The 57,671-nt window shown below is 64.1% G+C and carries 44 protein-coding genes and 1 pseudogene (1 of these 45 only partly in view); 22 read left to right on the forward strand and 23 right to left on the reverse strand.

The features are described 5' to 3' along the window. The 11 genes from nuoJ to DMX12_RS06880 all read right to left on the reverse strand — a co-directional run. A protein-coding gene (gene nuoJ / locus DMX12_RS06825; RefSeq protein WP_009686420.1) for an NADH-quinone oxidoreductase subunit J crosses the window boundary here: on the reverse strand, positions 1–49 show its beginning. The gene continues 452 nt to the left of window position 1, outside the view; the window shows 49 of its 501 coding nt (coding positions 1–49); it begins with the start codon at positions 47–49; its stop codon lies beyond the left edge, outside the window. 10 nt (positions 50–59) lie between these two features. Then, complete coding sequence (nuoI, locus tag DMX12_RS06830) at positions 60–608, reverse strand: NADH-quinone oxidoreductase subunit NuoI (protein WP_016488223.1); 549 nt, start codon at positions 606–608, stop codon at positions 60–62. Positions 609–619: 11 nt separating this feature from the next. Then, positions 620–1,627: an NADH-quinone oxidoreductase subunit NuoH gene (nuoH, locus tag DMX12_RS06835; protein WP_029886631.1), complete on the reverse strand. Its 1,008-nt coding sequence runs from the start codon at positions 1,625–1,627 to the stop codon at positions 620–622. Beyond that, positions 1,624–4,338: an NADH-quinone oxidoreductase subunit NuoG gene (gene nuoG / locus DMX12_RS06840; RefSeq protein WP_110676797.1), complete on the reverse strand. Its 2,715-nt coding sequence runs from the start codon at positions 4,336–4,338 to the stop codon at positions 1,624–1,626. The genes nuoH and nuoG overlap by 4 nt, the downstream gene beginning before the upstream one ends. Positions 4,339–4,470: 132 nt before the next feature. Continuing rightward, positions 4,471–5,832, reverse strand: coding sequence for an NADH-quinone oxidoreductase subunit NuoF (nuoF, locus tag DMX12_RS06845; protein ID WP_009686424.1), 1,362 nt, complete (start codon positions 5,830–5,832; stop codon positions 4,471–4,473). After that, positions 5,829–6,326: an NADH-quinone oxidoreductase subunit NuoE gene (gene nuoE / locus DMX12_RS06850; protein WP_003251433.1), complete on the reverse strand. Its 498-nt coding sequence runs from the start codon at positions 6,324–6,326 to the stop codon at positions 5,829–5,831. Before nuoE ends, nuoF begins: the two co-directional genes overlap by 4 nt. Positions 6,327–6,328: 2 nt before the next feature. Next, positions 6,329–8,110 (reverse strand): NADH-quinone oxidoreductase subunit C/D, encoded by a 1,782-nt coding sequence (gene nuoC / locus DMX12_RS06855; RefSeq protein ID WP_110676799.1) that lies wholly within the window; start codon positions 8,108–8,110, stop codon positions 6,329–6,331. A gap of 79 nt (positions 8,111–8,189) precedes the next feature. Continuing rightward, complete coding sequence (locus tag DMX12_RS06860; protein ID WP_003251429.1) at positions 8,190–8,867, reverse strand: NADH-quinone oxidoreductase subunit B family protein; 678 nt, start codon at positions 8,865–8,867, stop codon at positions 8,190–8,192. 9 nt (positions 8,868–8,876) lie between these two features. Next, positions 8,877–9,290 carry an NADH-quinone oxidoreductase subunit A gene (locus tag DMX12_RS06865; RefSeq protein WP_003251427.1) on the reverse strand — a complete coding sequence of 138 codons (414 nt, stop codon included), beginning with the start codon at positions 9,288–9,290 and terminating at the stop codon, positions 8,877–8,879. A gap of 1,706 nt (positions 9,291–10,996) precedes the next feature. Next, positions 10,997–12,322, reverse strand: a complete 1,326-nt coding sequence (gene aceA, locus DMX12_RS06875) for an isocitrate lyase (RefSeq protein WP_009684219.1) — start codon at positions 12,320–12,322, stop codon at positions 10,997–10,999. Between the two features lie 490 nt (positions 12,323–12,812). Beyond that, on the reverse strand, positions 12,813–13,577 hold the full coding sequence (locus tag DMX12_RS06880; RefSeq protein WP_174824195.1) for a secretin N-terminal domain-containing protein: 765 nt from the start codon (positions 13,575–13,577) through the stop codon (positions 12,813–12,815). A 268-nt stretch (positions 13,578–13,845) separates the two neighbouring features. Between DMX12_RS06880 and DMX12_RS06885 the strand changes: the two genes are divergently transcribed. Then, positions 13,846–15,288, forward strand: coding sequence for a SulP family inorganic anion transporter (locus DMX12_RS06885; RefSeq protein WP_110676801.1), 1,443 nt, complete (start codon positions 13,846–13,848; stop codon positions 15,286–15,288). 118 nt (positions 15,289–15,406) lie between these two features. Here DMX12_RS06885 and fusA read toward each other — a convergent pair whose 3' ends face one another. Both fusA and DMX12_RS06900 read right to left on the reverse strand, forming a co-directional pair. Further along, positions 15,407–17,518 carry an elongation factor G gene (gene fusA / locus DMX12_RS06895; RefSeq protein ID WP_110676803.1) on the reverse strand — a complete coding sequence of 704 codons (2,112 nt, stop codon included), beginning with the start codon at positions 17,516–17,518 and terminating at the stop codon, positions 15,407–15,409. Between the two features lie 73 nt (positions 17,519–17,591). Then, positions 17,592–18,017: a hypothetical protein gene (locus tag DMX12_RS06900; RefSeq protein WP_110676805.1), complete on the reverse strand. Its 426-nt coding sequence runs from the start codon at positions 18,015–18,017 to the stop codon at positions 17,592–17,594. A gap of 243 nt (positions 18,018–18,260) precedes the next feature. On the opposite strand from DMX12_RS06900, the gene DMX12_RS06905 reads away from it, so the two are divergent. After that, entirely contained in the window at positions 18,261–18,563 is a 303-nt protein-coding gene (locus DMX12_RS06905; protein WP_029885291.1) for a hypothetical protein, read from the forward strand. Between the two features lie 3 nt (positions 18,564–18,566). Here DMX12_RS06905 and DMX12_RS06910 read toward each other — a convergent pair whose 3' ends face one another. After that, on the reverse strand, positions 18,567–19,817 hold the full coding sequence (locus DMX12_RS06910) for an aspartate aminotransferase family protein (protein ID WP_110676807.1): 1,251 nt from the start codon (positions 19,815–19,817) through the stop codon (positions 18,567–18,569). Between the two features lie 125 nt (positions 19,818–19,942). Further along, positions 19,943–20,839 (reverse strand): transcriptional regulator GcvA, encoded by an 897-nt coding sequence (gene gcvA, locus DMX12_RS06915; protein WP_029885289.1) that lies wholly within the window; start codon positions 20,837–20,839, stop codon positions 19,943–19,945. A 256-nt stretch (positions 20,840–21,095) separates the two neighbouring features. Here gcvA and DMX12_RS06920 point away from each other — a divergent pair, with 256 nt between their 5' ends. The 6 genes from DMX12_RS06920 (at position 21,096) to DMX12_RS06945 (ending at position 28,364) form a co-directional block, all read left to right on the forward strand. After that, the gene (locus tag DMX12_RS06920) at positions 21,096–22,478 is read left to right on the forward strand and encodes an amino acid permease (protein ID WP_110676809.1); all 1,383 of its coding nucleotides are present in this window, start codon (positions 21,096–21,098) and stop codon (positions 22,476–22,478) included. 57 nt (positions 22,479–22,535) lie between these two features. Continuing rightward, positions 22,536–23,033, forward strand: coding sequence for a PaaI family thioesterase (locus DMX12_RS06925; protein ID WP_029885287.1), 498 nt, complete (start codon positions 22,536–22,538; stop codon positions 23,031–23,033). A gap of 228 nt (positions 23,034–23,261) precedes the next feature. Next, positions 23,262–23,744, forward strand: a complete 483-nt coding sequence (locus DMX12_RS06930) for a formate dehydrogenase subunit gamma (protein WP_029885286.1) — start codon at positions 23,262–23,264, stop codon at positions 23,742–23,744. Further along, positions 23,738–25,297, forward strand: a complete 1,560-nt coding sequence (locus DMX12_RS06935; protein WP_110676810.1) for an NADH-quinone oxidoreductase subunit NuoF — start codon at positions 23,738–23,740, stop codon at positions 25,295–25,297. Before DMX12_RS06930 ends, DMX12_RS06935 begins: the two co-directional genes overlap by 7 nt. Continuing rightward, positions 25,294–28,164, forward strand: a complete 2,871-nt coding sequence (gene fdhF / locus DMX12_RS06940; protein WP_110676812.1) for a formate dehydrogenase subunit alpha — start codon at positions 25,294–25,296, stop codon at positions 28,162–28,164. The genes DMX12_RS06935 and fdhF overlap by 4 nt, the downstream gene beginning before the upstream one ends. Continuing rightward, complete coding sequence (locus tag DMX12_RS06945) at positions 28,161–28,364, forward strand: formate dehydrogenase subunit delta (RefSeq protein ID WP_110676815.1); 204 nt, start codon at positions 28,161–28,163, stop codon at positions 28,362–28,364. The genes fdhF and DMX12_RS06945 overlap by 4 nt, the downstream gene beginning before the upstream one ends. Positions 28,365–28,418: 54 nt before the next feature. Here DMX12_RS06945 and DMX12_RS06950 read toward each other — a convergent pair whose 3' ends face one another. Further along, complete coding sequence (locus DMX12_RS06950; protein WP_110676817.1) at positions 28,419–29,282, reverse strand: universal stress protein; 864 nt, start codon at positions 29,280–29,282, stop codon at positions 28,419–28,421. A gap of 154 nt (positions 29,283–29,436) precedes the next feature. On the opposite strand from DMX12_RS06950, the gene DMX12_RS06955 reads away from it, so the two are divergent. Beyond that, on the forward strand, positions 29,437–30,054 hold the full coding sequence (locus tag DMX12_RS06955) for a tRNA-(ms[2]io[6]A)-hydroxylase (protein WP_009684203.1): 618 nt from the start codon (positions 29,437–29,439) through the stop codon (positions 30,052–30,054). A 26-nt stretch (positions 30,055–30,080) separates the two neighbouring features. On the opposite strand, the gene DMX12_RS06960 is transcribed toward DMX12_RS06955, so the two are convergent. Then, the gene (locus DMX12_RS06960) at positions 30,081–30,401 is read right to left on the reverse strand and encodes a YqjD family protein (RefSeq protein ID WP_047149846.1); all 321 of its coding nucleotides are present in this window, start codon (positions 30,399–30,401) and stop codon (positions 30,081–30,083) included. A 122-nt stretch (positions 30,402–30,523) separates the two neighbouring features. On the opposite strand from DMX12_RS06960, the gene DMX12_RS06965 reads away from it, so the two are divergent. After that, a complete protein-coding gene (locus tag DMX12_RS06965) occupies positions 30,524–30,787 on the forward strand; it encodes a hypothetical protein (protein WP_009684201.1) in 264 nt (87 codons plus the stop codon). Between the two features lie 11 nt (positions 30,788–30,798). On the opposite strand, the gene DMX12_RS06970 is transcribed toward DMX12_RS06965, so the two are convergent. Continuing rightward, positions 30,799–31,281, reverse strand: a complete 483-nt coding sequence (locus tag DMX12_RS06970) for an LEA type 2 family protein (protein ID WP_009684200.1) — start codon at positions 31,279–31,281, stop codon at positions 30,799–30,801. Between the two features lie 134 nt (positions 31,282–31,415). Between DMX12_RS06970 and DMX12_RS06975 the strand changes: the two genes are divergently transcribed. Together DMX12_RS06975 and DMX12_RS06980 are read left to right on the forward strand one after the other, a co-directional pair. Next, positions 31,416–32,540: a sigma-70 family RNA polymerase sigma factor gene (locus DMX12_RS06975; RefSeq protein WP_110676819.1), complete on the forward strand. Its 1,125-nt coding sequence runs from the start codon at positions 31,416–31,418 to the stop codon at positions 32,538–32,540. Between the two features lie 124 nt (positions 32,541–32,664). Next, a complete protein-coding gene (locus DMX12_RS06980) occupies positions 32,665–35,091 on the forward strand; it encodes a TonB-dependent receptor (RefSeq protein ID WP_110676821.1) in 2,427 nt (808 codons plus the stop codon). A 121-nt stretch (positions 35,092–35,212) separates the two neighbouring features. Here the strand turns inward: DMX12_RS06980 and DMX12_RS06985 are convergent, their stop codons facing one another. Then, positions 35,213–36,103, reverse strand: coding sequence for a LysR family transcriptional regulator (locus DMX12_RS06985; RefSeq protein ID WP_110676823.1), 891 nt, complete (start codon positions 36,101–36,103; stop codon positions 35,213–35,215). Positions 36,104–36,205: 102 nt separating this feature from the next. Here DMX12_RS06985 and DMX12_RS06990 point away from each other — a divergent pair, with 102 nt between their 5' ends. From DMX12_RS06990 to zapE, 5 genes are all read left to right on the forward strand, one after another. Continuing rightward, positions 36,206–37,285, forward strand: coding sequence for an extracellular solute-binding protein (locus DMX12_RS06990; protein ID WP_110676825.1), 1,080 nt, complete (start codon positions 36,206–36,208; stop codon positions 37,283–37,285). Between the two features lie 24 nt (positions 37,286–37,309). Next, positions 37,310–38,275: an agmatinase gene (speB, locus tag DMX12_RS06995; protein WP_110676827.1), complete on the forward strand. Its 966-nt coding sequence runs from the start codon at positions 37,310–37,312 to the stop codon at positions 38,273–38,275. 143 nt (positions 38,276–38,418) lie between these two features. Then, positions 38,419–38,736: a hypothetical protein gene (locus DMX12_RS07000; RefSeq protein WP_009684192.1), complete on the forward strand. Its 318-nt coding sequence runs from the start codon at positions 38,419–38,421 to the stop codon at positions 38,734–38,736. 22 nt (positions 38,737–38,758) lie between these two features. After that, entirely contained in the window at positions 38,759–39,910 is a 1,152-nt protein-coding gene (locus DMX12_RS07005; RefSeq protein ID WP_110676829.1) for a PQQ-dependent sugar dehydrogenase, read from the forward strand. Positions 39,911–39,943: 33 nt separating this feature from the next. Next, complete coding sequence (gene zapE / locus DMX12_RS07010; protein ID WP_110676832.1) at positions 39,944–41,056, forward strand: cell division protein ZapE; 1,113 nt, start codon at positions 39,944–39,946, stop codon at positions 41,054–41,056. 13 nt (positions 41,057–41,069) lie between these two features. Here zapE and DMX12_RS07015 read toward each other — a convergent pair whose 3' ends face one another. From DMX12_RS07015 to yegQ, 4 genes are all read right to left on the reverse strand, one after another. Then, on the reverse strand, positions 41,070–42,068 hold the full coding sequence (locus DMX12_RS07015) for an alpha/beta fold hydrolase (protein ID WP_110676833.1): 999 nt from the start codon (positions 42,066–42,068) through the stop codon (positions 41,070–41,072). 75 nt (positions 42,069–42,143) lie between these two features. Beyond that, the gene (locus DMX12_RS07020; protein ID WP_009684188.1) at positions 42,144–42,581 is read right to left on the reverse strand and encodes a YqaA family protein; all 438 of its coding nucleotides are present in this window, start codon (positions 42,579–42,581) and stop codon (positions 42,144–42,146) included. Beyond that, positions 42,581–43,009 carry a DUF411 domain-containing protein gene (locus DMX12_RS07025; protein WP_110676835.1) on the reverse strand — a complete coding sequence of 143 codons (429 nt, stop codon included), beginning with the start codon at positions 43,007–43,009 and terminating at the stop codon, positions 42,581–42,583. Before DMX12_RS07025 ends, DMX12_RS07020 begins: the two co-directional genes overlap by 1 nt. 45 nt (positions 43,010–43,054) lie before the next feature. Beyond that, complete coding sequence (gene yegQ, locus DMX12_RS07030; RefSeq protein WP_110676837.1) at positions 43,055–44,389, reverse strand: tRNA 5-hydroxyuridine modification protein YegQ; 1,335 nt, start codon at positions 44,387–44,389, stop codon at positions 43,055–43,057. A gap of 135 nt (positions 44,390–44,524) precedes the next feature. Here yegQ and DMX12_RS07035 point away from each other — a divergent pair, with 135 nt between their 5' ends. The 5 genes and pseudogenes from DMX12_RS07035 (at position 44,525) to DMX12_RS07055 (ending at position 57,668) form a co-directional block, all read left to right on the forward strand. Then, positions 44,525–45,589, forward strand: coding sequence for an AI-2E family transporter (locus DMX12_RS07035; protein WP_009684185.1), 1,065 nt, complete (start codon positions 44,525–44,527; stop codon positions 45,587–45,589). 92 nt (positions 45,590–45,681) lie between these two features. Further along, positions 45,682–46,704, forward strand: coding sequence for an AraC family transcriptional regulator (locus DMX12_RS07040; RefSeq protein ID WP_054904903.1), 1,023 nt, complete (start codon positions 45,682–45,684; stop codon positions 46,702–46,704). Between the two features lie 67 nt (positions 46,705–46,771). Next, the gene (locus tag DMX12_RS07045) at positions 46,772–51,271 is read left to right on the forward strand and encodes an NEL-type E3 ubiquitin ligase domain-containing protein (RefSeq protein WP_177411247.1); all 4,500 of its coding nucleotides are present in this window, start codon (positions 46,772–46,774) and stop codon (positions 51,269–51,271) included. Positions 51,272–51,553: 282 nt separating this feature from the next. After that, positions 51,554–55,864: pseudogene (locus DMX12_RS30250) on the forward strand (NEL-type E3 ubiquitin ligase domain-containing protein). A 157-nt stretch (positions 55,865–56,021) separates the two neighbouring features. Next, positions 56,022–57,668 (forward strand): AMP-binding protein, encoded by a 1,647-nt coding sequence (locus tag DMX12_RS07055; protein WP_110676841.1) that lies wholly within the window; start codon positions 56,022–56,024, stop codon positions 57,666–57,668. Positions 57,669–57,671 lie beyond the last annotated feature (3 nt).

Raw genomic sequence — 57,671 nt, forward strand, 5'->3', positions numbered from 1 at the left:
GGGTGGACACCACGGCGATCCCGGATGCGAAGTAGAAAGCGAATTCCATCTTTCTGTCCTTATGGGAGCAAGCTCTTCACGTTGATCGGCTCGGCTTCGTTCTGTGCAGCGCCTTTCGGCTTGCCAGCGATGGCCATACCCGCAACACGGTAGAAGTTGTAGTCAGGGTTCTTGCCGGGGCCGGAGATCAGCAGATCTTCTTTCTCGTACACCAGGTCCTGACGCTTGAACTCGGCCATTTCGAAATCCGGAGTCAGCTGGATCGCGGTGGTCGGGCACGCTTCTTCACACAGGCCGCAGAAGATGCAGCGCGAGAAGTTGATGCGGAAGAACTCCGGGTACCAGCGGCCGTCCTCGGTTTCGGCTTTCTGCAGCGAGATGCAGCCGACCGGGCAGGCCACCGCGCAGAGGTTGCACGCTACGCAGCGCTCCTCGCCGTCGGGGTCGCGGGTGAGCACGATGCGGCCGCGGTAGCGCGGCGGCAGGTACACGGGCTCTTCGGGGTACTGCAGGGTGTCGCGTTTGCGAAACCCGTGGGAGAACACCATGGCCAGGCTGCGCAGCTGGGTGCCGGTGCCTTTAACGATGTCGCCGATATACTTGAACATGGGTCAAATCCTCACTGGGCCGCGACGGCTGGCGTGTTGTAGAGCACGAGCGCAGCGGTCACCAGCAAATTGATCAGGGTCAGCGGCAGGCAGAACTTCCAGCTGAAGTCCATCACCTGGTCATAGCGTGGGCGCGGGATCGAGGCGCGCAGCAGGATGAACAGCATGATGAAGAACGCGGTCTTCAATGCGAACCACAGGAACGGCAGTTGTGGCAGTATGCCGAACGGGCCGTGCCAGCCGCCGAAGAACAGGGTTACCAGCAGCGCCGAGATGAGGATGATGCCGATGTACTCACCGACGAAGAACATGCCCCACTTCATGCCGGCATACTCGATGTGGTAGCCGTCGGCCAGTTCCTGTTCCGCTTCCGGCTGGTCGAACGGGTGACGGTGAGTCACGGCCACGCCAGCGATGAAGAAGGTGCAGAAGCCGAAGAACTGTGGAATGATGAACCACAGGTTCTGCGCCTGGTACTCGACGATGTCGCGCATGTTGAACGAGCCCACCTGCACCACCACGCCCATCAGCGCCAGGCCCAGGAACACTTCGTACGACACGGTCTGTGCCGACGCCCGCAAGCTGCCCAACAGGGCGTACTTGTTGTTCGACGACCAGCCGGCAAACAGCACCGCGTAGACCGACAGGCCGGCCATGGCGAAGAAGAACAGCAGGCCGATGTTCAGGTCGGCGACGCCCCAGCCCGGGGTGATCGGGATGATCGAGAAGCCGATCAGCAGGGCGCTCATGGCCACGACTGGCGCCAGGGTGAAGATCATCTTGTCGACGAAGGGCGGGTTCCAGTCTTCCTTGAAGAACATCTTCAGCATGTCGGCTGCGATCTGGAACATGCCGAACGGGCCGACACGGTTCGGACCGTAGCGGTCCTGCCACCAGCCCAGCAAGCGGCGTTCGACGAAGCTGAGCAGGGCGCCGCAGACCACCACGGCCAACAGCACCACGATAGCCTTGACGACCTGGATGATCACATCGATCACTTCGGGGGTGAACCAGCTCATTGTGCTGCCTCCTGCAGACCTTCGACGGGTGCACCGAAGATGGCAGGCGGAATGCCGGCCAGGCCTTTCGGCAGCGCGACCAGGCCAGCGCCCAGCTCTTCATTGATACGCAGCGGCAGGCGCAGGGCCACACCGGCAACGGTCAGGCTCAGCAGCGCACCTTCGTTGACGCCCAGGCGGTCGGCCTCGGACTTGGCCAAGGCCACGTAGGCCACCGGAATACGCTGTTGCACCGGGGCGGCGCGCGAGGAACTTTCTTCGCTGCCGAACAGGTGGAAGAACGGCACCGCCGTCCAGGTGCCACGGGCCGGGTTGAAGGCGCCCGGAATGGCGCTGAACCAGTTCAGGCGGTCGCCTTGCGACTCGATCAGGCGCACGCCCGGGTCACCGGCACGCAGGTGGCCACCGACCTCGTCCTGGAACTTGTTCCAGGCTTGCGGCGAGTTCCAGCCCGGCGACCAGGCGAACGGCACCTGCTGGCGCGGTTCGGCCGAGCCCGAGTAGCCTTCCATGGAGAAGGCGAACGCGGTGTCCTTGTCTTGCGGGGTACGTGGCTCGTGCACGCTGATGTTGGCGCGCATGGCGGTACGGCCGGAGTAGCGCAGCGGCTCGCGGGCCAGCTTCATGCCCTTGATGCGGAACGCGGCGCTTGGCGCGGCATTGACGATGCCGGCCAGTTGCGGCGCGGCAGCAGCACAGGCGCTGGTGACGTGGTCCAGTTGCGTCCAGTCGACCGGCTTGTTCAGCAGGGTGGCACGCAGGGCGTGCATCCAGCGCCAGCCTTCGTGGATCTGGATGCTGCTGTCCAGGTACTGCGGGTCGAACACCTGGAAGAAGCGCTGGGCACGGCCTTCCTGGCTGACCAGGGTACCGTCGCCTTCGGCGAACGAGGCGGCCGGCAACACCAGGTGGGCGCGGTCGACCGTTGGGGTTTTCGAGTGGTCGGCGACGATCACCACTTTGGCGGCCGCCAGGGCTGCGTCGACCTTGGCAGCCGCTACGCGGGCGTACAGGTCGTTTTCCAGCACCACGATCGCATCGGCTTTGCCGCTGATGACGGCGTCCAGCGCGGCATCCACCGACTCGCCACCGAGCATGGCCAGGCCGATGCTGTTGGCCTCTGGCACCACCAGGCTCAGGGAGCCGTTTTTCTCGCGCAGCTTCAGGGCCTTGGCGATGTTGGCGGCGGCTTCGATCAGGGCCGGGTCGGCCAGCGAAGTGCCCGCTACCACCAATGGGCGCTTGGCGGCCACCAGGGTGTCGGCGATGCGCTGGGCCAGGGCTTTGGCTTCGGCGTCCAGGCCTTCGACGGCCGGGGCGCTCGGGTCGATGGCGTGGGCCACGGCGAAGCCGAGGCGGGCCAGGTCGGCGGGGGCTGCGTGCACGCACTCTTCAGCCACGTCGTCCAGCTTGGTTTGCGCCAGCGAAGCGATGAACAGCGGGTACAGCGCGTGCTGGCCGATGTTCTTCACGGCAGCGTCGAGCCAAGGCTGCACCTTCATCGCTTCGGCCATGGCCTCGGCCTTGCCCTTGGTCGCCTGGCGCACAGCCAGGGCGACGCGGGCAGCGGTCTGGGTCAGGTCTTCACCCAGCACGAACACGGCGTCGTGGTCTTCGATGTCGCGCAGGGTCGGCACCGGCAGCGGGCTGTTGTTCAGCACGTCCAGGGCCAGGCGCACCCGGGCCAGCTCGCCAGCTTCCATGCCCGAGTAGAAGTACTCGGCACCGACCAGCTCACGCAGGCCGTAGTTGCTTTCGAGGCTGGCGCGTGGCGAACCGATGCCGACGATGGTGCGGCCGCGCAGCAGGTCGGCGGCCTTGTCCAGGGCGGCGTCCAGGCCCAGCTTGGTGCCGTCGGCCAGTTGTGGCTGGCGCGGGCGGTCCGTGCGGTTGACGTAACCGTAGCCAAAGCGGCCGCGGTCGCACAGGAAGTACTGGTTCACCGAACCGTTGAAGCGGTTTTCGATACGGCGCAGCTCGCCGTAGCGCTCGCCTGGGCTGATGTTGCAGCCGCTGGAGCAGCCATGGCAGATGCTCGGGGCAAACTGCATGTCCCACTTGCGGTTGTAGCGCTCGGAGTGGGTCTTGTCGGTGAACACGCCCGTTGGGCAGACTTCGGTCAGGTTGCCGGAGAACTCGCTTTCCAGCACGCCGTCTTCGACGCGACCGAAGTACACGTTGTCGTGGGCGCCGTAGACACCCAGGTCGGTCCCGCCGGCGTAGTCCTTGTAGTAGCGCACGCAGCGGTAGCAGGCGATGCAGCGGTTCATCTCATGGGCGATGAACGGGCCGAGGTCCTGGTTCTGGTGGGTACGCTTGGTGAAACGGTAGCGGCGCTCGTTGTGGCCGGTCATTACCGTCATGTCCTGCAGGTGGCAGTGACCGCCTTCCTCGCACACCGGGCAGTCGTGCGGGTGGTTGGTCATCAGCCATTCGACGACGCTGGCGCGGAACGCCTTGGACTCTTCATCGTCGATGGAGATCCAGGTGCCGTCGGAAGCAGGGGTCATGCAGGACATGACGATACGACCACGGGTGTCGTTCTCGTCGGTGTACTGCTTCACCGCGCACTGCCGGCAGGCACCCACGCTACCAAGCGCGGGGTGCCAGCAGAAATAAGGGATGTCGAGGCCGAGTGACAGACACGCCTGTAAAAGGTTGTCAGCACCGTTGACTTCGAGCGCTTTGCCGTCTACGTGGATAGTGGCCATTGTTCAAAGTTCTTCGTTGGCCCGCGTGAGCGGGCGTGGCTAATGGAAATCGGTGAGCCTGCGGCACGCCACGAGTCATTCGGGCCTGCCGGCGGGCTGGCGGGTGGCACGGACCACCCGCGTTCTATCTTTTTATGCGCCGACCACAATCGGCTTCGCCAGGTTCGGGCGCAGGGTGCCAGCGCTTTCAGGCGCCACACCGGCCTCGAACTCCGAGCGGAAGTATTTGATGGCACTGCCCAATGGCTCGACGGCACCCGGTGCGTGAGCACAGAAGGTACGGCCTGGGCCGAGGAAGTTGACCAGCCCCAGCAGCGTCTCGATGTCTTCGGCGCGGCCCTGGCCGTTTTCCAGTGCGCGCAGCATTTTCACGCTCCACGGCAGGCCGTCACGGCAAGGGGTGCACCAGCCACACGACTCGCGGGCGAAGAACTCTTCCATGTTGCGCAGCAGCGACACCATGTTGACGCTGTCGTCGACCGCCATGGCCAGGCCCGTACCCATGCGGGTGCCGACCTTGGCGATGCCACCGGCGTACATCTGCGCATCGAGGTGCTCGGGCAGCAGGAAGCCGGTACCGGCGCCGCCTGGCTGCCAGCACTTGAGCTTGAAGCCGTCACGCATGCCACCGGCGTAGTCCTCGAACAGCTCGCGGGCGGTAACGCCGAACGGCAGCTCCCACAGGCCCGGGTTCTTGACCTTGCCGGAGAAGCCCATCAGCTTGGTGCCGTGGTCTTCGCTGCCTTCACGGGCCAGCGACTTGTACCAGTCGTTGCCGTTGGCGACGATGGCTGGCACGTTGCACAGGGTTTCGACGTTGTTCACGCAGGTCGGTTTGCCCCATACACCCACGGCAGCAGGGAAGGGCGGTTTGGAGCGCGGGTTGGCGCGGCGGCCTTCCAGCGAGTTGATCAGCGCGGTTTCTTCACCGCAGATGTAGCGCCCGGCACCGGTGTGCACGAACAGCTCGAAATCGAAACCGCTGCCCAGGATGTTCTTGCCCAAAAGGCCTGCGGCCTTGGCTTCATCAATGGCGCGGTTGAGGTTCTTCGCGGCGGTGGTGTATTCGCCGCGCAGGAAGATGTAGCCGCGGTAGGCCTTCAGGGCGCGGGCGCTGATCAGCATGCCCTCCACCAGCAGATGGGGCTGTTGCTCCATCAGCATGCGGTCCTTCCAGGTGTTGGGCTCCATTTCGTCCGCGTTGCACAGCAGGTAGCGGATGTTCATGGATTCGTCTTTGGGCATCAGGCCCCACTTCACCCCGGTGGGAAAGCCGGCGCCACCACGGCCCTTGAGGCCGGAGTCCTTGACGCTTTGCACGATATCGTCGGCGGACATGTCTGCCAGCGCCTTGCGCGCGGCGGCGTAGCCGTTCTTCGATTCATACTCGGCCAGCCATACCGGTTCGCCGTCGTCACGCAGGCGCCAGGTCAGCGGGTGGGTTTCGGCCGTGCGCGCGATGCGGTTGGCCGGGCCGAAGGAAGTAATGGTCATACGTAACCCTCCAGCAGTTTGGAAACGCCAGCCGGCTGCACGTCACCGAAGGTGTCGTCGTCGATCATCAGCGCCGGAGCTTTGTCGCAGTTGCCCAGGCAGCATACCGGCAGCAGGGTGAAGCGGCCGTCTGCGGTAGTCTGGCCAAGGCCGATGCCCAGTTCGCTCTGGATCTGGCTGACCACCGATTCGTGGCCGCCGATGTAGCAGACCATGCTGTCGCACACGCGGATGATGTGGCGGCCGACTGGCTGGCGGAAGATCTGGCTGTAGAAGGTGGCTACACCTTCGACGTCGCTGGCCGGAATGCCCAGCACTTCGCCGATGGCGTGAATGGCGCCGTCCGGCACCCAGCCGCGTTCCTTCTGAACGATCTTCAGGGCTTCGATGGACGCCGCGCGCGGGTCCTCGTAGTGATGCATTTCGTGCTCGATGGCCGAGCGCTCGGTTTCGCTCAGGGCGAAACGGTCTGTCTGGATAAGCGTGCTGTTCATGCTTAGCGGTCCACGTCAGCCATAACGAAGTCGATACTGCCCAGGTACGCAATGAGGTCGGCGACCATGCTGCCTTTGATCACCGAAGGGATCTGCTGCAGGTGCGGGTAGCTCGGGGTACGGATCCGGGTGCGGTAGCTCATGGTGCCGCCATCGCTCGTCAGGTAGTAACTGTTGATGCCTTTGGTCGCCTCGATCATCTGGAACGACTCGTTGGCCGGCATCACCGGGCCCCACGAGACTTGCAGGAAGTGCGTGATCAGGGTTTCGATGTGCTGCAGGGTGCGCTCTTTCGGCGGCGGCGTGGTCAGCGGGTGATCCGCCTTGTACGGGCCTTCCGGCATGTTGCGCAGGCACTGGTCGATGATGCGGATACTCTGGCGCATCTCCTCGACACGGACCATGCAGCGATCGTAGGCATCGCCGTTGTGGGCCAGCGGTACTTCGAACTCGAAGTTCTCGTAGCCGGAGTAAGGGCGGGCTTTGCGCAGGTCGAAGTCGCAACCGGTGGAGCGCAGCCCGGCACCGGTGGTGCCCCAGGCCAGTGCTTCCTTGGTGTTGTAGGCAGCGACGCCGATGGTGCGGCCCTTGAGGATGCTGTTCTGCAAGGCCGCCTTGGTGTACTCGTCGAGGCGCTTGGGCAGCCATTCGACGAAGTCCTTGACCAGCTTGTCCCAGCCGCGCGGCAGGTCGTGGGCGACGCCACCGATGCGGTACCAGGCCGGGTGCAGGCGGAAACCGGTGATCGCCTCGATCACGGTGTAGGCGCGCTGGCGGTCGGTGAAGGTGAAGAACACCGGGGTCATGGCACCCACGTCCTGAATATAGGTGCCCAGGAACAGCAGGTGGCTGGTGATGCGGAAGAACTCGGCGAGCATGATGCGGATCACGTCGACCTTCTGCGGCACCTGGATGCCGGCCAGCTTCTCCACCGCGAGCACGTACGGCAGGTTGTTCATCACCCCGCCGAGGTAGTCGATACGGTCGGTGTAGGGGATGAAGCTGTGCCAGGACTGGCGCTCGGCCATTTTCTCGGCGCCACGGTGGTGGTAGCCGATGTCCGGTACGCAGTCGACGATCTCTTCACCGTCCAGCTGCAGCACGATGCGGAATGCACCGTGCGCCGAAGGGTGGTTGGGGCCGAGGTTGAGGAACATGTAGTCCTCGTTGGCGCCCTGACGCTTCATGCCCCAGGCTTCAGGGTTGAAGCGCGCCGATTCCTCTTCGAGCTGCTGCTTGGCCAGGGTCAGGCTGTACGGGTCGAACTCGGTGGCACGGGCCGGGTAGTCCTTGCGCAGCGGGTGGCCTTCCCAGGTGGGGGGCATCATGATGCGGCTGAGGTGCGGGTGGCCGGCAAAGTCGATGCCGAACATGTCCCAGACTTCGCGCTCGTACCAGTTGGCGTTCGGCCAGATGTTGGTCACCGATGGCAGGTTGAGGTCGCCTTCGCTGAGCGACACCTTGATCATCACGTCGCTGTTACGCTCGACCGACAGCAGGTGGTAGAACACGCTGAAGTCGGCGGCTGGCAGGCCGCGGCGCTGGGTACGCAGGCGTTCGTCGACGCCGTGCAGGTCGTACAGCATGCTGTACGGCTTGGCCACGCCACGCAGGAAGCTCAGCACTTCCTTGAGTTGGGCGCGCTTGACCCACAGCACGGGCATGCCGGTGCGGGTTTCCTGGGCGACGAAAGCTTCGGCGCCAAAACGGTTGTGCAGTTCGACGACCACATCCTGGTCGTCAGCCTTGTAGGGCGGAATGAAAATAGCGTTGTCCGCTGTCATGGTCTCGGTCGCTTTGGGTCAACGTTAAGAATGAAGCCAGGCCGCCGGCTCCATGGGGAGCGGGCGGCAGGTCGCTGGATCAGACTTCGTCGGGGCTGCGCAGGTTGGTTACTGCAATGCGCTGCTCACGACGCAAGTCTTTCTGGGCTGGCATCTCGGCACGGTAAATACCTTGATCACCAACAACCCAGGAAAGCGGGCGTCGTTCTTGGCCGATCGACTCCTGCAGCAGCATCAAGCCTTGCAGGAAAGCCTCAGGGCGTGGCGGGCAGCCAGGCACATAGACGTCCACGGGGAGGAACTTGTCGACCCCCTGAACGACCGAGTAGATGTCGTACATGCCACCGGAGTTGGCGCACGACCCCATGGAGATCACCCACTTGGGCTCGAGCATCTGCTCGTACAGGCGCTGGATGATCGGCGCCATTTTCACGAAGCAGGTACCGGCAATGACCATGAAGTCGGCCTGACGCGGCGAGGCCCGGATGACTTCGGCACCGAAGCGGGCGATGTCGTGGGGTGCCGTGAAGGCCGTGGTCATTTCCACGTAGCAGCAGGACAGGCCGAAGTTGTACGGCCACAGTGAGTTCTTGCGACCCCAGTTGACCGCGCCACGCAGCACATCTTCGAGCTTGCCCATGAAGATGTTCTTGTGGACCTGGTCCTCCAGCAGCTGATCGGTGACGGTTTCCCGTTCACCGACCGGGTACTGCTCGTTGGGCGCATCCGGATCGATTCTGGTGAGATTGTATTGCATGCCAAAGCCTCATTGTTTCAGCTTCGCTTGCCGCTTGCGGCGACCTTCGGGAGCCCAATCAAGTGCCCCGACGCGCCATAGGTAGACAAGACCTGCCAACAGAATTGCTATGAAAACGAGTGCTTCGACGAACCCGGTCCAGCCGCTTTCGCGGACGGACACAGACCATGCAAAGAGAAAGAGGGCTTCGATATCGAAGATCACGAACAGCATCGCGACCAGATAGAATTTGGCGGACAGGCGCAGGCGGGCGCTGCCGACGGGCAGCATGCCGGATTCGAAGGGTTCGTTCTTGGCGCGGCCCCATGCCTTGCTACCGAGCAGGCTGGACAGGCCGAGCATGAAGGCGCACAGGCCGACGACACCCAGGAGGAAGATGGCAAAGCCCCAGTTGTGGGCGATGAGTCCTGCCGAATCGGACATGCTAGAAATCCTTATACAGAGACCCAGCTCTGCAGTCTGAAATAAGTGTAGAGCGGCGACCTGGTGTCGCACATGCAGTGACCAAATGTCGCAGCTGAATCAATCGCGCTGATTTTATGGGTAAACCTGGTGCAAGTAAAATTTCTGTAGCAAATTTATCCGTAGGATTTAGTGCAACAGCAGCGCGTAAATGGCTGAAAGCCTTGAAATTCGGGCATTGCGTGCGCTTTTGTTAATTATGTTTCTTGCGAGTGGTAACGAATTACAAGTTTCGTAATGATAATTAATATCATTTGGCCTGGTGCCATTTAATTGGGCTGTTCTGAGCCTTGTAAAGTTCATCTGGCGAGTCCCCCTACTTGTAAATGCGAAAGGGCCGTGTTCTAGCAGCTTTGCGCGGCGGTTGCACCGCTCTGGGTCAATACTTTAGTGGTTGGGTCATGACTGGCTGATGAAGCGGCCGGCCAGTGCTGCCCTGGGTGCGGTGCTGCCACAAGCATAGACGTGATTGTGGGGTTTGTTGGGCTGGCGTGGGTCGCGTGAGGGCCGCCATTTGTATGGCGAAAGGAATGCAGCGCCTGTGAGACCGAGCGCCGCCCGCGCGGCGCATCGCCGGCAAGCCGGCTCCCACATCTGTTTCGGGCCAATGATGCCTGTGTCATTTGCGCGCGGCCCCTTTGGCGCATGGCTCGATACCGCGCCGTATGTACTAGGCGGTCGCCTGCGCTGGTCCAGGATGGACGGGTCCGAAACAGATGTGGGAGCCGGCAAGCTGAACTGGCATGCAGCGCAGAGGCACCCCTGATAGGCACGATTCGTCTGTAGGAGCGGCCTTGTGTCGCGAAAGGGCCGCAGAGCGGCCCCGGCAATTTTGCGGTGGCGCACAGATCCCGGGGGCGCTACGCACCCCTTTCGCGACACAAGGCCGCTCGTTTGTTTCGGGCCAGTGAGGCCTGTGAGAGGCGCGCGCGACCGCCTGGTTCATACGACGCGATATTGAGGCATGCGCCAAAGGGTTCGCGCGCAAATCCCCCAGGCATAATTGGCCCGAAACAAACGGAGCGAGCGCAGCTCGCGATGCGCCGCGCGGGCGGCGCTCGATCTGCGCAACACCGCAAAAACCAATACAGGCACCTCGCCGCCCTGAGGCGGTCCTTGCTGGTCTGCTGCCTCAAGATAGACCTGATTATGGGGTTTGTTGGGGCTGCCGTTGGGTCGCGGGAGGGCTGCCATTTGTATGGCGAAAGGAATGCAGCGCCTGTGAGATCGAGCGCCGCCCGCGCGGCGCATCGCCGGCAAGCCGGCTCCCACATCTGTTTCGGGCCAATGATGCCTGTGTGATTTGCGCGCGCCCCCTTTGGCGCATGGCTCGATACCGCGCCGTATGTACTAGGCGGTCGCCTGCGCTGGCCCAGGATGGACTGGCCCGAAACAGATGTGGGAGCCGGCAAGCTGAACTGGCATGCAGCACAGAGGCACCCCTGATAGGCACGATTCGTCTGTAGGAGCGGCCTTGTGTCGCGAAAGGGCCGCAGAGCGGCCCCGGCAATTTTGCGGTGGCGCACAGATCCCGGGGGCGCTACGCACCCCCTTTCGCGACACAAGGCCACTCCTACAGGGTTCATCCGCGAAAGGGCCGGTACCGGCAAAAACAAAGGCCCGGCGCTTTTACAAGCGCCGGGCTTTCGTTCAACCGCAAGCCACTATCAGTGGAATTGCTCTTCCTCAGTCGAACCCGTCAGGGCAGTCACCGACGAAGCCCCACCCTGAATAACAGTGGTCATGTCGTCGAAGTAGCCAGTGCCCACTTCCTGCTGGTGCGCCACGAAGGTGTAGCCCTTGCTAGCGTCAGCGAATTCCTGCTCCTGCAGCTTCACATAGGCGGTCATGTCGTTGCGGGCGTAGTCGTGCGCCAGGTTGAACATGCCGTGCCACATGTTGTGGATGCCGGCCAGGGTGATGAACTGGTGTTTGTAGCCCATGGCCGACAGTTCGCGCTGGAACTTGGCGATGGTGGCGTCGTCCAGGTTCTTCTTCCAGTTGAAGGAAGGCGAGCAGTTGTACGACAGGATCTGGTCCGGGTACTCCTTCTTGATCGCCTCGGCGAAGCGGCGGGCTTCGTCCAGGTCCGGTTTGGCAGTCTCGCACCAGATCAGGTCGGCATACGGCGCGTAAGCCAGGCCGCGGGCGATAGCCTGGTCGAGGCCGGCGCGCACTTTGTAGAAGCCTTCACGGGTGCGCTCGCCAATCACGAACGGCTGGTCGTACGGGTCGCAGTCGCTGGTCAGCAAGTCGGCGGCGTTGGCGTCGGTACGGGCCAGGATAATGGTCGGTACGCCCGACACGTCAGCAGCCAGGCGCGCGGCCACCAGCTTCTGTACGGCTTCCTGGGTCGGTACCAGTACCTTGCCCCCCATGTGGCCGCATTTTTTCACCGAGGCCAGCTGGTCTTCGAAGTGCACGCCGGCGGCGCCTGCTTCGATCATGTTCTTCATCAGCTCGTAGGCGTTCAGTACGCCGCCGAAACCGGCTTCGGCGTCAGCCACGATCGGGGCGAAGTAGTCGATGTAGCCTTCGTCGCCCGGGTTCTTGCCCGCTTTCCACTGGATCTGGTCAGCGCGGCGGAACGCATTGTTGATGCGCTTGACCACGGTCGGTACCGAGTCGACCGGGTACAGCGACTGGTCCGGGTACATGGACTCGGCCGAGTTGTTGTCGGCGGCAACCTGCCAGCCGGACAGGTAGATGGCCTGGATGCCGGCTTTTACCTGCTGGACTGCCTGGCCGCCAGTCAGGGCGCCCATGCAGTTGACGAAGTCTTTCTCAGGGCGGAAGGACGGGTGGGCACCTTCGGTGACCAGCTTCCACAGTTTCTCTGCACCCTGGCGGGCAAAGGTGTGCTCGGGTTGCACGGAGCCACGCAGGCGAACGACATCAGCGGCGGTGTAGGTACGGGTCACGCCTTTCCAGCGCGGGTTCTCGGCCCAGTCTTTCTCGAGGGCTGCAATTTGCTGTTCGCGTGTCAGTGCCATGGAAATAAACCTCGTCGCATCGATCTTGAGTTAATTGTGCTGATGCTCGGAGCAGATCAGGTGCCTGGCGGCTGTCCTGTTCGCAGGTGTGCGGCGGCGAACGCGAAGGCTCGAAGGGGAAGGAGAGTGCAGGCCAGGCGAAGGGCGCCCCGGCAGGTCGGCTCGTGGATGCCTAACTGCGGTGCTACGCGATTGCCAGTACTGCGGTGATGCGCTTCCGTCCCTCGGGACAACTTCTTCGTTGCAGTCGCAATCCCGTCGAACCGCCTTGTGGGCCGTATAGACACAAGGCGCCTCCGGGGGTGGGAGGAGCGCGCCTCGAAGGCCCTTGCCAGGGCCCCTGATTAGCGGGAGCGAGGCCATCATGCCCTTGGGAAAAACACCCTGTCAAATGTTTTGTAGTGGTTTTTTGCGCTTACTACATCTTTGGTCTAATACGACTTGTCAGTCAGTTTCAAGGCCTTTGGTCGAGGCCTTGAATTGCCTGAGATCAGTCGAGAAGGTCGACTTTTACACGCAAAGTCATGTTTTCACCGCGCTGGGTGCTGTAACTGCGGCTTGACGTACTGCGGTCCGCTTGGCTCTGCTGGTTGTAGCCCGCCAGGGTGATCCACTGGCCGAGCTTGCCAGTGATGGTTGTGTCGGTACTTTGCACTTTTACTACATCTGCACGTTCCTGGCTGATGCGGTCATTATTTGTGCTTATTTGCAGACGAACCGTTTCTCCGCTCAGAGTCGGGGTGACATAGAAACCTTGGGTCACGTTGCGGTATTCGGTGTTGCTCTGGAGGCGCCCGTAGCCGTCGGTGCTGGTGCTGGTAACCGGGATGCTCTGGCCAACCTGGATGAGTGCTGGCTGGCCTTCGCTAGCCTGAACTTGCTGCATGCCACCGTCGCGGTTGCTGGTGCCGTAGCGAATGACCTGGCCGTTGCCCCGGTTGTCCTGGAAGTTGCTGTCGTTGTTGTCAACGCTGATCAGCAGGCGCTTGGGCGCGGTATCCAGCTGCTGCAGCAAGGCACGCAGGTCGTCGATGCGCTCGGGGCTGGCGTTGACGATCAGCTTGTTCTCGAAGGCGCTGACCGTGCCGTCTTTGGCGATGAATGCCTGTGCGGCAGGCAGCAGTTCGGCGCTGCTGCGGTGCTGCAGCGGCAATACCTCGGTGGCGGCCTGGGCGGTGAGGCTGGCGGCCAGCAGCAGGGCGGCGCATAGGGGGCGTAGCGGCATGTCCATGATCTCCGCAGGTGGGGTTGCCATGATGGCAAAGGCGTCCTGCCTGTGCTGGATGCACATCAAAAACTGCCTTTTACCCTGGCTTTATCCAGGAAACTATAAATTATAGTCAGCCAGATAATTGCAGATAATCGCCCTCCACAGGCCGTGCCAGGGAGCCTGAGAGCCCTTCGGCAACATTGCGCGGTGGCTGCTGTCAGACAAATTCCGTAACATCCCGCCTTCGATTTTTGCCCGCTCTAAAGGCCGTACAGGTGCCCCAGGCTGTTGTCCGGCTAATTACAGGATGCCCATGAAACACACCCGACTACGCGCCGACCTGCTCGCCGGCCTGACCACCTCGTTTGCCTTGGTGCCCGAGTGCATCGCCTTTGCCTTGGTGGCCCACCTCAACCCGCTGATGGGCCTGTACGGTGCGTTCATCATTTGCACCTTGACCGCACTGTTCGGCGGTCGGCCGGGCATGATTTCCGGGGCTGCCGGCTCGATGGCGGTGGTGATCGTGGCGCTGGTGGTGCAGCACGGCGCGCAATACCTGCTGGCAACGGTGCTGCTGGGCGGGGTGGTGATGATTCTGTTCGGCCTGCTGCGCCTGGGCAAACTCGTGCGCCTGGTGCCGTACCCGGTCATGCTGGGCTTCGTCAACGGCCTGGCCATTGTCATTGCCATGGCCCAGCTGGAGCATTTCAAAAACGGTGAGCACTGGCTCAGTGGCACGCCTTTGTACCTGATGATCGGCCTGGTGGCGCTGACCATGGCGGTGGTCTACCTGTTGCCGAAGCTCACCCGCGCCGTACCGCCGGCACTGGTGGCGATTCTTGGCGTTGGCTTGCTGGTGTACCTGCTCGGCCTGCCCACCCGCACCCTGGGTGACATGGCGCACATCGCTGGCGGCTTGCCGGGGCTGGCGCTGCCGGATGTGCCGTGGAACCTGGAAACCCTCAAGATCATCGCCCCCTACGCGGTGCTGATGGCCATGGTCGGCCTGCTGGAAACCCTACTCACGCTGAACCTGACCGACGAAATCACCGAAAGCCGCGGCTACCCGGACCGCGAGTGCGTGGCATTGGGCGCCGCGAACATGGTGTCGGGCCTCTGCGGTGGCATGGGGGGTTGCGCGATGATCGGGCAAACGGTGATCAACCTGAGCTCCAATGGCCGTGGCCGGCTGTCGGGTGTGGTGGCCGGGGTGATGATTCTGCTGTTCGTGTTGTTCCTGTCGCCTTTGATCGAGCGTATTCCCCTGGCGGCGCTGGTTGGCGTGATGTTCGTGGTGGCCCAGCAGACCTTTGCCTGGGCGTCCTTGCGGGTGTTGCACAAGGTGCCGGTCAACGATGTGCTGGCGATCATCGCGGTGACCGTGGTCACGGTGTTTACCGACCTGGCCATGGCAGTGCTGTTCGGCATCGTGATCGCGGCGCTGAACTTTGCCTGGCAGCATGCCCGGGAGTTGTACGCCGACAGCCATGAAGACGCCGATGGCAGCAAACACTATCAGGTACATGGCACGCTGTTCTTCGCCTCGACCACTTCATTTCTCGACCAGTTCGATGCCGCCAGCGACCCGGCCCAGGTCACGCTGGACTGCCAGCACCTGAGCTTTGTCGATTATTCGGCGGTTGCCGCACTGCAGACCTTGCGCGAGCGTTATGCCAAGGCGGGCAAGCACCTGCGCGTGGTGCATCTGTCGGAGCGGTGCAAGAAGCTGTTGAAGCGGGCAGGGGAGCAGCACTGAGAAAGGTTATTGTCTGTGCTGGCCTCTTCGCGGGCTCGCCCGCTCCCACAGGAATGGCGCAGGCGCTGCCCCAGTGGGAGCGGGCGTGCCCGCGAAGAGGCCGGCACAGGCAAATGAATCACTCCCCGCGGTTCTTCTTGACGATGCCATCGGCAATGCTGGCTGGGGCCTCGGCATAGCGGGTGAACTCCATCGAGAAGCTGGCCCGGCCCTGGGTCATCGAGCGCATCGAGGTGGCGTAGCCGAACATTTCGCCCAACGGCACCTCGGCGCGGATCACCTTGCCTGCCGGGGTTTCGTCGCCGTCCTGGATCATGCCCCGGCGCCGGCTCAGGTCGCCCAGGATGTCGCCCTGGTATCCCTCGGGGGTGACCACCTCCACTTTCATCACCGGCTCCAGCAGTACCGCGCCGCCTTTTTGCGACAGTTGCTTGGTGGCCATCGACGCTGCGATCTTGTAGGCCATCTCGTTGGAGTCCACATCGTGGTACGAGCCGTCATACACCGCTGCCTTCAGGTTGATCAGCGGGTAACCGGCCAGCACGCCGTTCTTCATCTGTTCTTCGATACCTTTCTGGATCGCCGGGATGTATTCGCGTGGCACCACGCCGCCGACGATCTCGTTGACGAACTCCAGGCCTTCCTTGCCTTCGTCACCGGGGGCGAAGCGGATCCAGCAATGCCCGTACTGGCCGCGGCCGCCGGACTGGCGGACGAAGCGGCCCTCGATCTCGCAGGTGTTGCGGATTTTCTCGCGGTAGGCCACCTGCGGCTTGCCGATATTGGCCTCGACGTTGAATTCACGGCGCATGCGGTCGACGATGATGTCCAGGTGCAACTCGCCCATGCCGGAGATGATGGTCTGGCCGGTTTCTTCGTCGGTGCGCACGCGGAATGAAGGGTCTTCCTGGGCCAGTTTGCCCAGGGCGATGCCCATTTTTTCCTGGTCGGCCTTGGTTTTCGGTTCCACGGCCACGGAAATCACCGGGTCGGGGAAGTCCATGCGTTCCAGGATGATTGGCTTGTCCATGTCGCACAGGGTGTCGCCGGTGGTCACGTCCTTCATGCCGATGAGGGCAGCGATGTCGCCGGCGCATACGTCCTTGATCTCCGCGCGCTGGTTGGCGTGCATCTGCACCATGCGGCCGATGCGCTCTTTCTTGCCCTTGACCGAGTTGAGCACGGCATTGCCGGAGCTGAGCACCCCGGAGTACACCCGGGCGAAGGTCAGGGTGCCGACGAACGGGTCGGTGGCGATCTTGAAGGCCAGGGCCGAGAACGGCTCCTTGTCGTCGGCATGGCGCTCCAGGTGCTTGTTTTCGTCGTCGGGGTCGGTGCCCTTGATTGCCGGGATTTCCGACGGGGCAGGCAGGTAATCGATCACCGCATCGAGCATCAGCGGCACGCCCTTGTTCTTGAACGAGGAGCCGAGGATGGTGGGTACGATTTCGTTGTTCAGGGTGCGTTTGCGCAGGCCGGCCTTGATTTCTTCGATGCTCAGCTCTTCGCCCTCGAGAAACTTCTCGGTCAGTTCGTCATCGGCCTCAGCCGCGGCCTCCACCATCTTCGCGCGCCATTCATCGGCCAGCACCTTGAGCTCGGCAGGTATCTCTTCTTCGCGATAACTGGTGCCGTTATCGGCATCGTTCCAGTAGATAGCTTTCATCTTCACCAGGTCGATCTGGCCGATGAAATGCTCTTCACTGCCAATGGCCAGCTGGATCGGCACCGGGTGGTGGCCCAGGCGCTGGTCGATCTGTTTGACCACCCGCAGGAAGTCGGCGCCCTGGCGATCCATCTTGTTGATGTAGGCCAGGCGCGGCACGTGGTACTTGTTGGCCTGGCGCCAGACCGTTTCGGACTGGGGCTCGACGCCGTCGGCGCCGCTGAAGACCACCACGGCACCATCGAGTACGCGCAGCGAGCGTTCCACTTCGATGGTGAAGTCGACGTGGCCGGGGGTGTCGATGATGTTGAACCGATACTTGTCGGCGAACTGCTTGGTCGAGCCTTGCCAGAAGGCCGTGGTCGCCGCCGAGGTGATGGTGATGCCGCGCTCTTGCTCCTGGGCCATCCAGTCCATGGTCGCGGCGCCATCGTGCACCTCGCCCATCTTGTGGTTGACCCCGGTGTAGAACAGGATCCGCTCGGTAGTCGTGGTCTTGCCGGCGTCGACGTGGGCGACGATGCCGATGTTGCGGTACAGCTCGATGGGCGTTGTGCGGGCCATGGCGGACTACCTGCGGCTGGGCGGATTCCACCACGTTAGCAGACCCGTGGAATCCTGCCGTGCCGCCGGGCTGTCAGTCGGCCTGGGCCTGCAACAGCCACTGGCCATCCACTTCGCGAGCCAGGCCACACGCCGGTAGCAGGGCCAGCAAGCGTGGGTGCAGGCCGGCTTCGGTGAAGGTCTTGAGCGTGGCCAGGTCCAGCGCGCCGATCAGGTTCAGGTCGGCCTTGGTATAGGACAGCCAGGCTTTCTTCAGCACCTGGGCCACATCGCTGCCGGCGGTGCTGGCGAAACGGCGGTGCCACGGGCGGCCGTCGAAGGTGAAGGTGTGCGCGTGGCTATAGGTGCTGGGGTCGGCACCTTCGGCGCAGCGGTGGCAGCGGCACGGGCCCTCGCCGAAAGCGTTGCGCAGGTAGCTGTTGAAGTCCACCACCGGCTTGAGGGACAGACGTTTGTCGACATCGAACAGGTCGGCGATCAGGGGTTCTTCGGCGCTCACTCGGGATCCTCGTGTGGTGTGGCGTGCATCGGCGGGCACCCTAACAGATCGGGGCGGCCAGATCACCTGTTGCAGGGCTGGCCGCTTCGCGGGTGAACCCGCTCCCACAAGGGCTGCAGCGTATTCAAGGGTTGTATGCCTGTGGGCGCTGGCTTGCCAGCGATGAGGCCAGTAGAGACAACAGGCAATGCCTGCCGTACTCTACGCGCCCATACGCCTACCCACCCATTGAGGTAACCCCGCTTGAGCACCCAGTACCCGTACATCGCCACCGTCACCATCAGCGCCGAGGACCGTGGGGGCGATACCGAGGCATCGGAAAACCCCGGTATGCGCGTTGGCCTGGAGGCGGTGACCGAAACCCTGAAAAAGGTGCATTTCGTCGGTACGCTCGCGGCGCCTGAAAAGAATGCCACGCACATTTGCGTCACCCTGGAGAACGGCCTGACCTACTACGGCCCGATCGTCAATGGCCATGCCGAACTCGAAGGCGGCTGGATCGCATTCGAGTCCGACATGCTCACCCCGGCAGAGCTGGGGCTGTAACGCTCAGTTCAACTCCGCCAGGCACTGCTCGAGGATATCCAGCCCTTCTTCGAGCACCTCGGCCTCGATGGTCAGCGGTGCCAGCAGGCGGATGATGTGCCGCGCCTTGCCGCTGGGCATCAGCAGCAGGCCTTTGGCGCGCGCCGCGTCCAGCACCATGGCCAGTTGCGCCGGGGCCGGGCTGCCGTCTGCATTGACGAATTCAATCCCGCGCATGGCGCCCACCCCGGTCAGGCGCCCGATGAACGGGTACAGGCCCGAGGCCGTCCAACGCTGGTGGCGGCTGACGATGGCCTGCTCCTGGCGCTCACCCCAGGTAGCCACGTTCTCGTCGGTCATCTGCGCCAGGCTGGCCAGTGCTGCCGCACAGGCAATGGGGTTGCCCGAGTAGGTGCCGCCAAGGCCGCCCTTGGGTAATGACCCCATCAGGTGCTTGCGCCCGACCACTGCACCCAAGGGCATGCCGCCGGCAATGCTCTTGGCCAGCAACAGCAGGTCGGGCTCGAGCCCCAGGCGCGGGAAGGCGAAGCGCTGGCCGGTGCGGCCAAAGCCTGACTGGATCTCGTCGATGATGATCAGGATGCCGTGCTGGTCGCAGAAGCGGCGCAGGGCCTGGGCGAAGGCCGGGTCGAGGGCCAGGAAACCACCTTCTCCCTGCACTGGCTCAAAAATGAACGCCGCCACGTCTTCCACGGCCAACTCGACGCTGAACAGGCGGTCCATGGCCTTGAGTGCCTGTTCGCAGGTGACCCCGGTGTCGGCGCTCGGGTAGGGCAGGTGGTAGACCGGCCCGGGCAGCTCGCCGACCCGTTGCTTGTACGGGGCGACCTTGCCGTTGAGGTTCAGGGTAGCCAGCGTGCGGCCGTGGAAGCCCCCGTCGAAGGCGATGATGGCCCGTTTACCGGTGGCGCCACGGGCCACTTTCAGGGCGTTTTCCGCGGCTTCCGCGCCGCTGTTGGTGAGCATGCCGGCCAGCGGGTAGCTGACCGGTACGAACTGGCTCAGTTGCTCCATCAGCGCCAGGTACGGGCCATGGGGGGCGGCGTTGAAGGCATAGTGAGTGAGGCGGGTGGCCTGGGCCTGGATGGCCTCGACCACGGCCGGGTTGCAGTGGCCCAGGTTGAGCACGCCGATACCGCCGACAAAGTCGATGTAACGTTTGCCGTCAGTGTCCCAGACTTCGGCATTGCGGCCATGGGAAAGTGTGATTGGGTGAACGATGGCAATCGATTGGCTGATACTTTCCTGGTTCATGGTGCACGCGGACCTTGTTCGAGTTTCTTATTATCCAAACGTGTTCGCAGGTTATTCCGCAAACGAATTATTCGATTGCGGTCATTCCATGGATTCGTGATCTGGCCGATACTTCGCCATTCAAATCAATCCCCCTCAGCTACCCGCTCCCGTATCCACTGCACAAAAGCCCTTATCTTGGGCACTTCGGCGGCATGTTCGGCATGCGCGATGAAGTGCCGGCCATTGCTCGGCACCGGGTGGTCCCAGGCCACCACCAGCTTGCCTTCGCTCAATTCCTCGGCCACCAGGTAGCGCGGGATCAGGGCGATGCCACAACCGGCGATGGCCGCGCGGATGCACAGGTAGAAGGTGTCGAAACGCGGCCCGTGGTAGCTGTTCTGGCTGTGCAAGCCCAGCCCCAGGAACCACTCATGCCAGGCTTCGGGCCGCGACACGCACTGCAACAGGCGGTGCTCGGTCAGCGCCTGGGCACTGTCGAAAGGGTGGCTGGCCACTAGCTGCGGGCTGCACACCGGCACGACCTCTTCACTGAACAATTCGATGCAGGTTGCCCCGGGCCAGGTGCCCTGGCCGAAGAAAAAGGCGATGTCGGCCTTGGCCTGGACCAGGTCGAACGGCTCCAGCTCGTTGCGTATGTCCAGGTGAATACGCGGGTAGCGGTCGCCGAAGCCCTTGAGCCTGGGCACCAGCCAGCGCGCGCCGAAGGTGGGCTGGGTAGCGATGCGCAGCACTTCGGTTTCGTCGCCATAGCTGAGGATGTAGCGGCTGGAAATATCGATCTGGGTGAGGATCTTGTTCACTTCGGTGAGGTACAGGGCGCCGGCCGGGGTCAGGTGCAGGCGCCGGCGAATACGCTGGAACAGCGAGTGCGAGAGCATGTCTTCAAGCTGCGCCACCTGCTTGCTGACGGCGCTTTGGGTCAGGTGCAGCTCTTGCGCCGCACGGGTGAAGCTGAGGTGGCGGGCGGCCGCTTCGAAACACTGAAGGGCGGTGGTCGAGGGCATCAGGCGTTTGGACATGACGGGCGAATACCGAGCAAAAAAGTAAGGAGTTCATTCCAAAACGGAATCATGTGTTTCGAAAAGGTCGTTTGTTGACCCCGGCCTATAGATTAATACTGACCTGGATCAACAATGACAACCGGTCATGTAAAGAGGAGGTCGTTAACCCGCTTTTGGTCTTTGCAAAACAACAACAACGCGCATCAGAAATTTAAAAGAATTCTGCTCCGACCTTCAGCCGCCATGCCGCGGCCGACCCATTCGAGGGTTCTTCATGGCTTCTCACGACAACAAGAAACAGCGCTCCTTGCAGCACGGCCTGACCTCGCGCCAGGTGTCCATGATTTCCATCGCCGGCATCATCGGCGCCGGCCTGTTCATCGGCTCGTCCAATGCCATTGCCACCGCCGGCCCGGCGATCCTCATCTCCTACGCCATGACCGGCCTGCTGGTGCTGCTGGTCATGCGCATGCTGGGTGAAATGGCCATCGCCAACCCCAACAGCGGCTCGTTCTCGACCTATGCCAGCGAGGCCATCGGCCCGTGGGCCGGGTTCACCATCGGCTGGCTGTACTGGTGGTTCTGGGTACTGATCATTCCGGTCGAAGCCATCGCCGGCGCCGACATCCTGCATGCCTACTTCCCGGGCGTGCCCTCGTGGCTGTTCGCCTTCCTGATCATGCTGGTGCTGTCGGGCACCAACCTGGTCAGCGTGAAGAACTTCGGTGCGTTCGAGTACTGGTTCGCCTTGGTCAAGGTGGTGGCGATCATTGCGTTCATCGTGGTCAGCGGGTTGGCCGTGTTCGGTTTCTGGCCGCTGGCCGAGGTGTCCGGGGTCAGCCGCCTGTGGGACCACGGCGGCTTCATGCCCAACGGCTTCGGCACCGTACTGGGTGGCGTGCTGATTACCATTTTCTCGTTCTTCGGTGCCGAAATCGTCACCATCGCCGCTGACGAAACCGCCAACCCGAAAGACAAGATCCGCCGTGCCACCAACCTGGTGGTCTACCGCATCGCGATCTTCTACCTGGCCTCGATCTTCCTGGTGGTGTCGCTGGTGGCCTGGAACGACCCGGCATTGAAGGCGGTCGGTTCGTTCCAGCGGGTGCTGGAAGTGCTGAACGTGCCAGGGGCCAAGCTGCTGGTCGACCTGGTGGTGCTGGTGGCAGTGACCAGTTGCATGAACTCGGGCCTGTACACAGCCTCGCGCATGCTCTATTCGCTGGGCGCGCGTGGCCAGGCGCTGAGCATGACCAAGCGAATTGCCGGCTCCGGGGTGCCGACCGTGGCCGTGCTGTTCTCCACCTTGGCAGGCTTCGCCGGTTGCCTGGTCAACTATGTCTTCCCTGGCAAGGTGTTTGGCTTCCTGTTGTCTACCACCGGTGCCATCGCGTTGCTGGTGTACCTGGTGATCGCCGTGTCGCAACTGCGCATGCGGGCCCGCGCCGAACGCGAAGGGCGCCCGCTGGAACTGAAAATGTGGCTGTTCCCTTATCTCACCTGGCTGGTGATCGGCACCATTGTCATGGTGCTGGGCTACATGCTGTTCAGCGATGCCTACCGCTATGAAACACTGATGACCGCCGGGGTGACCCTGTTCATCCTGCTGGTGTCGCTGACCCAGCGGCGTGGCCGCGTGGTTGCGCAGGCCGCCTGATGTTTCTGCTTTAATGGGGGCGTTGCGCGCCCCCTTTTTCATCAGCACAGGAAGCGTATGAACGACCAGCCCCTTTCCCTCCAGGCCATGGCGGCACCAGACGGTACCTGCTACGGCTGCGGTTGTTCCCACCCCAGCGGGTTGCACCTGCAAAGCCATTGGCATGCCGATGGTATCCACCTGGTCTGCAGGCATGCCCCGGACAGCACCTTCAGCGGTTGGCCGGGCCTGGTGTACGGCGGCCTGCTGGCGATGCTGGTGGATTGCCATTCCAACTGGACAGCCATGGCCTACCACTACCGGCACGAAGGCCGCGCGCCGGGCAGCTTGCCGCGCATCGACTGCGTGACCGGCACGCTCAACCTGACCTACCTGAAGCCCACCCCGATGGGCATCGAATTGCTGCTCAAGGCCCGGGTAGAAGGTGAAGTAGGGCGCAAGAGCCGGGTGATCTGTGAAGTCTGGGCTGGCGACGTGCTGACCGTGACGGCGGACTCGGTATTCGTCCGCGTCGATACCGAAAAACTCAAGCTCAAGGCCCACGGCCAGGGCTGACCAGCGTCGGTTTCAGGATGCGCCTGGTCGCTCGTACGCAACCCTTCGGCAGCATAAGTGCCATGCTTGCAGGATGCAGTCGGACCAGCGCACGCAGATGCGCGGCCGTCGGCGAGGAGGCCGCCGCCATCGCGCAACCGTGACGTTGCCGGCGTGCCGCAGCAGAACACGCTGGATACCTGCCATTACAACAAAACAGGCAGGGTCCGTGATGCCGAGGTCCGCTGTATGCCTGATGAATTGCTCCACCTGCCCGTTATCCAGCGCATTCTGGCGCGCGACAAAGACACCCCCGGCGCCCTGTTGCCGATGCTGCATGCTATCCAGCATGACCTGGGCTACATCCCCGATGCCGCCGTTCCCGAACTGGCCCATGCCCTCAACCTCAGCCTGGCCGAGGTGCGTGGGGTAATCAGTTTCTATCATGATTTCCGCACTGCGCCGCCGGCACGCCATACCTTGCGCCTGTGCCGCGCCGAGTCGTGCCAGAGCCGTGGCGCCGAGGCACTCGCGGCGCAGCTGCGTGAACAGCTGGCACTCGACGACCATGGCACCAGTGCCGACGGCGCCATCAGCCTGCGCCCGGTGTATTGCCTGGGCGCCTGCGCCTGCTCACCCGCGCTGGAACTCGACGGCCAGGTGCATGCACGGCTCACCCCCGAGCGCTTGCGCGCCTTGGTCAATGCCTGCCAGGAGGATGCAGCATGCTGAAGCTGTTCATCGCCTGTGATTCGGTCGCCCGCGCCGTGGGCGCCGACCAGGTCGCCGAGGCCTTCCAGCGCGAAGCCGAGCGGCGCCAGTTGCCGCTGGAGATCCAGCGCACCAGCTCGCGTGGGCTGTACTGGCTGGAGCCGCTGGTCGAGTGCGACAGTGCGCAAGGCCGCCTCGGCTTTGGCCCGGTTACCGCACAAGACGTGCCGGCGCTGCTCGATGCCCTGGCCGGTGAGCCCGCCGAGCACCCGCTGGCGCTTGGGCCGGTCGAGGCCATCCCCTACCTCAAGACCCAGCAACGGCTGCTGTTTGCCCGCGCCGGCATTACCCGCCCGTTGTCGCTGGACGACTACCGGGCGCACGGCGGTTTCGCCGGCCTTGAAGCCGCGGTAGCGCTGGACGGCGCCGAAGTGGTCGCTGCCGTGCTGGACTCCGGCTTGCGCGGCCGCGGTGGTGCGGCCTTCCCGGCGGGTATCAAGTGGCGCACCGTACGGGACGCCGGCCCAGGCCAGAAGTACGTGGTGTGCAATGCCGACGAGGGCGACTCCGGCACCTTTGCCGACCGCATGCTGATGGAGGGCGACCCGTTCCTGCTGATCGAGGGCATGATCATTGCCGGCCTCGCCGTGGGCGCCGACATGGGCTACATCTATGTGCGCTCGGAATACCCCGACGCCATCCGTGTGCTCCAGCAGGCGTTTGCCATCGCCCGTGCGGCCGGTTACCTGGGGGCCAACGTGGCTGGTAGCGGCCGGGCTTTCGAGCTGCAGGTACGGGTGGGGGCCGGCGCCTACATCTGTGGGGAAGAAACCGCACTGCTCGAATCGATCGAGGGCAAGCGCGGCATCGTCCGCGCCAAGCCGCCACTGCCCGCGCTGCAAGGCCTGTTCGGCTTGCCGACATTGGTGCACAACGTGCTCACCCTGGCCTCGGTGCCGATCATCCTGGCCAAGGGCGCGGCGTTCTACCGTGACTTCGGCATGGGCCGCTCACTGGGGACCATGCCGTTCCAGCTGGCTGGCAATGTGCGCCATGGCGGCCTGGTGGAGCGGGCTTTTGGCCTGACCCTGCGCGAGCTGGTAGAGGGCTACGGGGGCGGCACGGCCAGTGGCCGGCCGCTGAAAGCTGCGCAGGTCGGCGGCCCGCTTGGCGCCTGGGTTCCACCCAGCCACTTCGACACGCCGCTGGACTATGAAGCCTTCGCCGCCATGGGCGCGATGCTCGGCCATGGCGGTGTGGTGGTCGCCGACGACACCCTGAACATGGCCAGCATGGCGCGTTTTGCCCTGCAGTTCTGCGCCGAGGAGTCGTGCGGCAAGTGCACCCCGTGCCGCATCGGCTCGACACGGGGCATGGAGGTGGTCGACCGCTTGATCGCCAGCAGCGAAACGGGCGAGCGCCATGACCACGCCCTGTTGCTGCGCGACCTGTGCGACACCATGCAGTACGGTTCGCTGTGCGCCATGGGTGGCATGACCGCCTACCCGGTCGCCAGCGCCCTCAAGTACTTCCCCGCCGATTTCGGGCTGACCACCACGGAGGCCGCACAGTGATCAACTTCTTCGACCCGCAAACCGACCTGGGCACCCCGGCTCGCGACAGCGATGTGCAGGTCAGCCTCAGCATCGATGGCCGAGCCATCAGCGTGCCGGCCGGCACCTCGGTGATGCGCGCCGCGGCCATGCTCGGCACCAGCATCCCCAAACTATGTGCCACCGACAGCCTTGAAGCCTTTGGCTCGTGCCGCATGTGCATGGTGGAAATCGAAGGCATGCGCGGCTACCCGGCATCGTGCACCACGCCGGTCAGCGAAGGCATGGTGGTGCGCACCGAAACCCCGCGCCTGTCCGGCTTGCGCCGCAACGTGATGGAGCTGTACATCTCCGACCACCCGCTGGACTGCCTGACCTGTTCGGCCAACGGCAACTGCGAGCTGCAGACCGTGGCCGGGCAGGTTGGCCTGCGCGAGGTGCGCTATGGCTATGAAGGCGCCAACCATCTGGCTGAGAAAAAGGACGTTTCCAACCCGTATTTCGACTATGAACCGAGCAAGTGCATAGTCTGCAGCCGCTGCGTGCGCGCCTGCGAGGAGATCCAGGGCACCTTCGCCCTGACCATCACCGGGCGTGGTTTCGAGTCGCGGGTGGCGGCGGCCGGCGGGGACAATTTCCTGGCTTCGGAGTGCGTGTCGTGCGGCGCCTGTGTGCAGGCCTGCCCAACCGCGACCCTGACGGAAAAAAGCCTGGTGCAACTGGGCCAGCCCGAGCGTTCGGTGGTCACCACCTGTGCCTACTGCGGTGTGGGTTGCTCGTTCCGCGCAGAAATGAAAGGGGACCAGCTGGTGCGCATGGTCCCGGACAAGAACGGCGGCGCCAACCATGGCCACGCCTGCGTCAAAGGGCGTTTCGCCTGGGGCTACGCGACCCACCCGGACCGCATCACCAAACCGATGATCCGCAAGCGCCTGGAGGACCCGTGGCAAGAGGTCAGCTGGGACGAGGCGGTGAACTACGCCGCCAGCGAATTGCGCCGTATCCAGCTCAAGTATGGGCGTGACTCCATTGGCGGCATTACCTCCAGCCGCTGCACCAACGAAGAAGCGTACCTGGTGCAGAAGCTGGTGCGTACGGCGTTCGGCAACAACAACGTCGACACCTGTGCCCGTGTCTGCCATTCACCGACCGGTTATGGCCTGAAGCAGACCCTCGGCGAGTCGGCAGGTACGCAAAGCTTCGACTCGGTGATGCAGGCCGACGTGATACTGGTGATCGGCGCCAACCCTACCGACGCCCACCCGGTGTTCGGCTCGCAGCTAAAGCGCCGCCTGCGCCAGGGCGCGCGGCTGATCGTGATCGACCCACGGCGTATCGACCTGGTCGACGCGCCGCACGCCCGTGCAGAGCTGCACCTGCAACTGCGCCCTGGTACCAACGTGGCCATGCTCAACGCCTTGGCCCATGTGATCGTCACCGAGGGCCTGCTGGCCCAAGGCTTCATCGATGCCCGCTGCGAAACCGAAGACTTCGCCCGCTGGCGCGACTTCGTCAGCCGTGCCGAGAACGCCCCGCAAGTGCTTGGCCCGGTGTGTGGCGTAGCGCCAGAGCAGATCCGCGCCGCCGCCCGGCTGTACGCCACCGGCGGTAATGCGGCCATCTATTACGGCCTTGGGGTGACCGAGCACAGCCAGGGCAGCACCGCGGTGATGGCCATCGCCAACCTGGCCATGGCCACCGGCAACATCGGCCGAGAAGGGGTAGGGGTCAACCCACTGCGCGGCCAGAACAACGTGCAAGGTTCGTGCGACATGGGGTCGTTCCCCCATGAATTGCCCGGTTACCGGCATATCTCCAACCAGGCGGTGCGTGAAGAGTTCGAGCAGGCCTGGGGCGTGACCTTGCAGCCCGACCCGGGCCTGCGTATTCCCAACATGTTCGAGGCAGCACTGGACGGCAGCTTCAAGGCGCTGTACTGCCAGGGTGAAGACATTGCCCAAAGTGACCCCAACACCCAGCACGTTACCGCAGCCTTGCTCGCGATGGAGTGCGTGGTGGTACAGGATATCTTCCTCAACGAAACCGCCAAGTTCGCCCACGTGTTCCTGCCGGGCAGTTCGTTCCTGGAAAAAGACGGCACCTTCACCAACGCCGAGCGGCGAATTTCACGGGTGCGCAAGGTCATGGAACCGCTGGCCGGCAAGGCTGACTGGGAAGCTACCATCGCCCTGGCCGACGCCCTGGGCTACCCGATGCACTACCGCCACCCGTCCGAGATCATGGATGAAATCGCCCGCCTGACCCCGACCTTCCGCCGGGTCAGCTATGCCGAAATCGAACGCCATGGCAGCCTGCAATGGCCCTGCAACGAGGCCGCGCCGGATGGCACGCCAACCATGCACATCGATCAGTTCGTGCGGGGCAAGGGGCGCTTCATGCTCACCGGCTATGTGCCGACCGATGAAAAGGTCAACAGCCGTTACCCGTTGTTGCTGACCACCGGGCGCATCCTCAGCCAGTACAACGTCGGCGCGCAGACGCGGCGCACCGGCAACGTGGCCTGGCACGACGCCGACCGCCTGGAAATCCACCCCACCGATGCCGAAAGCCGGGGTATCCAGGACGGCGACTGGGTCGGCATTGGCAGCCGTGCCGGGCGGACGGTGCTGCGCGCCAAGGTCAGTGCGCGGGTGGCCGCGGGGGTGGTGTACACCACGTTCCACTTCCCCGAGTCGGGGGCCAACGTGATCACCACCGACAACTCCGACTGGGCTACCAACTGCCCCGAGTACAAGGTCACGGCGGTGGAGGTGGTCAAAGTGTTCCAGCCTTCGCAATGGCAGCAGCGCTATCAGGACTTCAGTGATGAACAGCGGCGCCTGCTGCAGGAGCGCCGCACAGCGGAGAAAGCCGAGGTACGCCAATGAGCAGCGCCAGCCTGGTCAAGATGGCCAACCAGATTGCCCATTACTACGACAGCGAGCCTAACCGAGCGCTGGCCGTGCAAGGGGTACGCCAGCATCTGCAAAGCTTCTGGACGCCGGCCATGCGCAGGCAGCTGCTGGAGTGGATTGCAGCCAACGACGGGGAGGGGCTGGACCCGAAGGTGCGTGAAGCATTGGGCTGACGGCTACCTGCGCCCTTGTGCAGGCGCGCCGCTGTGGCGCGCCTGCAGGGGGCGTCAACCCCGGACCCGTTCGGCCAGCTTGGTGCTGGTTTCTTCAAGCTTGAGCACCAGCACGTCGCCCTTCAGCTCATCGAGTACCACCTCTGCAGTATTGCCAATCAACGCCCCGGTAATCCCTGTGCGGCACACCGTACCGATCACGGTCACCACCGCATCCAACCGCTGCTCGGTATGGGGGATAAGCACATCTGCCGGTCCTTCAGCCACGTGCAGGCGGTCCTCGCTGATGCCGTACTCGGCCTGGAACGCCTCGCACGCTTCACGGTAGCGTGCCTCGATGGTTTCGCTCAACTGGTAGACCGGGTCGGCCGCCGACAGCATGGGCGACGGGTGTGCGCTGATGACATGCAGCTCGCCCTTGGCCAGCGCGGCGATGTCATGGCCATGGTCGATGATGCTGGCGTGCAGGCGGCGGTGATCCTCGTCCTGGTTGCCCACGTCCACCGCGGCCAGAATCCTGCCGCCAGTCCACGGCCGCTCGCTCTTGACCATCAGCACGGCACACGGGCATTGGCGCAGCAGTTTCCAGTCATCGGGGGTAAGCAGGGCCTTTTTCAGCGGGTTGTCGGGGCGGTGTTCCTTGATCACCAGCTCACAGCCTTCGGCCTGCTGCACGTAGATGATGGTGTCGTGCAGGCTATCGCGCCAGGCCTCTTCGTGGGAGACATTGTCATAACCGTCGTCGTGCAGTTGGCGGCTCAGCACGCTCAACAGCGCGCTGTGGTCATGCCGTTTGTCGCACATCAGCAGGTGCAGGCGCGCGCCGGTGACGCCTGCAATCAGCTTGGCCCGGGTCAGTGCGCGGCTGTGGGCGTGTTCGGGGTCGAGCACCACGAGAATGCTGCGGATGGCTTGCATGGACGTTAACTCCAGTCAAAGGGGGCGACCAATGCCTGACTATAGTCCCCGCTGCCCGCGCGGGTGCTTGATACACATCAAGCATAGCCACTGGCGCCGACCGCCGCCGCCGGTATAATCGCCAGCCCTGCCTGTTCCGTGTGGTTGCATGCTCATGTCCCTGACCCCCGAAATCGATGCCTTCCTGGGCTGCCCGACGCCAGACGCCTGGATCGAAGCAGCACTGGCCGACCAGGAAACCTTGCTGATCGACCACAAGAACTGCGAATTCAAGGCCGCCAGCACTGCCCTGAGCCTGATCGCCAAGTACAACACCCACCTTGACCTGATCAACATGATGTCGCGCCTGGCGCGCGAGGAGCTGGTGCACCACGAGCAGGTGCTGCGCCTGATGAAACGCCGTGGCGTACCGCTGCGGCCGGTGTCGGCGGGGCGCTACGCATCGGGGCTGCGCCGGCTGGTGCGCGCCCATGAGCCGGTCAAGCTGGTGGATACACTGGTGGTCGGGGCGTTCATCGAAGCGCGCAGCTGCGAGCGCTTTGCCGCGCTGGTGCCGCACCTGGATGAAGAGCTGGGCCGTTTCTACCATGGCCTGCTGAAAAGCGAGGCGCGCCATTACCAGGGCTACCTGAAACTGGCACACCACTATGGGGATGCGGCGGACATTGCCCGCCGCATTGAACTGGTGCGCGCGGCGGAAGCGGAGCTTATCCAGTCACCCGACCAGGAGCTGCGCTTCCACAGCGGGATTCCGCTGGCGCAAGCCGCCTGAAGCGTGCCGCCGGCGCGGCTGCCCGGTCAGTTGCGCCGGCCCAGCAGCAGGCCCACCACTAGGCCGAGGCCGGCGGAAATGGCCACGGTTTGCCAGGGGTGGCCACCGATGTAGTCCTGCGTGGCGTTGACCATGGGCTGCGCTTTGTCACGCATGTTTGCGGCGGCCTGGCGTGCCTGTTTCAGCTTCAGGCTGACCTGCGCGCGCAGGCTGTCGGCTTCTTCGCCAACCAGGGCAGCGCTGTCGTTGAGCAGCTTCTCCGATTCTTCGATCAGCGCCTGCAACTCACTGAAGACCTGGTCCTTGATTTGATCGCTGTCGGCCAGCGTGGCTTTTTTCCGGGCCATGAAAGTGTCCTCGTCGATGGGTGGTTTGAACAATGGATACTTGCGCGCCGGAAAAGTTGCGTCGGCGTGAGGTTGGCGCGTTGGTGTAAGATAGCCGCCATTTACGGTCTAGCAGGTGATGCATGAGTTTCAATCTGGCCAACATGAGCTTCGAGGAACGGGCGCAGATCGAGGCAGAGAAGGCCCGGCTGTTCGAAATGTGGCAGACCAACCTGGGCAAGGCCAAGGGCGAAGCCGCCCGGCTGATCGCCGAGAAGCCACGGCGCAAAGGCAAGTGGGCCGAGTGGGTACGCGCTGAGCTGGAGGGCATGTCGCCGCCCGAATACGCCAGCATGGTCCGCAGCGAAGTCAACAAGCTGATGGCAGCAGCCAGCGCCAACCGCTGAGCGCCCGCTGTTTACCAGGTGGTCCCTTTGGGCAGGTCCAGCTTGCCCTCGTCGGTGAAGCGCACGGTGCCCAGTGGCCCGCTGGCCAGCTTGCCGCGCAGCTTGTAGGGCAGGCCCTGCAGGGTACCCACCTGGCCCAGCCCGTAGGCCTGGCGCAGGAAAGAGAACGCCGTGATGCTCACCGGCACCACGATCACCGCCTCGTCGTAGCGGCCAATGTGCCCCTGCTGGTCACTGACCCCGGCAGCCAGTGGCTGGCCGTTCACCTCCAGGTCGAGGGCGATGCCGTTGTAGTCGATTGCCTCTTCGTTGGGGTTCTGCACCCGCATTTTCACGGCCATGCGCAGCTCCAGTTCCTGCCCCGGCAGCGGTTCTATGCCGATCACGCTGATGTTCAGCGGGTCGCGTGGCTGCAGGAGCGCGCAGGCCGCCAGGCTGCTGGTCAGGCACAGGGCAATGAGCAGGCGGGTGTAGCGGTGCAGTCGGGCAACCATGGGTACGACCTTGCCTAAGTGAACGAGCCGTCAGTGTGGCAAATGCGCGCCGGCGTTGAAAGTGTTGGGTCAGATGAAAGATACTGTTTCTCATTAACAGCCGATAACTTCTCTTACTGGTCGTTCCCAAACCCATGCTGACTTCACCTGTGTCGGGCCTGCTGGCGAGTTTCCAGGAGCACTACGACGACTTGCTGCAGTTCCTGACCCGGCGCATGAGCGACCGCCAGCGTGCCGCCGACGTCGCGCAGGAAACCTACCTCAAGCTGGTGCACATCGACGAGCAGGCGTTGCCGGTGCTGCATGCGCGCAGTTTCATCTTCCGCGTGGCGGGTAACCTGGCCATCGACGCCCTGCGCCGCGAGCAACGCATCGCGGCCAGCCACGATGATTGCGACGGGGCAGGCGAGCTAGCCTGCCCAGCGCCAGCGCCCGAGGCGGTGTTGCTGGCGCGTGAGCGCCTGCAATTGCTCGATCAGGCGCTGTTGCAGTTGCCCTGCAAGGCCCGCCAGGCCTTGTTGCTGAACCGCGTCGACGGCCTGACCCAGAAGCAGGTCGCGCAACGCCTTGGCGTGTCGGAAAGCATGGTGGCCAAGTACATTGGCCAGGCCCTGCGCCATTGCCGCCGGTGGCTGCAGCAGGCGGGCGTAGCGGCCTGCGGGGTATTGCTGGTCACTGCCCTGGTCGCCTGGCAGCAGGCGCCGGTGTTGTTGGCCGATTACCACACTGGCGTGGGTGAGCGGCAGGTCGTGACGTTGGCCGATGGCACGCGGGTCACCCTGAACAGTGCCAGCGCCTTGCGTGTGGTATTCAGCGAGCATGAGCGGCGCGTGGTGCTGGCTGCAGGTGAGGCACTGTTCGAAATGGCCGATGATGCCCGGCCGTTCGTGGTGGACACGGCCGGTGCGGCGGTTCAGGGCCGTGCCGCCACCTTCAGCGTGCGCCGTGATGGGCACGTGGTACTGGCACGTGGCGAGGCCAAGGTCGGCGAGCAGCCGTTGGCAGTAGCGGCGGATGCCGGTGCCCAGTTGGCCTGGCAGCGCGGCAAGCTGATCTTCAATGGCAAGCCGTTGGGGCAGGTGCTGCAAGAGCTGGAGCGTTACCGGCACGGGCGCATCGTGCTGTCCGACAGCAAGCTGGCGGCGATGGAGGTGAGTGGGGTCTTCGACCTGGATGAGCCGCAGGCGCTGTTGCGCACCCTGGAGCAGCGGTATGGGCTGAAGGTGACCTACCTGCCTTGGTTGGCCGTGGTGCATTGAGCGGCCAGCGCAGAAAAAATTTGCAGTGGCCACTGCAAGTTCCTGCGAGCCAGATCGTCGTAGTGGGACTGATCAGCAACTCATTCTCATTTACGACTTGCCAGGAAGCGCCTACGTGTCTCTGATGCCCAAGCCTTTGCCCCGCCGCCGCGGTTCACTTCACCATGCCCTGTTGTCTTGCAGTGCCCTGGCCATGCTGACCGGCCCGCTGCAAGCGGCTGCTTCGACCACCGCCGAAAACGCCCAGCTGCAGGCCCGGCAGGTTCAGCTTGACCTGCCTGCGCAGCCGCTGGATCAAGCCCTGACCTCGTTTGCCGACCAGGCCGGCCTGCACTTGCTGTACACCACCGGCGATGTCGCCGGCCTGGCCGGCCCGGCCCTGCGCGGCAGCTACAGTGTCGAGCAGGCGCTGCAACAATTGCTGGCCGGTAGTGGCATGGGCTGGCAATTCAGCGATGCCCGCACGGTGACCCTGCGCAAGGCCGAGGCTGCGCCGCAGGCGGTCAACCTCAAGCCGATCGAAGTCAGTGTGGCTTCGCGTACCAGTACGGCAATCAGCGAAATCCCCGGGACCGTGTGGGTGGTCGACCAACAGCAACTGCGCGAACAGATCGACAGTGGCGTCAGCCTGAAGGAAGCCATCGGCAAGCTGGTGCCGGGCCTGGACCTGGCACCGGAAGGGCGCACCAACTACGGCCAGAACATGCGTGGGCGCAATGTGCTGGTGATGATCGACGGGGTCAGCCAGAACAGCTCGCGGGGGCTGTCACGCCAGTTCGACAGCATTTCGCCGTTCAATGTCGAGCGCGTCGAAGTGCTGTCTGGTGCCAGCGCCATCTACGGCGGGGGCGCCACCGGCGGTATCATCAACATCGTCACCAAGAAGGGCGAACCCGGGCCGGCCCGTTTCGAGACCCAGTTGGGTGCCAGCAGCGGCTTCAACAACAGCGACGACCTGGCCACCCGCTTCGCCCAGTCGATCAGCGGCGGCAACGAGCGGGTCAATGCCCGCCTGGGTATCTCCGGCGAGCAGAACGAAGCGTTCTACGACGGGGCCGGCGAGCAGATATTCATCGACAACACCCAGACCGACCTGCAGTACAACCGCACGGTCGATGTGCTCGGCAGCTTGGGCATGCAGTTGAACGAGCAGCAAAGCCTTGACCTGCTGGCCCAGTATTACGACTCGGGCAACCACGGCAGCACCGGTATCTACTTCCCCAACCTGGACTACAACGCGCCCTCCGACCTGGAAGATGCCGAGCTGCGCAGCGGTTATTCAGCCGGCCTGGAGCCGCGCACCCGGCGCCTGCTGCTCAACGCCAACTACCACCACAGCGACGTGCTCGGCCAGGACTTCTACCTGCAAGCGTCGTACCGCAAGGAAGACGACAACTTCTACCCGTTCCCGTACTACAACCGGGCCACCCCTACAGGCGCGCGGGGGGTGTATTTTGCTGCCTCGCAGCAGAACTTCGAGGTTTCCAGCCTCAAGGGGTTGTTCGCCAAGCAATGGGACACGCTCAAGCTGACCTATGGCGTGGACCTGGACCGCGAGCGCTTCAGTGCCGAGCAGACCACCTTCAACGCACAGACCTCGTCCGAATCCGGTGGCCTGGACCTGGAGAAGGAGAGCAAGGCCGCACGTTACCCGAGCTATCGGGTGGATGGCGTTTCGCTGTATGGCCAGCTGGACTGGCGCGCCACCGACAACCTGACCTTGTCTGGCGGCGCCCGTCGCCAGCAGATGGACGTGGATGTCAGCGACTTCAAGGGCGTGCCCGGCGGCAGCAACGATTACCAGGTCAACCTGTTCAACGTCGGCGCCATTTACGACTTCAAGAATGGCCACCAGGCGTGGGCCAACTATGGCGAAGGCTTCGACCTGCCAGACCCGGCCAAGTACTACGGCAAGCCGGGCCTGAGCGTGGCAGACAACCCCCTGGCCGGGATCAAGAGCCGTCAGGTGGAGCTGGGCTGGCGCTATGCCGACCTGGACTGGGACGCCCAGGCAGCGCTGTACTACATCTGGTCGGACAAGATCATCAACGTCGACTCGCAAACGCTGACCATCAATGTCGAAGAGCAGAAGAGCCGTGACTTCGGCTTTGAAGGGGCATTGACCCGCCACTTCCAGAGTAATTGGGAAGCGGGCGGCACGCTGCACCTGACCCGCTCCGAGGAAGAGGCGGTCGACGGCGGCTGGATCAAACGCGATGCCCGCTATGCGTCGTTGTCGAAGGCCACCGGTTTCGTTGGCTGGAAGGGTGACGGGCGCAGCGCGCGGTTGCAGGCCAACCATGCATTCAGCCTGAAAGACGATGCCGACCATGAGATCGACGGCTACACCACCTTCGACCTGCTGGCCAGCCAGGACACCGGTTTCGGCACCTTCAGCGCGGGTATCCAGAACCTGCTGGACAAGCAGTACAGTACGGTCTGGGGGCAGCGCGCGACGCTGTTCTATTCGCCGACCTACGGGCCGGCGTACCTGTATGACTACCAGGGGCGCGGGCGCACCTATACCCTGACCTGGAGCTTGGCTTACTGAGCCTGGGCACAGGGCAGGGGTGCCTGGGGCCCTTTGGGTTGAGCATTCAGTAGTGGTTGCCGGGGCCGCTTTGCGGCCCTTCGCGACGCAAGGCCGCTCCTACAGGCACCGTGCTTGGCTTTCAGGCGAAGGCCGCCAATACATCTTCGGCGAATGCCTGCTGTGCCTCGCCGGCCACCTGGGCCCGGTGCCGGGCCAGGGTAAACGGCACGACAAAATCCAGCCCCGGGTCCAGCGCCCACAGTTGCCCCTCGGCTTCCCAGGCCAGGGCGCTGTGACACGGCAGATAACCAATGTGCCTGCCCGACAGAATGAACGTCAGCACGCTCTCGATCTGTTCTGCCACCGCCATGCCGTGCCTGCTCTGGAACGGCTCGTCGCCCTCGATGAAACGGTACGGGTGGCGCACTTGGTCCTGCTCCAGCAAACGCTGGCGCGGCACCTGCGGCATGCCGAACAAGGGATGCCCTTTGCCGCAGTACAGCCGCTGCCGTTCCTCGAACAAGGGCTGATAGTCGAACGCCGCCTGTTTACCGGAAAAATAGCTGATGGCGTAGTCCAGCCGCTGCTCCAGCAACAACCGCTCCAGCTCCGCCGGTGGCGCACTGATCAGTTCCAGTTGCACCGACTCGACGCGGCGGCGAAATGCCGCGATCGCCGCCGCCAGCTTGAGGCTCACCTGCTTGTCCTGGTTTTCCGCCAGGCCGATGCGCACGGTGCCCAGCAGTCGCCCGGCAACACCGTTGGCCTGCTGGCGGAACTGCTCGATGTTCAGCAGCAGCGTGCGCGTGGCTTCCAACAGCATCCGGCCTTTCTCGGTCAGCCGGAAACCACCCTTGCCCCGGCTGCACAGGCGGTAGCCCAGGCGTGTTTCCAGCTGGGCCATGCGTTGGCTGATGGTGGGCTGGCTCAAGCCCAGCAGCCCCTGTGCAGCGCTGAAGCCACCGGCCTCGGCTACAGTGACGAACAGCCGCAGCAGGTGCAGGTCGGGGTCATGCACTTGTCCGAGCATTGCATTGCTCCTGGTGAATGTCAGCTTTGCAAACTTGCCATTTCTTCAATGTAACCCGGCTGACATGCTCGCGGCATCCACCCATTTGCCGAGGTGTCTGTCATGCGTTCATCGTTGTGCCTGTTGTCGCTGGTACTGGCCTTGCCGCTGCAAGCCGAAGAGAAAGTCGTGAACCTTTACAGCTGGGCCGACTATGTCGCCCCGCAGACCCTGCAGCGCTTCGAGCAGGAGACCGGCTACAAGGTCCGCTACGACACCTTCGATACCACCGAAGTGCTGGAAACCAAGCTGCTTACCGGGGGCAGCGGTTACGACGTTGTCGTGCCGTCCGCCACGGTGCTGGCGCGGGCGCTGAAGGCCAATGCCCTGCAGCCGTTGCAGGCCCAGGCCATGCCCGGCTATGCCAACCTCGACCGCGACCTGCTGGCCAAGCTCGCCGAGGCCGACCCCGGCAACCGTTACGCGGTGCCTTACACCTGGGGCACGCTGGGCCTGGGGGTGAACGTACAGGCGGTGCGCCAGCGCCTGGGCGAGGTACCGCTGGACAGCCTCGACCTGCTGTTCAAGCCCGAGTACGCCAGCCGCCTGAAAGACTGCGGTATCGCCATGCCGGACTCGCCGCAGGAAGTGATCGGGGTGGCCCTGAACTACCTGGGCAAGGACCCGTACAGCCAGAGCAAGGAAGACCCGGCAGCTGCCCAGAAGCTGCTGGGCCAATTGCAGCCGTCGATCAGCTACGTTGCCAATGGCCGGCAGATCAGCGACCTGGCCAACGGCAGCGTGTGCCTGGCGCTGACCTACAACGGCGATGCCGCCATGGCCGCCGACCAGGCCCGGCGTGCCGGCAAGCCGTTCGAGCTGATCTACCGCATCCCCCGCGAGGGCACGCTGGTGTGGCAAGACAACCTGGCCATCCCCAAGGATGCACCGCACCCGGAGGCGGCGCGGGCGTTCATCGCCTTCATGCTCAAGCCCGAGTCGGTGGCGGCGCTGACCAACACGCTGTTTTTCGCCAACGCCAACCAGGCCGCCACGCCGCTGGTGGATGAAGCCGTGCGCACCGACCCGGATATCTACCCGCCGGCCGAAGTCCGTCAGCGGCTGTTCGCCGACCGCAGCATGGCCCTGGCCGACCTGCGCCAGCGCAACCGCCTGTGGACTGCCTTTCGCAGCCGCCAATAACCCTGCAGACCGAGGAGCCCGACCGTGGAGCAAGCCTTGAACAACGACCAGGCCATTACCCGCGACAGCCTGTATGGCACTGCCGCCGAAAGTACCTATGCCGGCATCACCAGTTTTGCTCGCCGCCGCTACAGCCGCGACCTGCGTGGGGTGGATGTGGTGGTCAGCGGCGTACCGTTCGATACCGCCACCAGCAACCGGCCCGGCGCACGCTTCGGCCCCAGGGCCATTCGTGCCGCCTCGGTGCAGCAGGCGTGGGCCCGCCACTGGCCGTGGGCGTTCGACCCCTTCGACCACCTGGCGGTGATCGACTATGGCGACTGCGCCTTCGACAGCGGCACGCCGCAGTCGGTACCCGGCAGCATCGAAGCCCATGCCGAACACATTCTGCAAGCCGGCTGCGCGATGCTCACCCTGGGCGGCGACCATTTCATCAGTTACCCACTGTTGAAGGCCCATGCCCGCCACCATGGCCCGTTGGCGCTGGTGCATTTCGATGCGCACAGCGACACCTGGCCGGACGAGGAGGGCAAGCGCATCGATCACGGCACCATGTTCTGGCATGCCGCCCGTGAAGGCCTGGTCGACCCCGCCCACTCGGTGCAGATCGGCCTGCGGACCACCAACGACGACAGCCAGGGCTTCGCCATCCTGGACGCCCGGCAGGTGCACCGGCAGGGCGCCGAGGCGGTCATTGCGGCGATTCGCCAGCGCGTGGGCGAGCGCCCGGTGTACCTGACCTTCGATATCGACTGCCTGGACCCGGCCTACGCGCCTGGCACCGGCACGCCGGTGTGTGGTGGCTTGAGCACGGTGCAGGCACTGGAGATTCTCGGCGGGCTGCGTGGCATCAACCTGGTCGGCATGGACTTGGTGGAAGTGGCACCGGCTTACGACCATGCCGACATCACCGCCCTGGCCGGGGCAACCCTGGCGATGGAGATGCTGTGCCTGTATGCCGCCCGGCACAAGGTCGATACCGGCCAATAAGGGGGGGCCGCCAGCCGCCTCCGCTGCGCCTGCTGAAACATCAGGATGCAACTCCACCTGCTTTCACACATCTGGCCGCGAACCCCTGGCGCCTCAGGCTATCAAAGCCAGCAGGCGCCGCGTTTTCGTACAGGAGGTGAAGCATGAGTCCGACATTGCCCACGCTGGCCCTTGGCCTGGCCTTGTGCCTGCCCGTGCACGCGGCTCCACAGCCACCGTTGCAGCTCGCTGCCGACTACCGCAACCCGTACAACAGCCCGATTCAGCGCGCCAACCCCAACAGCCGCCAAGGCAGCCTGCCGGCCACCCCGCCGGTGCGCGGCCCGTCTACCGAGCCGCAACAGCGTGTGCCCACGCTGGACAACCGCGGCATCGGCAATGGCGACAACCTGCGTCGCCAGCAGCAAACCCCGAACCTGGAACCGTCCCGGCCAGCGCGCGACAACCCGCGTGCGCCATAAGCCCACTTGAAAGGAATTGTGCATGCTCCGAGCACCCTGGCTAGCCACCCTGACCGCCGCTGCGCTGCTGCCCCTGCTGGCCCAGGCCGCGTCCGAACAGCAGTTTCCCAGTGAAGAAGGCAGCCTGACCGTCAGCACCGTGGCCGATGGCCTGCGCAACCCATGGGCACTGGCTTTCCTGCCGGGTGGCAAGGACATGCTGGTCACCGAGCGTGCCGGCAACCTGCGCCTGGTCAACGCCGAGGGCAAGGTCGGCCCGCCCATCAATGGCGTGCCGAAAGTGTGGGCCGAGGGCCAGGGTGGCCTGCTGGATGTGGCGTTGTCGCCAGACTTCGCCAAAGACCGCACGGTCTACCTGTCCTTCGCCGAGGAGGGCAGTGACGGCAAGGCCGGCACGGCGGTCGGCCGCGGGCAATTGTCCGAAGACCGCGCCCGGCTGGAGAACTTCAACGTGATCTTCCGCCAGCAGCCCAAGCTGTCGGTGGGTAACCATTTCGGCTCGCGGCTTGTGTTCGACCGCGATGGCTACCTGTTCATCGCCCTGGGCGAGAACAACCAGCGCGCTACCGCGCAGGACCTGGACAAACTGCAGGGCAAGGTCGTGCGAATCTGGCCAGATGGCGAGGTGCCCAAGGACAACCCGTTTGTCGGCCGGGGCAATGTGCGGCCGGAAATCTGGTCGTATGGCCACCGCAACCAGCAAGGTGCTGCGCTCAACCCCTGGACTGGCAAGCTGTGGACCCACGAACACGGCCCGCGCGGTGGTGATGAAATCAATATTCCCGAGGCCGGCAAGAACTACGGTTGGCCGGTCGCCACCCATGGCATCAATTATTCGCTGCTGCCGATTCCCGAGGCCAAGGGCAAGCATGTCAAGGGTATGGTCGACCCACACCATGTCTGGGAGAAGTCGCCGGGCATCAGCGGGATGGCGTTTTACGACAGCCCCACCTTCAAGGCGTGGGACCACAACCTGTTCATTGGTGCGCTGGCCACGCAGGAACTGATCCGCTTGCAATTGAAGGGTGACAAGGTGGTGCATGAAGAGCGCCTGCTCGGTGATCTGAAAGCGCGCATCCGCGATGTACGGGTGGGGCCGGATGGGTATGTGTACGTACTCACCGATGACAAGGACGGCGCGCTGCTCAAGGTCGGCCTGAGCAAGGAGCCCTGAACCTGGCGCGCCCTTGGCCGTGTAGAATGCGGCATGGCCATGACCCCGCAATTCCTTTACCAGCAAGCCCTGGCTACCCAGGGCTATGTCGCCGACCCTGCCCAGGCGCGCGCCGTTGACGCCTTGCAGGGCTGTTTTCAGGCCCTTGGACAGGGCCGCCCGGCCCAGGGTATATACCTATGGGGGCCGGTCGGCCGTGGCAAGACCTGGCTGATGGACCAGTTCCATCGCTGCCTCACCGTGCCCAGCCGACGCCAGCATTTCCACCATTTCATGGCGTGGGTGCACCAGCGCCTGTTTCAGCTGAACGGCACTGCCGACCCATTGCAAGCGCTGGCCCGGGAGCTCGCCGGCCAGATCCGGGTGTTGTGCTTCGACGAACTGTTCGTCAACGACATTGGCGATGCGATCATTCTTGGCCGGCTGTTCCAGGTGCTGTTCGACGAGGGCGTGGTGGTTGTCGCCACGTCCAATCAGCCACCCGAGCAACTGTACCGCGACGGTTTCAACCGCGAGCGCTTCCTGCCGGCTATCGCCGCAATCCAGCGCCACATGCAGGTGCTGCCGGTGGCTGGCGGGCAGGATCACCGCCTGCACCCCGGCGCAGCGCAGCAGCGCTACTGGGTGGTAGAGGCGGGGCAGGCCAGTCGGCTGGGCGAGGTGTTCCGCCAGCTTGGCCCCGACGATGGCGGCACCGACCGGCCGTTGCCGATCGGCACCCGGCAAGTCCAGGTGGTGCGCCGCAATGACCACGCCATCTGGTGCCGTTTTGCCGACCTGTGCGAGCAACCCCTGGCAGCCGTGGATTTCATGGCTTTGTGCGACCGTTTTGCAGCCATTCTGTTATCGGCAGTGCCGGCGCTGGGCGGTGAACAGCGGGCGGGGCGCATTGCCCGTGGCACCGAGGATGCGGCGCTGCGGGTAGTGGCGGGCGATCGCCAGCTACCCGCCTTGTCGCCCAAGGACGACGCGGTGCGCCGGTTCATTGCCCTGGTCGACGAATGTTATGACCGCCGGGTGGCGTTGTACCTGGAGGCGCACGTACCGTTGGATGCCCTCTACACCCAGGGGTACCTGGCGTTCCCTTTTCAACGCACCCTGAGCCGGCTACGGGAGATGCAACTGCAGCGGTTTGGAGGGGGCTAAGCCCGACAGCCGCTCAGCGCCCCAACCATTCGATCAGCGTGCGGTTGAACCTGACCGGCTCTTCGATCTGCGGCGCGTGCCCCATGCCTTCGAAGGTGATCAGCTCACCCTTGGGGATCAGCTTGGTCACCTGCGGCCCCAGTTCGGCGTACTTGCCCAGCCTGGCCTTGACCTGCGGCGGCGCGATATCACTGCCGATCGCCGTGCTGTCCTTGTCGCCGATCATCAGCAAGGTGGGCATCTGCAGGTCCTTGAACTCGTGGTACACCGGCTGGGTGAAGATCATGTCGTAGATCAATGCCGAGTTCCACGCCACCGCTTCATGCCCGGGGCCCTGGTTGAGCCCCACCAGCATCTGCACCCAGCGCTCGTATTCCGGCTTCCAGCGGCCCGCGTAATACGTTTTGCGCTCATACTCGCGTACACCCTCGGCATTGAGCTTCAGCTCGCGGGCATACCACTGGTCCACGGTACGGTAGGGCACGCCAAGCGCCTTCCAGTCTTCCAGGCCGATCGGGTTGACCATCGCCAGCCGCTCGACCTGTTGCGGGTACATCAGCGCGTAGCGGGTGGCGAGCATGCCGCCTGTCGAGTGGCCGAGCACGCTGGCACGCTTGACCCCCAGGCGCTCCAGCAGGGCATGGGTATTGTCTGCCAGCTGCTGGAAGCTGTACTGATAGTGCGCCGGTTTGCTGGACGTGCAGAAGCCGACCTGGTCGACGGCGATCACTCGGTAGCCGGCCTTGCTCAGCGCCTCGATGGTGGTTTCCCAGGTAGCGGCGCAGAAGTTCTTGCCGTGCATCAACACCACGCTGTGGCCGTTGGCCTGGCCTTGTGCAGGCACGTCCATGTAGCCCATCTGCAGGGCCTGGCCCTGGGACTTGAAGTCGAAATGCTGGAGCGGATGCGGGTAACGGAAACCTTCGAGCTGGGGGCCGAAGGTGGGCGATTCGGCAGCGACGGCCGAACCGCCGGCCAGGCACGCCAAGGCCAGAGCTGTTGCGCGCAGCATGGGGGAACTCCCTGTAGAACCTTGTAGGAAAAAAGCACTGTAACAGCCCATGGACCAAGGGGAGGGCGAAAGGTGTTACCGAGCGTGAAACCAGCCCAGGGTGATCATGGTGAGCACTGCATAGCGCCCTGCTTTGGCCACGCTCACCAGCAGCAGGAAGCGCCAGAACGGTTCGCGCATGATCCCGGCAATCAGCGTCAAGGGGTCGCCAATCACCGGCATCCAGCTGAGCAGCAGCGACCATTGGCCCCAGCGCTGGTAGCGTTGCTGCGCACGCGCCAACTGCGCGGTGCTGAAGGGGAACCAGCGCTTGTCGCGCAGGTGCTCGATGGCCCGGCCCAACAGCCAGTTCACCACCGAACCGAGCACGTTGCCCAAGGTGGCGACCAGCAGCAGGGTGGCCCAGGCCTCGGGCTGACCCAGTAACAGCCCGACCAGCACGGCTTCCGATTGCAGCGGCAGCAGGGTGGCGGCGCCAAAGGCACTGAAAAACAGCGCCCACAGGCCGAGCATCAGTAGTTGGCGACCACGGTGTCCTGGCCGCCCTGGGTCACCCCGATCACCTGGTAGGCATCCTTGTGGTCGCCCATTTCCATGCCCGGTGAGCCCATCGGCATGCCCGGCACGGCCAGGCCCTTGAGGTCGTTGCGCTGGCTCAACAGGCGTACCTGTTCGGCCGGCACGTGGCCTTCGACGAACTTGCCGTCGATCACACCGGTATGGCACGAAACCAGGCGTGGGGCCACGCCCAGGCGCTGCTTGACCGCGCTCATGTTCGGTTCGACATGGTCGTTGACGGTGAAACCGTTATCGCGCAGGTGGCTGATCCAGGCCTTGCAGCAGCCGCAGTTGGGGTCGCGGTACACGTCGATGGTGTCGCCAGCCTGGGCCAGGCCGCTCATGGCCAGCAGGCCCAGGGTCAACAGATGTTTACGCAGCATGTCGCAACACTCCTTCAGAGCAAACCGGTCCATAGTACAGGATTCTCAGCAGGTGGCTGCTTCGGGGGCAAGGTCACGCATCAGCAACGCGTGGTCGAGGGCGACCTGTTCCGGAATCGGCAGGTAGACCACGTGGCCATCACCCGGCGCTACCTCGATGGCCTGCCGCTGACCGTTGCACAGGCGCTGCAAGTCGAAATGGTAGTTGCCGCGCGGGGTCATCAGCTCGAGGTGGTCGCCCACCCTGAAGCGGTTCTTCACCTTGACCTCGGCCAGGCCGTCGACGCGCACCCCGGTCAGCTCGCCAACGAACTGCTGGCGCTCGGACACCGAGTTGCCACGCTGGTAGTTCTGGTACTCGTCGTGCACGTGGCGGCGCAGAAAACCTTCGGTGTAGCCGCGTTGTGCCAGCGACTCCAGGTTGTCCATCAGCGCGCGGTCGAAGGGGCGCCCGGCCACTGCGTCATCGATTGCCTGGCGGTACGCCTGCACGGCGCGGGCGCAGTAGAAATGCGACTTGGTGCGGCCCTCGATCTTCAGCGAATGCACGCCCATGCCGACCAGGCGTTCCACGTGCTGGATGGCGCGCAGGTCCTTGGCATTCATGATGTAGGTACCGTGCTCATCTTCGAACGCCGGCATTTCGCTACCGGGCCGGTTGCTTTCCTGCAGCAGGAACACCTGGTCGGTAGGGGCGCCCAGGCCCAGGGTGGGCTGCACTTGGCGAACGATGTCGCCCACGGCGTTCTCGGTGGCGGGCGTGGCATCGTACTTCCAGCGGCAGGCGTTGGTGCAGGTGCCCTGGTTGGCATCACGCTTGTTGAGGTAACCCGACAACAGGCAGCGGCCGGAGTAGGCCATGCACAGGGCGCCATGCACGAACACTTCCAGCTCCATGCCCGGCACCTGTTGGCGGATTTCGCCGATTTCTTCCAGTGACAACTCGCGTGACAGGATCACCCGGCCAAGGCCCATGCCTTGCCAGAACTGCACGCTGGCCCAGTTTACCGTGTTGGCCTGTACCGACAGGTGCAACGGCATGTCCGGAAAATGCTGGCGCACCAGCATGATCAAGCCGGGGTCGGACATGATCAGCGCGTCCGGCGCCATGGCGATCACCGGTGCCAGGTCCTTGAGGAATGTCTTCAGCTTGGCGTTGTGCGGGGCGATGTTGACCACGACGTAGAAGCGCTTGCCCAGCGCGTGGGCCTGGGCAATGCCCAGTGCCAGGTTGGTGTGGTCGAACTCGTTGTTGCGCACCCGCAAGCTGTAGCGCGGCTGGCCGGCATAGACCGCGTCGGCGCCATAGGCAAAGGCATAGCGCATGGTCTTGAGGGTGCCGGCAGGGGCCAGGAGTTCGGGCTTGCTGATCAGGGTCATGGTGCGCACCGGGGCAAAGGGCGCGGATGCTAAGGCACGGGGCTGGTGCATGTTTTGATATATATCAACGGATGTAGCGGCACTTTTGGCCAAGCGGCGCGAACTAATATCGCATACGTCATTCGAGGACCTGCAATGAACGAAACTGCCCTACAGAACAAAGCCCTCGCGGTACTCCTGGCGCTGGTGACCATCGCATTCGTGTGGATCCTGCTGCCGTACTACGGCGCGATATTCTGGGCGGTTGTGCTGGCTATCCTGTTTGCCCCGCTGCAGCGCAACCTGGTGATGCGTTTTGGTCGCCGGCGCAACCTGGCAGCGATCACCACGACCATGATCTGCCTGCTGGTAGCAGTGCTGCCGGTGATCATCACCAGCCTGCTGCTGGTGCAGGAAGGCGCGACCCTGTACCAACGGATCGAAAGCGGGCAGCTGGACATTGCCGGTTACGTCGAACGGGGCAAGGACATGCTGCCGGCGTTCGCGCAAAACGGGCTGGACCACCTGGGCGTGGGCAACCTCGATGGTTTGCGCGACAAGATCACCAAGTGGGCGACCCAGGGCAGCCAGGTGCTGGCCAGCCAGGCCTTCAGCTTTGGCCAGGGTACGTTCGAGTTCCTGATCGGCTTTGGCATCATGATGTACCTGCTGTTCTTCTTCCTGCGTGAAGGCGCCGATGTGGCCCGCCGTGTGCGCCTGGCCGTGCCGCTGCCCGAGCACCAGAAACGCCGCTTGCAACTGAAGTTCAACCGGGTGGTGCGGGCCACGGTCAAGGGCAACGTGCTGGTGGCCGTGACCCAAGGTGCGTTGGGTGGCTTCATCTTCTGGGTGCTGGATATTCCCAGTGCGCTGGTCTGGGGGGTGCTGATGGCGTTGCTGTCGCTGCTGCCGGCGGTGGGCGCGGGCATTGTCTGGGCCCCCGTGGCCGTCTACTTCCTGCTGACCGGGGCGATATTGCCGGGCATCATCCTGACCGCGTTCGGGGTGCTGGTGATCGGCCTGGTGGATAACCTGCTCCGGCCGATTCTGGTAGGCAAGGATACGCGCATGCCGGACTACCTGATCCTGGTATCCACATTGGGTGGGTTGACGGTGTTCGGGCTCAACGGCTTCGTTATCGGGCCGTTGATCGCGGCGCTGTTCATGTCCAGCTGGGCGATCTTCGCCGAGGCCAAGCCGCAGGTGCAATTGCCGCAGTGACGGCCGGCCATGGCTGTTGCGCGGTGTGCCCAAGGGCTGGTGTTTTCGCGCCAGCGGCCTAAGATGGCCGGTGACTGGGCCCGGAACAACCGATGAGCACGAAAGATACGATCTCCATGCAACTGGTGCGTGAGGCGCTGATGCAGACCTGCCCAGCGGGCGAAGCCAATGCCGCCCTGCTGGCGCGTGCAGGCATCGATGCCAGTTGCCTCGAGCTGCCCGAGGCGCGCGTTGCCGCGCAATCCTATGCGCGCCTGTGGCGCTTGCTGGCCCGGCGCTGCAATGACGAGTTCTTTGCCATGGACCCTCGCGGGCTGCGCACTGGCAGCCTGGCGTTCATGTGCCGTGCGAGCATGGCTCAGCCAACCCTGGGGCAAGGCCTGGAAACGGCCCTGGGCTTTCTGGCGCTGATGCTCGAAGACCTGCAGCCGTGCCTGGTGCGCCAACCGGGCCTGGCCGAGATCGTTATCAACGAACCGCGCGCCGAGCCGCGCCGTGCCTTCACCTACTTCACCTTCTGGATGATCGTGCATGGCGTGGCCTGCTGGCTGGCCGGGCGGCGCATCCCCATCCTGGCGATCGACCTGCGCTGCGCCGAGCCACCGTTCTGTGATGATTACCGGGTGATGTTTTCCGAAAGCCTGCAGTTCGGCCGCCCGCGTACGCGCATGATCATCCCCGCCGATTGCCTTGGCCTGGCAGTGCGGCGCAGCGAGCAGGAATTGCAGCGTTTTCTTGCCGAAGCGCCCGCCAACATCCTGGTGCGTTACCGTGACCCGTCCAGCCTGGCGCGGCGCATTCGTACCGATCTGCTGCGCCAGGCACCTGCGCAATGGCCAGCGCTGGAGCACTTGGCGCAAACGCTGTGCCTGTCTGCTTCTACGCTGCGCAGGCGCCTGGCCGAAGAGGGGCAGACCTACCAGGGGCTCAAGGACAGCGTGCGGCGCGAGCTTGCCACCACCTGGCTGGTCGGCGCCGAGCCAGCCATGGGCGAAATTGCCGAACGGCTGGGTTTTGCCGATGCCAGTTCGTTCTACAAGGCCTTTCGCAAGTGGTTCGGCTGCAACCCGGGGCAATACCGCGCGGTGGTCCAGGCTCGCCACGCTGGCAACTGATTCCGTCTGCTGCACACAGCGCCAATGCGTCAGCGTCGGGGGTTTCCAGCCAAAGGAGCACCCCTTCATGCCACAGGCACCCCTGCACCCCAAGCTCGAACGCGCGACGGATGATTTCATCAGCCAGATACTGCCTGATTGGTTGAGGCGGGCCAGCGCCTCACAAATCATGGCGCTGCGCGATGCCTATAGCGCCTACCTCACAAGCCAAGCTGAAATGTCCGCTGTACTCCGGCAGTTGCAGCCGATCGATGCGTTTGCCCGCCGCTTGCTGACCCAGGGCCTTCACCGGGAGGGCGGCGCGCTGCTGGATCTCGACCGCTTGGAATGGCGCGAGCAGCGGCGCAGGTTCAAGGTCGAGCCAGGAAAATTGCCCACGGATGAGTCCTACTTCGTGAGGGTGCCGGCGTTGCAGAGGTTGATGCAAAACTTTGCCAGCGGCGAATCCTTTTATCTGGAGACGGCACTGGTATACCCCGCAGACCCCGCTACCGACGTGCCGGAACGGGTGGCCCTCGATGATTCAGCACGGATTGTAGAGGCCTGCCGCAGTACCGATGTGGGCGCACGCTACCAGGAACACCTGGCCCGGTTGTTCACCCCTGCCTTTGAGCAAACACTGGCCACCAGCCTGCGCCGAACCCTGGCCTTGCAACTGGAGATAGCCGCCACACGCGGGCTTCTGCCGGCAGAGGATGTACAGATAGTGCGCGATATAGTGGCAGGCCGCAGAACTGCCCTTTCAAACGGCCGCACCGTGCGCTGCGGCCCGTTGCAGGTGCTGGGTTGCACGGTGCACGGGGCACTGGTGGTTGAGGTTGCCAACGACAACCAGCGATATGCCGGCAGTGTGCAACTGGTGCTGTCGGACGATGCCCACGCTGCCTTCCGGCACTTGGTTTCCTGGCGTGTGGTGAACTTCGAGCTGGTCGAGATGTTCAAGGATCCCGCTCGGTATGCGGCGCTGGTGGAGCGCATTGCCTTGCATGAGCGGGCAGGGTTCGTCGCCACCCTGGCCAAGCGGCTGGCCGATGATGAACCTGACCTGGAGCCGACCTTCGCCAACTTGCCGCAGGGGCAGTTCGAAGGCCTGGCGTTACAGCAGTTGCAACGGATTCGCGAGGATGCGCGGTTCCTGGCGGTGCCCACCGCTGATGCCGATTCCAGCCAGACGCTGGCACGTGAGCACGCGTTGGCGTCGGCAGGGCTGGCACTGCTCAACCTGGCGGGGTTGTTCGTGCCGACGGTTGGGGCATTGCTGCTTGCCGACATGGTCGTGCAGACCTTGTCGGAGGTTTACGAAGGGGCCAGGCACTGGAGCCTGGGCCATCAGCATGAGGCTATCGAACATTTGCTGGGGGTGGCGGAGAACCTGGCGGTCACAGCGGCGGTTGCCGGTGGCGCCACGGTGGTGGCGCGTGGCTTCGTGCGCAGTACTTTTGTCGATGGGCTGGAGCCCGTCACCAACGATGCAGGGCAGCAACGGCTTTGGTCGAACGACCTGACGCGTTACCAGAGCGCGCGGCCGAGCGGAACACTGCGCGAACTGGACAATGGCCTGCTGAGCGATGGGGTTCGGCACTGGTGGTACCACGACGGTAGCTACTGGCGGGTACGGGCGCAGGGTGAGCATGGCCCTTGGCGCTTGCAGGACGTCACCGATGACAAGGCCTTCGGCCCTGCCCTGGAGTGGAACGCTGAAGCCTCCTGGCAACTGGCCGGCGAACGGCCGCTGGAATGGCAAGGCGCCCAAAGGCTGCTGCAGCGCCTGTGGCCTGCATCATCATCATTGGGCTCGGCGCGGGTTGCGCAGGTGCTCAGGGTTGCCGACGTATCCGAGGAGCATTTGCGCGGTTTGCTGGTGGAGAAGCGACCGATGCCGGTCGCGTTACGTGACACGTTGGAGCGCTTTGCTGCAGGTGAACGAATCGAGCGTTTCTTCGCCCAGGTGGGCAGTGCGGACGGTCAGCTGTGGCAATGGTGCCTGGACGCCCTTGGCCTGCAAGCGCTGCCGCGGGATGAGCAGGTGGTGCAGGTAACCCGGCATGCGGCCAGCCTGCGCCCCCGGCTGCTGGACTACCTGGGCGGCCGCTATCTGAAGGCAGACACCCAGGCCTGGCTCATACGCCGCGATTTTCCGGGCTTGCCAGACGCCTACGTGTTGGAGGTTCTGCGGCATATCTCGACCGAACAGCGGGTCATCCTGCGCACCCAGGCGCGCCTGCCGTTGGCGGTGGCGCAGCAGGCCCGCGAGCTGTTGCAAGTGGCCAGGCTGACGCGCATGCGTGAAGGGCTGTTTCTGGCTGGCAGCCACCACCCCGGCCTGGACGAGTTGGTGTTCTGCCTGTTGCGCGAGCATGCCAAGTGGCCGGCAACAGCGCAGGTGGAGCTGCGTGAGGGGTCGCTTGCGGGGCGTCGGCTGGCGCAACTGCCTGGGCCGGAACAAACCGCCGCCAACGTGGTGATGGTCCGGCAGGAGGGCCACTACCGCCTGTATGACGTGGCCGGTACCGAGCTACAGGCCAGCGCGCAGCGGCCGCTTGAATTCTACGAAGCGCTGCTGGCCTGCCTGCCCACGGCAGACAGGCAACGCCTGGGTTGGCAGGGCGACCAGGCGCGCAGTGCACTGCGCCTGGCCCTGCAACGCTGGCTACCGCAGGGGCGTGCTGCGCTGTTGAAATTACTGGGTGCCAGTGACGTTGGCGTGCCGCCGAACCCTGTTCGGCGCCTGCCCGATGGCCGGGTCGGCTACGTGCTCAGCGGCAGGGGCGCAGCGGGTAACTTCAGCCAGCGCGTGTTGCGTACCCGCATTCGAAGCCTCTATCCAGGTTTCAATGAAGAGGAAGTGGAAACCTTTCTGGAGCTGCTGCTGGAGCGGCCAGGTTCGGCGTTCTGCAATCTGTTGCTGCAGGAACAACAGTACCGCAGGTTCAGCGACGCGTTGACACGGTGGGTGGAGGGTACCCGCAACAGTGCCAGCCAGGCGGCGCGGCTGTCTGCTGCAGGCGAACTGCGACGCAGCTGGCGCCTGATCGGCGAGCGGATCGTCGACCAGCACGGCGTGTCCCAAGGCATGCGCCTGAGCCTGACGGGCGTACCCTTGCGCAGCCTGCCGGAGCTGCCGGCGGGCACCGATTTCAACCATCTTGCTGAACTGATACTCAGCGACCTGGCCGTGGAGCATGTGCCGGCCAGCTTCCTGCGCTGTTTCACCCAGCTGCGCTGGTTGAACATGAGTGGCAATCGCCTGAGCGAGGTGCCTGCCGACCTCAGGCACCTGTCGCACCTGACCAACCTCAGCCTGGCGGGCAACCAGATCCGCATGACGGCGGCGGGTGTTGCAACCCTCGGCAGCCTGACGCGCCTGCGTGTCCTCGATCTGAATCACAACCCCCTGGGCGCCATTGCGCTGCAGTTGGACACCTTGGGGCGCCTGCGCGAACTGCACCTGCGCGGCGCCAACTTGCAGACGGTACCTGCGCAGTTGCACCGCTGCCGGTTGCTGGAGCTCGCGGATTTGCGCGACAACCATATCGGTGCACTGCCAGAGCCGCTGCTGGAGGCGCCTGAGGGGTTGCGGCGGGCGGTGCAGTTATCGGGTAATCCGCTGTCGAATGCCGTCAGGCAGCGCATGCTGGCCGCAGGTGCAGTGGAGGCTGCCGTTGACGAGCCTTTGCTGGCCATCGCCACCGCACGCGAGCGTTGGCTGGCGTTGGTCGCGGCGCCGCAGCGGGGTTTCAGTGAGGCCCGGTGGGATGGCGTTCAGCGTGAAGAAGGCAGCGATGCATTCTTCCGGTTGCTGACGGAGCTGACCGACACGCGCGATTATCAGGTCATTCCCGATGACCTGGGGCGGCGTGTGTGGCGCATGCTGGAGGCGATGCAGAGCGACACGGTGTTGCGCGAAGAACTGTTCAACCTGGCTGCCGACCCGCGAACCTGTGCCGACAGCGTCGCGAGCTGTTTCAGTGCCTTGGAAGTGCGCTTGTATTTGCGCCAGTCATTGCAACAGGTTGAACCCGTGGCCGCACGGCTCACCCGCTTGCGTGTGGCCAGGCAGTTGTTTCGCCTGGAACAGGTGGAGCGCCTGGCCCGAGAGGATGTGAAGGCGCGCCTGGCGCAAGGGCAGCATGTCGATGAAGTCGAGGTCAGCCTGGCGTATCGCACCGGCCTGGCTGAAGAGCTGGACCTGCCAGGGCAGCCGAGAACGATGCAGTTCGAGACCATCGCCGCGGTCAGCCGGCAGCAATTGGCTGCAGCGGCTGCAACGGTGCGTGAAGCGGAGGCTACCGAGCAGTTGCCCCGCTTCATCGCGCAACGTGATTTCTGGCAGGAGTACCTGCGGCGCGAACAACCAGCAGCGTTCAATGCCGTGGAAGCGCCTTTCTGGGGCCGCATGGAGGGGCTGAGCGCGGAGGCGGCCAATGAAGGCGCCTACCTGCGCGATTTCGACAGGCTGGCGGAAGAGCGCAAGGCGGCGATCGAGGCGTTGCTGTTGCGTTTGACCCGCGAGGCGATGGACCTGCCCACGGGGTCGGGCAGCAGGACTGAGCGCGCTTCGGGGTGACTGCCGGGCGTTGGCGGCAGGCGATCGTTTCCTGCTGCCATCGCCGCTGGGGAAGGCGGCACAGTCGGGGGTCATGATCCCCGTCAAGGAACACTGACCATGCCCTCGCAACCTGCAAAACCCTGGCTCCAATACCCGGTAGAGCGCTTCATTGCCAACCGCTTGCCTGATTGGCTAAGCAAGGCCAGCCCTGTCGGCCTTGCTGCGCTGCAGTCTGCACTGGATGCGCACCTTGCCAGCCAGCGCACACTCAGCAGTGCTACCGAACACCTGCAGCCACTGATGGCGTTTGCCGAGGCGCGCCTGAACGGCGCCCTGGGCCTTGCTGTACCGCTCGATCGGCTGACCTGGCGTGAAGAGCGCCGGCGCCTGCGTGTGGACCTTGGCGGCATCCGCCAGTTCGAATCGTACTTCGTCAGGGTGCCTGCGCTGGAAAAGCTGTTACAGAACTTCAAGCCCAGGGAGTCGTTCTTCGAGCAGACCGCGCTGGTACGGCCGCCCATCGCGCCCGAGCGTGAAGAACAAGCCCTGCCTGCAACTATCGACGCGGTCGTGGCCGCCTGCCGGGAAGCCGATGTCGGCAAGGCCTACCAGGGGCATCTGGCAGCGATCATGAACGCGGCCTTCGAACGCGACCTGGCCTTGGACAAGCGCCTGGAACTGGCGCTGGCTACAGAAATTGCCACCCTCAAGGGGCAGCTCAAGATCAATGAAGTGCGCATGCTGCGCCAACTGGGTCGTGGCGAGACCCCGACGAACCCCGGCAGCCATTATGTTCGGGTGGGCGGGCTGCAGGTGCTGGGTTGCCGGGTGGACGGCGCCTTGGTCATCGAATTGCTCGACTCGTGGTCGATTGCCGTCGGTGGGACAGGGAGGTTGCTGCTGCTCAAAGGGGTGCTGTTGTACCTGCCAGATGATCAGGCTCGGCCACTGCAGTACTACCCTGATTGGCCCACTGCCAACCGCGCATTGGTCGCGGCAATGGCTGCTCCCCATTACCGCAGCGCGTTTGCACGGCGGATTGCGCTCAGCGAGCGTGCCGGCTACCAGGCGTTGCTCGCCACACGCCTGCAAGACGACGAGCCTGATCTGCAACCGCGCAGGCTCTCGACGTCGACGCCCATCTTCGAGCAGATGGCCGCCTGGCACATTCAGCGCATCAAGGCCGATGCCCGATACCTGGCGGTGCCCACCGAACAGGCCGATAGCGATGCTGCGGCTGAGCGGTTGCGTGCCCTGGAGGGCGTCGGCGAGGTGTTGCTCAACCTGGCCGGGTTGTTCGTGCCGGTGGTTGGCACGCTGTTGATGGCCGACATGGCAAGGCAACTGCTGGGGCAGGTGTTCGAAGGTTTCAGTGACTGGAGCCAGGGCCATCAGCACGAGGCCTTGCAGCACATGATGCAGGTGGCCACCTCGCTGGCGGTCAACGGCGCTGTGCTTGGCGGGGCCTATGCCTTGCACAGCGCCTTTGTCGGGCAACTGCACCCGGTGACCAACGAGGCGGGCCAGGCACGCTTGTGGCACGATGACCTGGCCCCTTACCGCCAGGCGCTGCCAGCAGCGCCATTGACCACGCTGGAGAACGGTCTGTTGACCGATGGCAGCGGCCATTGGTGGCGTTGCGATGAGGCATTGTACAGCGTGCGAGAGGATCGCAACGGTACCTGGCGGTTGTTGCACCGGGAGGGTCCCGATGTTTACGGGCCAGCCTTGCAAACCAATGGCGAGCGCGCCTGGCGCCTGGTGACCGAACGGCCATTGGAGTGGCAGGGCACTGCACGTCTGCTGGCGCGATTGTGGCCGGCCGCACAGTCACTTGCCCCAGAGCGATTGACGCAGGTACTGAAAGTGGCCGATGTCGACGAGGCTTTTCTGCGCGGTTTGCTGGTTGAGGAGCGGCCCCTTCCGGTTCAGCTGCGCGACACCCTCGAGCGGTTTGCGGTGGATGCCAGGATAGAGACGTTTTTCCAGCAGCTCGATACCACCGTGAACGATACCGAGCTGTTGCAGTGGTGCGTGCATGAGCTGGATATCGACGCGGAGACGCTGCCTGCCCAGCTCGCGCAGATCGCGTTGCATGCGCAGAGCCTGCGCGAAGGGATGTTCGAGTACTTCTCGTGTTGCCACCTCGGTGCAGACACTTTGCAAAGCCTGCTGACGCGCGACTATCCCGGCTTGCCGCACGCCTACACGCTCGACGTGCTGAGCCACGCCAGCGATGCCATGCGGGCGCAGATGGAAAGCACCGGCCGGGTCCCCCTGGGCTTGGCGCAACAGGCCCGTGCCTCGTTGCAACTGGCCCGCCTGACAAGGGCGCGCGAGGCGTTCTACCTGCGCTGCAGATATCACCCCGATGCGGTCGCGCTGGCGTTTGCCCTGCTGCGTCGGCAGGGGTTTGCGCAAAGCATGCTCAACCTGGAGTTGCGGGACCGCTCAGTGTTCGGCCCTTTGCAGGAACGGTTGCTGCCCCAGGCGGGCAGCCAGCAGACGCTGGTCATGGTCTGGCGCGACGGGGCCTTTACCCTGTATGACGAACAGGGCCTGCCTGCCGAACGGGAGGTGGCAGAACCCGCTGGGCTGTTCGAGGTCCTGGCGGCGTGCCTGCCGAGCGCGTCTCGCCAGCGCCTGGGTACCACGGGTGGGGCTGCTGCCGACAGCTTGCGCCTGGCCCTGCAAGGCGCGATACCCGAGCGTTCCTCGGACCTGCTGAAGCTGCTTGGGTGGCGTGAAGCGCGGGCGCTGGGCGCCTCGATGCGACGCTTGCCTGACGGGCGCCTGGGTTACCTGCTCGGCGGCGGCGCCAGCAGGCTACCTTCCGCATCGTCGATCGAGCAGATGTTGCGCAACCGCCTGCGTGGGCTTTACCCGTCGTTCAGTGATGACGATGTCGAGCGTTACCTGGGGATCATGGCAGAGATCGACGGCTCGCCCTTCGACAGCCTGTTGCTGCAGGAACAGGAATTCCGGCGCCTGAACGAAGAGCTGCAGCGCTGGATGTTCCGCGTCATGGGCCCGGCCCGGCATGCGCGCCGGCGGTTGGCCTCTGCATTGCTCCGCGCCTGGCGGCTGGAAGGTGAGCGGGTGTTCGATGCGCAAAACAACCCGGTCGGCCTGCGGCTGCACGTGGCTGACATGGCGGTAGGGGAGTTGCCGACGTTGCCGCAGGGCAGCAGCTTTGGCCATGTGGCGGAACTGACACTGGCAGGTTTGCACGTTCCTGCGCTGCCCTCTGGTTTCCTGGGCTGCTTCCGGCACCTGCGCACGCTCGACCTGAGCGACAATGCCCTGCGTGAGCTACCTGAGGGCCTTGAAGAGATGCCCGAGCTGACCCAGCTGATACTGCGCAACAACAACATCCGCCCCAGCGCCGGGCAAGTGGCTGCGTTGTTGCGCTGCGTCAATTTGCGCCGACTGGACCTGAACGACAACCCGCTGGGCGCTCTACAGTTGGATGTATCGGGGCTGCACCGGCTGCAGCGGCTGCGCTTGCGGCGTACCGGGCTGACCAGCATGCCTTCAGGCCTGCAATGGTGCGCGCGCCTGGAGTATGCCGATCTGCGCGACAACCAGATTGCCGAGCTGCCCCAGGCATTGCTCGACGCCCCGGCCGCGGTGAGGCAAGTCGTGGACGTGGAAGGCAACGCGCTGCCCACTGCGTTGCGCGAGCAACTGTATGCACCTGAAATCGTGCCCGTCCCGCTCATGCTTGGCGAAGGTGCACAAGAGCAGGCCATGCACGCATGGCTGGGCACGCGCGCAGAGGCTGACCAGGCCCTAGGCCGCGAGCTGTGGCAGGCCTTGCGCAGTGAACCGGGCAGTGATGCATTCTTCGAACTGCTGGTGGGCATGACCCAGAGTGCCGAGTTCCGCCTTGCGCCTGAACAATTGGGCGCCAGGGTGTGGCCCCTGGTCGAGGCGCTGTCGGTGGACCGCGACCTGCGCGAAGCCTTGTTCGCGCTGGCCGACGAACCACGTGCGTGCGCCGACAATCTCGCCAATTGCTTCAGCAACCTGGAGGTCCGGTACCAGGTACTGCACGCCACCCAGGGCGGTGAGCCTGTGGCTACCCGTGATGCGCGGCTGTTGCTGGCACGGCGCCTGTACCGCCTTGACACCGTACTGGCACTGGCCAGGGCGGACATCAACAGCCGCTACGCGGATGGCCGTTGGCAGCGCGGCGATCATGCCGAAGAGGAAGTCGAGGTCAGCCTGGCCTAACGCACAGGGCTGGCTGAACGCTTGAATCTGATCGGCCAGCCACGGTACATGCTGTTCGGTGCGTTGGCCGTGGTCTCTGAAGCCGACCTGGAGCGTGCCTGCAATGCAGTGCTGGCAGGGGAGGCGAGTGAAGACATCACGCGCTACATCAGCCAGCGGGACTTCTGGATTGAGGTGTTGCGCGCCGAACACCCACAGGACTTCGCCCTGATCCAGCAGCAATTCGAGCAGGCCATGGAGGCGCTGGAAGAGCGTATGCAGCAGTTGGGCAGTGGTGCCTACGACGCCCAGGCCCGAACACTGATGCGCGACCGCCAGGAGGCGCTGGAAGCCTTGGCCCTGCGCTTGACCCGGGAACGCCTGAACAGGGCTTGACCCGCCGCAGGGCAGCGCGCGAGCGCATTGCACGGCCTGCGCACGGCCAAACCGGTCACCCAGATTGACAGCTTTGGCCATTGCCGCGGGTGACGCGCGGCGCGAACATCGTCGGACCGATGGTTAACTCCAAAAACAACAAACCAGGAGTCCGACGATGCGTGATTACGCCGAGGCTGTTCGCCTGTTCGAGCTTGGCAACACCGTAGCTGGGGCACTGCACGGCAACCTCGAAACCCTTAACGCGTGTGTCGAGTGCTGTGACCGCCATGTCGGCGGTGGCAAGGTGGCACTGCTGCATGTCGATCGCGATGGCCACACTGCCCGCTACAGCTTCGAGCAATTGCACATGCTGGCCGCACGGTTCGCCAATGTGCTCAAGGCGCAAGGCGTGCAGGTGGGCGACAGGGTGGCGGGGCTGTTGCCACGCACCCCCGAGTTGCTGGTCAGCATCCTGGCCACCTGGCGCATCGGGGCGGTGTACCAGCCCTTGTTCACCGCCTTCGGGCCCAAGGCCATCGAGCACCGTCTTGAACAGTCACGCGCCCGTGTCGTTGTCACAGACAGCGTCAACCGGGGCAAGCTGGACGATGTACACGCCTGCCCGACGGTCATCACGGTGAACGCCCGCAGTGGCGAACTGGATTTCCAGCAGTGCCTGGCCGGCGCCGCGCCTGAATGCGAGCCTGTGATGCGCTCGGGCGACGACCCGTTCCTGCTGATGTTCACGTCCGGTACCACCGGCCCGGCCAAGCCGCTGGAAGTACCGTTGCGTGCCATCGTCGCCTTCCAGGGCTACATGCGCGATGCCATCGACCTGCGCCGCGAAGACAACTTCTGGAACCTGGCCGACCCCGGCTGGGCCTATGGCTTGTACTACGCCGTCACCGGGCCGCTGTCCCTGGGGCATGCCACCACCTTCTACGATGGCCCGTTCAGTGTCGAAAGCTGTGTGCGGGTGATCGAAACGCTGGGCATCACCAACCTGGCCGGGTCGCCCACCGCTTACCGTTTGCTGATCGCGGCCGGCGATGCCTTCGCGGCACCGATCAGAGGCCGCCTGCGCGTTGTCAGCAGTGCCGGTGAGCCGCTGAACCCGGAAGTGATTCGCTGGTTTGCCGACGAATTGGGGGTGACCATCCACGACCACTACGGGCAGACCGAACTGGGCATGGTGCTGTGCAACCATCATGGCCTGCAGCACCCGGTGCACCCGGGCTCGGCCGGCTTCGCCATCCCGGGCCATCGGATCGTGGTGCTGGACGAGCAGGGGCGCGAGCTGCCAGCCGGCGAGCCAGGCATACTCGCGGTCGACCGCGAGCGTTCGCCGCTATGCTGGTTCGCTGGCTACCAGGGTTTGCCGACCAAGGCCTTCGTCGGCAAGTACTACCTGAGCGGCGATACCGTCGAGTTGAACCGCAACGGCAGCATCAGCTTCGTCGGGCGTAGTGACGATGTGATCACCACCTCTGGTTACCGTGTCGGCCCTTTCGACGTGGAAAGCGCGTTGATCGAACACCCGGCAGTGATCGAGGCTGCGGTGATCGGCAAGCCGGATCCGGAGCGCACCGAGTTGATCAAGGCGTTCGTGGTGTTGGCCAGCGGCTATCACGGCACCCCCGAACTTGAAGAGGCATTGCGTCAGCATGTGCTTCAGCGCCTGTACGCGCACGCCTACCCCCGCGAAATCGAATTCGTCAGCGACCTGCCCAAGACCCCGAGCGGCAAGCTGCAACGCTTCATCCTGCGTAACCAGGAAGTCGCCAAACAACACGCGCCGCAGGCCACCCCTGCCAGCGCCTGAAAG

It is taken from the genome of Pseudomonas sp. MB-090624 (genome assembly GCF_003205245.1).
Lineage (GTDB): Bacteria > Pseudomonadota > Gammaproteobacteria > Pseudomonadales > Pseudomonadaceae > Aquipseudomonas > Aquipseudomonas juntendi.

Coding starts and splice junctions, on each gene's coding strand:
- nuoI (WP_016488223.1), bottom strand. CDS start 608: ATGTTCAAGTATATCGGCGACATCGTTAAAGGCACCGGCACCCAGCTG.
- nuoH (WP_029886631.1), bottom strand. CDS start 1,627: ATGAGCTGGTTCACCCCCGAAGTGATCGATGTGATCATCCAGGTCGTC.
- nuoG (WP_110676797.1), bottom strand. CDS start 4,338: ATGGCCACTATCCACGTAGACGGCAAAGCGCTCGAAGTCAACGGTGCT.
- nuoF (WP_009686424.1), bottom strand. CDS start 5,832: ATGACCATTACTTCCTTCGGCCCGGCCAACCGCATCGCGCGCACGGCC.
- nuoE (WP_003251433.1), bottom strand. CDS start 6,326: ATGAACAGCACGCTTATCCAGACAGACCGTTTCGCCCTGAGCGAAACC.
- nuoC (WP_110676799.1), bottom strand. CDS start 8,110: ATGACAGCGGACAACGCTATTTTCATTCCGCCCTACAAGGCTGACGAC.
- DMX12_RS06860 (WP_003251429.1), bottom strand. CDS start 8,867: ATGCAATACAATCTCACCAGAATCGATCCGGATGCGCCCAACGAGCAG.
- DMX12_RS06865 (WP_003251427.1), bottom strand. CDS start 9,290: ATGTCCGATTCGGCAGGACTCATCGCCCACAACTGGGGCTTTGCCATC.
- aceA (WP_009684219.1), bottom strand. CDS start 12,322: ATGGCACTGACACGCGAACAGCAAATTGCAGCCCTCGAGAAAGACTGG.
- DMX12_RS06880 (WP_174824195.1), bottom strand. CDS start 13,577: ATGGCAACCCCACCTGCGGAGATCATGGACATGCCGCTACGCCCCCTA.
- DMX12_RS06885 (WP_110676801.1), top strand. CDS start 13,846: ATGAAACACACCCGACTACGCGCCGACCTGCTCGCCGGCCTGACCACC.
- fusA (WP_110676803.1), bottom strand. CDS start 17,518: ATGGCCCGCACAACGCCCATCGAGCTGTACCGCAACATCGGCATCGTC.
- DMX12_RS06910 (WP_110676807.1), bottom strand. CDS start 19,817: ATGAACCAGGAAAGTATCAGCCAATCGATTGCCATCGTTCACCCAATC.
- gcvA (WP_029885289.1), bottom strand. CDS start 20,839: ATGTCCAAACGCCTGATGCCCTCGACCACCGCCCTTCAGTGTTTCGAA.
- DMX12_RS06920 (WP_110676809.1), top strand. CDS start 21,096: ATGGCTTCTCACGACAACAAGAAACAGCGCTCCTTGCAGCACGGCCTG.
- DMX12_RS06925 (WP_029885287.1), top strand. CDS start 22,536: ATGAACGACCAGCCCCTTTCCCTCCAGGCCATGGCGGCACCAGACGGT.
- DMX12_RS06930 (WP_029885286.1), top strand. CDS start 23,262: ATGCCTGATGAATTGCTCCACCTGCCCGTTATCCAGCGCATTCTGGCG.
- DMX12_RS06935 (WP_110676810.1), top strand. CDS start 23,738: ATGCTGAAGCTGTTCATCGCCTGTGATTCGGTCGCCCGCGCCGTGGGC.
- DMX12_RS06945 (WP_110676815.1), top strand. CDS start 28,161: ATGAGCAGCGCCAGCCTGGTCAAGATGGCCAACCAGATTGCCCATTAC.
- DMX12_RS06950 (WP_110676817.1), bottom strand. CDS start 29,282: ATGCAAGCCATCCGCAGCATTCTCGTGGTGCTCGACCCCGAACACGCC.
- DMX12_RS06955 (WP_009684203.1), top strand. CDS start 29,437: ATGTCCCTGACCCCCGAAATCGATGCCTTCCTGGGCTGCCCGACGCCA.
- DMX12_RS06960 (WP_047149846.1), bottom strand. CDS start 30,401: ATGGCCCGGAAAAAAGCCACGCTGGCCGACAGCGATCAAATCAAGGAC.
- DMX12_RS06965 (WP_009684201.1), top strand. CDS start 30,524: ATGAGTTTCAATCTGGCCAACATGAGCTTCGAGGAACGGGCGCAGATC.
- DMX12_RS06970 (WP_009684200.1), bottom strand. CDS start 31,281: ATGGTTGCCCGACTGCACCGCTACACCCGCCTGCTCATTGCCCTGTGC.
- DMX12_RS06975 (WP_110676819.1), top strand. CDS start 31,416: ATGCTGACTTCACCTGTGTCGGGCCTGCTGGCGAGTTTCCAGGAGCAC.
- DMX12_RS06980 (WP_110676821.1), top strand. CDS start 32,665: ATGCCCAAGCCTTTGCCCCGCCGCCGCGGTTCACTTCACCATGCCCTG.
- DMX12_RS06985 (WP_110676823.1), bottom strand. CDS start 36,103: ATGCTCGGACAAGTGCATGACCCCGACCTGCACCTGCTGCGGCTGTTC.
- DMX12_RS06990 (WP_110676825.1), top strand. CDS start 36,206: ATGCGTTCATCGTTGTGCCTGTTGTCGCTGGTACTGGCCTTGCCGCTG.
- DMX12_RS07000 (WP_009684192.1), top strand. CDS start 38,419: ATGAGTCCGACATTGCCCACGCTGGCCCTTGGCCTGGCCTTGTGCCTG.
- DMX12_RS07005 (WP_110676829.1), top strand. CDS start 38,759: ATGCTCCGAGCACCCTGGCTAGCCACCCTGACCGCCGCTGCGCTGCTG.
- zapE (WP_110676832.1), top strand. CDS start 39,944: ATGGCCATGACCCCGCAATTCCTTTACCAGCAAGCCCTGGCTACCCAG.
- DMX12_RS07015 (WP_110676833.1), bottom strand. CDS start 42,068: ATGCTGCGCGCAACAGCTCTGGCCTTGGCGTGCCTGGCCGGCGGTTCG.
- DMX12_RS07020 (WP_009684188.1), bottom strand. CDS start 42,581: ATGCTCGGCCTGTGGGCGCTGTTTTTCAGTGCCTTTGGCGCCGCCACC.
- DMX12_RS07025 (WP_110676835.1), bottom strand. CDS start 43,009: ATGCTGCGTAAACATCTGTTGACCCTGGGCCTGCTGGCCATGAGCGGC.
- yegQ (WP_110676837.1), bottom strand. CDS start 44,389: ATGACCCTGATCAGCAAGCCCGAACTCCTGGCCCCTGCCGGCACCCTC.
- DMX12_RS07035 (WP_009684185.1), top strand. CDS start 44,525: ATGAACGAAACTGCCCTACAGAACAAAGCCCTCGCGGTACTCCTGGCG.
- DMX12_RS07040 (WP_054904903.1), top strand. CDS start 45,682: ATGAGCACGAAAGATACGATCTCCATGCAACTGGTGCGTGAGGCGCTG.
- DMX12_RS07045 (WP_177411247.1), top strand. CDS start 46,772: ATGCCACAGGCACCCCTGCACCCCAAGCTCGAACGCGCGACGGATGAT.
- DMX12_RS07055 (WP_110676841.1), top strand. CDS start 56,022: ATGCGTGATTACGCCGAGGCTGTTCGCCTGTTCGAGCTTGGCAACACC.